56 protein-coding genes and 1 pseudogene (2 of these 57 only partly in view) are annotated in these 57,671 nt (G+C 44.7%); 51 read left to right on the top strand and 6 right to left on the bottom strand.

The features are described 5' to 3' along the window. Positions 1 to 331, bottom strand: partial view of an ABC-F family ATP-binding cassette domain-containing protein gene (locus tag NQ489_RS10425; RefSeq protein ID WP_021650411.1) — the 5' end (the start) only. 1,310 nt of this gene lie to the left of the window's left edge; 331 of the gene's 1,641 nt are visible here — the first part of the coding sequence; its start codon is at positions 329 to 331; its stop codon lies off the left edge, out of view. Between the two features lie 341 nt (positions 332 to 672). Here NQ489_RS10425 and NQ489_RS10420 point away from each other — a divergent pair, with 341 nt between their 5' ends. The 14 genes from NQ489_RS10420 (at position 673) to NQ489_RS10355 (ending at position 15,649) form a co-directional block, all read left to right on the top strand. Continuing rightward, on the top strand, positions 673 to 1,086 hold the full coding sequence (locus tag NQ489_RS10420; RefSeq protein WP_015524747.1) for an RrF2 family transcriptional regulator: 414 nt from the start codon (positions 673 to 675) through the stop codon (positions 1,084 to 1,086). A gap of 244 nt (positions 1,087 to 1,330) precedes the next feature. Further along, the gene (gene nifJ / locus NQ489_RS10415; RefSeq protein ID WP_021650414.1) at positions 1,331 to 4,876 is read left to right on the top strand and encodes a pyruvate:ferredoxin (flavodoxin) oxidoreductase; all 3,546 of its coding nucleotides are present in this window, start codon (positions 1,331 to 1,333) and stop codon (positions 4,874 to 4,876) included. A 113-nt stretch (positions 4,877 to 4,989) separates the two neighbouring features. Then, positions 4,990 to 7,764: a YfhO family protein gene (locus tag NQ489_RS10410; RefSeq protein ID WP_021650415.1), complete on the top strand. Its 2,775-nt coding sequence runs from the start codon at positions 4,990 to 4,992 to the stop codon at positions 7,762 to 7,764. Continuing rightward, positions 7,761 to 8,708 (top strand): glycosyltransferase family 2 protein, encoded by a 948-nt coding sequence (locus NQ489_RS10405; RefSeq protein WP_015524751.1) that lies wholly within the window; start codon positions 7,761 to 7,763, stop codon positions 8,706 to 8,708. The genes NQ489_RS10410 and NQ489_RS10405 overlap by 4 nt, the downstream gene beginning before the upstream one ends. Further along, positions 8,689 to 9,117: a GtrA family protein gene (locus NQ489_RS10400; RefSeq protein WP_015524752.1), complete on the top strand. Its 429-nt coding sequence runs from the start codon at positions 8,689 to 8,691 to the stop codon at positions 9,115 to 9,117. The genes NQ489_RS10405 and NQ489_RS10400 overlap by 20 nt, the downstream gene beginning before the upstream one ends. Beyond that, positions 9,117 to 10,169, top strand: coding sequence for a nicotinate-nucleotide--dimethylbenzimidazole phosphoribosyltransferase (gene cobT, locus NQ489_RS10395; RefSeq protein WP_015524753.1), 1,053 nt, complete (start codon positions 9,117 to 9,119; stop codon positions 10,167 to 10,169). The genes NQ489_RS10400 and cobT overlap by 1 nt, the downstream gene beginning before the upstream one ends. Position 10,170: 1 nt before the next feature. After that, positions 10,171 to 10,698, top strand: coding sequence for a bifunctional adenosylcobinamide kinase/adenosylcobinamide-phosphate guanylyltransferase (locus NQ489_RS10390; protein ID WP_021650417.1), 528 nt, complete (start codon positions 10,171 to 10,173; stop codon positions 10,696 to 10,698). Continuing rightward, the gene (locus NQ489_RS10385; protein WP_021650418.1) at positions 10,695 to 11,471 is read left to right on the top strand and encodes an adenosylcobinamide-GDP ribazoletransferase; all 777 of its coding nucleotides are present in this window, start codon (positions 10,695 to 10,697) and stop codon (positions 11,469 to 11,471) included. Before NQ489_RS10390 ends, NQ489_RS10385 begins: the two co-directional genes overlap by 4 nt. Positions 11,472 to 11,498: 27 nt before the next feature. Next, the gene (locus NQ489_RS10380) at positions 11,499 to 11,879 is read left to right on the top strand and encodes a bifunctional adenosylcobinamide kinase/adenosylcobinamide-phosphate guanylyltransferase (protein ID WP_021650419.1); all 381 of its coding nucleotides are present in this window, start codon (positions 11,499 to 11,501) and stop codon (positions 11,877 to 11,879) included. After that, positions 11,872 to 12,471, top strand: a complete 600-nt coding sequence (locus tag NQ489_RS10375; protein WP_015524757.1) for a histidine phosphatase family protein — start codon at positions 11,872 to 11,874, stop codon at positions 12,469 to 12,471. Before NQ489_RS10380 ends, NQ489_RS10375 begins: the two co-directional genes overlap by 8 nt. A 3-nt stretch (positions 12,472 to 12,474) precedes the next feature. Then, positions 12,475 to 13,293: a DUF975 family protein gene (locus tag NQ489_RS10370; RefSeq protein WP_021650420.1), complete on the top strand. Its 819-nt coding sequence runs from the start codon at positions 12,475 to 12,477 to the stop codon at positions 13,291 to 13,293. Continuing rightward, the gene (gene yqeB / locus NQ489_RS10365; protein WP_021650421.1) at positions 13,262 to 14,125 is read left to right on the top strand and encodes a selenium-dependent molybdenum cofactor biosynthesis protein YqeB; all 864 of its coding nucleotides are present in this window, start codon (positions 13,262 to 13,264) and stop codon (positions 14,123 to 14,125) included. Before NQ489_RS10370 ends, yqeB begins: the two co-directional genes overlap by 32 nt. Before the next feature lie 54 nt (positions 14,126 to 14,179). Then, complete coding sequence (yqeC, locus tag NQ489_RS10360; RefSeq protein ID WP_198013381.1) at positions 14,180 to 14,872, top strand: selenium cofactor biosynthesis protein YqeC; 693 nt, start codon at positions 14,180 to 14,182, stop codon at positions 14,870 to 14,872. 78 nt (positions 14,873 to 14,950) lie between these two features. Further along, positions 14,951 to 15,649, top strand: a complete 699-nt coding sequence (locus NQ489_RS10355) for a nucleotidyltransferase family protein (protein WP_192926476.1) — start codon at positions 14,951 to 14,953, stop codon at positions 15,647 to 15,649. Positions 15,650 to 16,108: 459 nt separating this feature from the next. On the opposite strand, the gene NQ489_RS10350 is transcribed toward NQ489_RS10355, so the two are convergent. Both NQ489_RS10350 and NQ489_RS10345 read right to left on the bottom strand, forming a co-directional pair. Continuing rightward, a complete protein-coding gene (locus NQ489_RS10350; RefSeq protein ID WP_021651696.1) occupies positions 16,109 to 16,399 on the bottom strand; it encodes a BMC domain-containing protein in 291 nt (96 codons plus the stop codon). A 16-nt stretch (positions 16,400 to 16,415) separates the two neighbouring features. After that, the gene (locus NQ489_RS10345) at positions 16,416 to 16,715 is read right to left on the bottom strand and encodes a BMC domain-containing protein (RefSeq protein ID WP_015524766.1); all 300 of its coding nucleotides are present in this window, start codon (positions 16,713 to 16,715) and stop codon (positions 16,416 to 16,418) included. 385 nt (positions 16,716 to 17,100) lie between these two features. Between NQ489_RS10345 and NQ489_RS10340 the strand changes: the two genes are divergently transcribed. The 5 genes from NQ489_RS10340 (at position 17,101) to yedF (ending at position 21,558) form a co-directional block, all read left to right on the top strand. Next, complete coding sequence (locus tag NQ489_RS10340; protein ID WP_021651697.1) at positions 17,101 to 18,462, top strand: MATE family efflux transporter; 1,362 nt, start codon at positions 17,101 to 17,103, stop codon at positions 18,460 to 18,462. 189 nt (positions 18,463 to 18,651) lie between these two features. Continuing rightward, positions 18,652 to 19,899: a DUF1015 domain-containing protein gene (locus tag NQ489_RS10335; protein ID WP_021651698.1), complete on the top strand. Its 1,248-nt coding sequence runs from the start codon at positions 18,652 to 18,654 to the stop codon at positions 19,897 to 19,899. Between the two features lie 124 nt (positions 19,900 to 20,023). Next, positions 20,024 to 20,668: a GTP pyrophosphokinase gene (locus NQ489_RS10330; protein ID WP_015524770.1), complete on the top strand. Its 645-nt coding sequence runs from the start codon at positions 20,024 to 20,026 to the stop codon at positions 20,666 to 20,668. 2 nt (positions 20,669 to 20,670) lie between these two features. Continuing rightward, a complete protein-coding gene (locus NQ489_RS10325) occupies positions 20,671 to 20,862 on the top strand; it encodes a hypothetical protein (protein ID WP_015524771.1) in 192 nt (63 codons plus the stop codon). An 84-nt stretch (positions 20,863 to 20,946) separates the two neighbouring features. Continuing rightward, a complete protein-coding gene (gene yedF, locus NQ489_RS10320; protein WP_021651699.1) occupies positions 20,947 to 21,558 on the top strand; it encodes a sulfurtransferase-like selenium metabolism protein YedF in 612 nt (203 codons plus the stop codon). Positions 21,559 to 21,770: 212 nt separating this feature from the next. Here yedF and NQ489_RS10315 read toward each other — a convergent pair whose 3' ends face one another. After that, the gene (locus NQ489_RS10315) at positions 21,771 to 22,991 is read right to left on the bottom strand and encodes a dicarboxylate/amino acid:cation symporter (protein ID WP_021651700.1); all 1,221 of its coding nucleotides are present in this window, start codon (positions 22,989 to 22,991) and stop codon (positions 21,771 to 21,773) included. 80 nt (positions 22,992 to 23,071) lie between these two features. Here NQ489_RS10315 and NQ489_RS10310 point away from each other — a divergent pair, with 80 nt between their 5' ends. From NQ489_RS10310 to NQ489_RS10300, 3 genes are all read left to right on the top strand, one after another. Next, positions 23,072 to 24,217, top strand: a complete 1,146-nt coding sequence (locus tag NQ489_RS10310; RefSeq protein WP_021651701.1) for an aminotransferase class V-fold PLP-dependent enzyme — start codon at positions 23,072 to 23,074, stop codon at positions 24,215 to 24,217. Positions 24,218 to 24,249: 32 nt separating this feature from the next. Continuing rightward, entirely contained in the window at positions 24,250 to 25,254 is a 1,005-nt protein-coding gene (locus NQ489_RS10305) for an XdhC family protein (RefSeq protein WP_021651702.1), read from the top strand. A 91-nt stretch (positions 25,255 to 25,345) separates the two neighbouring features. Next, complete coding sequence (locus NQ489_RS10300) at positions 25,346 to 25,888, top strand: SH3 domain-containing protein (protein ID WP_044961601.1); 543 nt, start codon at positions 25,346 to 25,348, stop codon at positions 25,886 to 25,888. Positions 25,889 to 26,079: 191 nt separating this feature from the next. On the opposite strand, the gene NQ489_RS10295 is transcribed toward NQ489_RS10300, so the two are convergent. Beyond that, a complete protein-coding gene (locus NQ489_RS10295) occupies positions 26,080 to 26,559 on the bottom strand; it encodes an S-ribosylhomocysteine lyase (protein WP_015524777.1) in 480 nt (159 codons plus the stop codon). A 239-nt stretch (positions 26,560 to 26,798) separates the two neighbouring features. Between NQ489_RS10295 and NQ489_RS10290 the strand changes: the two genes are divergently transcribed. The 4 genes from NQ489_RS10290 to NQ489_RS10275 all read left to right on the top strand — a co-directional run bounded on the left by NQ489_RS10290 (position 26,799) and on the right by NQ489_RS10275 (position 30,483). Further along, positions 26,799 to 27,686 carry a peptidylprolyl isomerase gene (locus NQ489_RS10290; protein ID WP_021651706.1) on the top strand — a complete coding sequence of 296 codons (888 nt, stop codon included), beginning with the start codon at positions 26,799 to 26,801 and terminating at the stop codon, positions 27,684 to 27,686. 14 nt (positions 27,687 to 27,700) lie between these two features. Then, entirely contained in the window at positions 27,701 to 28,906 is a 1,206-nt protein-coding gene (gene coaBC, locus NQ489_RS10285) for a bifunctional phosphopantothenoylcysteine decarboxylase/phosphopantothenate--cysteine ligase CoaBC (protein WP_021651707.1), read from the top strand. A gap of 154 nt (positions 28,907 to 29,060) precedes the next feature. Then, the gene (locus NQ489_RS10280) at positions 29,061 to 29,699 is read left to right on the top strand and encodes an ECF transporter S component (protein ID WP_021651709.1); all 639 of its coding nucleotides are present in this window, start codon (positions 29,061 to 29,063) and stop codon (positions 29,697 to 29,699) included. A 19-nt stretch (positions 29,700 to 29,718) separates the two neighbouring features. Beyond that, positions 29,719 to 30,483, top strand: coding sequence for a type III pantothenate kinase (locus NQ489_RS10275; RefSeq protein ID WP_021651710.1), 765 nt, complete (start codon positions 29,719 to 29,721; stop codon positions 30,481 to 30,483). A 57-nt stretch (positions 30,484 to 30,540) separates the two neighbouring features. Here the strand turns inward: NQ489_RS10275 and NQ489_RS10270 are convergent, their stop codons facing one another. Beyond that, positions 30,541 to 31,437 carry an RluA family pseudouridine synthase gene (locus NQ489_RS10270; RefSeq protein ID WP_044961603.1) on the bottom strand — a complete coding sequence of 299 codons (897 nt, stop codon included), beginning with the start codon at positions 31,435 to 31,437 and terminating at the stop codon, positions 30,541 to 30,543. 562 nt (positions 31,438 to 31,999) lie between these two features. On the opposite strand from NQ489_RS10270, the gene NQ489_RS10265 reads away from it, so the two are divergent. The 25 genes and pseudogenes from NQ489_RS10265 to NQ489_RS10145 form a co-directional block, all read left to right on the top strand. Further along, on the top strand, positions 32,000 to 33,181 hold the full coding sequence (locus tag NQ489_RS10265; RefSeq protein WP_021651713.1) for a zinc ribbon domain-containing protein: 1,182 nt from the start codon (positions 32,000 to 32,002) through the stop codon (positions 33,179 to 33,181). Positions 33,182 to 33,415: 234 nt separating this feature from the next. Next, positions 33,416 to 34,657, top strand: coding sequence for a beta 1-4 rhamnosyltransferase Cps2T (gene cps2T / locus NQ489_RS10260; RefSeq protein ID WP_021651714.1), 1,242 nt, complete (start codon positions 33,416 to 33,418; stop codon positions 34,655 to 34,657). A gap of 2 nt (positions 34,658 to 34,659) precedes the next feature. Continuing rightward, positions 34,660 to 35,850, top strand: a complete 1,191-nt coding sequence (locus tag NQ489_RS10255) for a glycosyltransferase family 4 protein (protein WP_021651715.1) — start codon at positions 34,660 to 34,662, stop codon at positions 35,848 to 35,850. A 241-nt stretch (positions 35,851 to 36,091) separates the two neighbouring features. Continuing rightward, positions 36,092 to 36,991, top strand: coding sequence for a beta-1,6-N-acetylglucosaminyltransferase (locus NQ489_RS10250; RefSeq protein ID WP_044961610.1), 900 nt, complete (start codon positions 36,092 to 36,094; stop codon positions 36,989 to 36,991). Further along, complete coding sequence (locus NQ489_RS10245) at positions 36,988 to 37,989, top strand: GHMP family kinase ATP-binding protein (RefSeq protein WP_021651717.1); 1,002 nt, start codon at positions 36,988 to 36,990, stop codon at positions 37,987 to 37,989. Before NQ489_RS10250 ends, NQ489_RS10245 begins: the two co-directional genes overlap by 4 nt. A 4-nt stretch (positions 37,990 to 37,993) precedes the next feature. Then, a complete protein-coding gene (gmhB, locus tag NQ489_RS10240) occupies positions 37,994 to 39,325 on the top strand; it encodes a D-glycero-beta-D-manno-heptose 1,7-bisphosphate 7-phosphatase (protein WP_044961612.1) in 1,332 nt (443 codons plus the stop codon). Between the two features lie 24 nt (positions 39,326 to 39,349). After that, the gene (locus NQ489_RS10235; RefSeq protein ID WP_021651719.1) at positions 39,350 to 40,012 is read left to right on the top strand and encodes a D-sedoheptulose-7-phosphate isomerase; all 663 of its coding nucleotides are present in this window, start codon (positions 39,350 to 39,352) and stop codon (positions 40,010 to 40,012) included. Between the two features lies 1 nt (position 40,013). Next, positions 40,014 to 41,165, top strand: a complete 1,152-nt coding sequence (locus NQ489_RS10230; protein WP_044961605.1) for a glycosyltransferase — start codon at positions 40,014 to 40,016, stop codon at positions 41,163 to 41,165. 175 nt (positions 41,166 to 41,340) lie between these two features. Next, entirely contained in the window at positions 41,341 to 42,219 is an 879-nt protein-coding gene (locus NQ489_RS10225) for a glycosyltransferase (protein ID WP_021651721.1), read from the top strand. 13 nt (positions 42,220 to 42,232) lie between these two features. Further along, positions 42,233 to 43,546: an O-antigen ligase family protein gene (locus NQ489_RS10220; protein ID WP_021651722.1), complete on the top strand. Its 1,314-nt coding sequence runs from the start codon at positions 42,233 to 42,235 to the stop codon at positions 43,544 to 43,546. A gap of 124 nt (positions 43,547 to 43,670) precedes the next feature. Then, a complete protein-coding gene (locus NQ489_RS10215; RefSeq protein WP_021651723.1) occupies positions 43,671 to 44,861 on the top strand; it encodes a polysaccharide pyruvyl transferase family protein in 1,191 nt (396 codons plus the stop codon). 19 nt (positions 44,862 to 44,880) lie between these two features. Beyond that, positions 44,881 to 46,050, top strand: coding sequence for a Coenzyme F420 hydrogenase/dehydrogenase, beta subunit C-terminal domain (locus tag NQ489_RS10210; protein ID WP_021651724.1), 1,170 nt, complete (start codon positions 44,881 to 44,883; stop codon positions 46,048 to 46,050). Position 46,051: 1 nt separating this feature from the next. Further along, positions 46,052 to 47,455, top strand: a complete 1,404-nt coding sequence (locus tag NQ489_RS10205) for an oligosaccharide flippase family protein (RefSeq protein ID WP_021651725.1) — start codon at positions 46,052 to 46,054, stop codon at positions 47,453 to 47,455. Between the two features lie 12 nt (positions 47,456 to 47,467). Next, positions 47,468 to 48,106, top strand: a complete 639-nt coding sequence (locus NQ489_RS17625) for a CatB-related O-acetyltransferase (RefSeq protein WP_021651726.1) — start codon at positions 47,468 to 47,470, stop codon at positions 48,104 to 48,106. 236 nt (positions 48,107 to 48,342) lie between these two features. Then, positions 48,343 to 48,726, top strand: a complete 384-nt coding sequence (gene gloA2, locus NQ489_RS10195) for an SMU1112c/YaeR family gloxylase I-like metalloprotein (RefSeq protein WP_021651727.1) — start codon at positions 48,343 to 48,345, stop codon at positions 48,724 to 48,726. Between the two features lie 14 nt (positions 48,727 to 48,740). After that, positions 48,741 to 48,956 (top strand): hypothetical protein, encoded by a 216-nt coding sequence (locus NQ489_RS10190; protein ID WP_044961607.1) that lies wholly within the window; start codon positions 48,741 to 48,743, stop codon positions 48,954 to 48,956. Between the two features lie 3 nt (positions 48,957 to 48,959). After that, complete coding sequence (locus NQ489_RS10185; RefSeq protein WP_021651729.1) at positions 48,960 to 49,457, top strand: hypothetical protein; 498 nt, start codon at positions 48,960 to 48,962, stop codon at positions 49,455 to 49,457. A 177-nt stretch (positions 49,458 to 49,634) separates the two neighbouring features. Further along, a pseudogene (locus NQ489_RS17850) lies at positions 49,635 to 49,931 on the top strand (AAA family ATPase); the annotation flags it as partial. Between the two features lie 208 nt (positions 49,932 to 50,139). Next, positions 50,140 to 51,480, top strand: a complete 1,341-nt coding sequence (locus tag NQ489_RS10175) for an MATE family efflux transporter (protein WP_021651731.1) — start codon at positions 50,140 to 50,142, stop codon at positions 51,478 to 51,480. 19 nt (positions 51,481 to 51,499) lie between these two features. Further along, entirely contained in the window at positions 51,500 to 52,717 is a 1,218-nt protein-coding gene (gene cbiD, locus NQ489_RS10170; RefSeq protein WP_118608819.1) for a cobalt-precorrin-5B (C(1))-methyltransferase CbiD, read from the top strand. Positions 52,718 to 52,823: 106 nt separating this feature from the next. Then, positions 52,824 to 53,525: a precorrin-2 C(20)-methyltransferase gene (gene cobI, locus NQ489_RS10165; protein ID WP_021650569.1), complete on the top strand. Its 702-nt coding sequence runs from the start codon at positions 52,824 to 52,826 to the stop codon at positions 53,523 to 53,525. A 3-nt stretch (positions 53,526 to 53,528) separates the two neighbouring features. Beyond that, complete coding sequence (gene cobM / locus NQ489_RS10160) at positions 53,529 to 54,287, top strand: precorrin-4 C(11)-methyltransferase (protein WP_015524810.1); 759 nt, start codon at positions 53,529 to 53,531, stop codon at positions 54,285 to 54,287. 3 nt (positions 54,288 to 54,290) lie between these two features. After that, a complete protein-coding gene (locus tag NQ489_RS10155; RefSeq protein ID WP_044960833.1) occupies positions 54,291 to 55,379 on the top strand; it encodes a cobalt-precorrin 5A hydrolase in 1,089 nt (362 codons plus the stop codon). Further along, on the top strand, positions 55,372 to 56,103 hold the full coding sequence (gene cobJ / locus NQ489_RS10150) for a precorrin-3B C(17)-methyltransferase (protein WP_021650567.1): 732 nt from the start codon (positions 55,372 to 55,374) through the stop codon (positions 56,101 to 56,103). The genes NQ489_RS10155 and cobJ overlap by 8 nt, the downstream gene beginning before the upstream one ends. Then, on the top strand, positions 56,096 to 57,671 hold the 5' portion of the coding sequence (locus NQ489_RS10145; RefSeq protein ID WP_021650566.1) for a bifunctional cobalt-precorrin-7 (C(5))-methyltransferase/cobalt-precorrin-6B (C(15))-methyltransferase. Its footprint extends 398 nt past the window's final position; the window shows 1,576 of its 1,974 coding nt (coding positions 1-1,576); it begins with the start codon at positions 56,096 to 56,098; the stop codon falls past the right edge of the window. Before cobJ ends, NQ489_RS10145 begins: the two co-directional genes overlap by 8 nt.

Genomic DNA, 57,671 nt, shown 5'->3' with positions numbered 1-57,671 from the left:
CGTCTGTGAAATCTTCCTTTGCGTAAATGGCTTCTTTCTCTTTCATGATCTGATAGAGTCTTTCATTACCCATGATGACAGTATCCAGAACCGGATAAGCATCATATTTGAAGTGATCCTGCTGCAGGAAAGAAAGTCTCTGACCGGGGGTGATCACAATGTCGCCCTTGGTAGGCTCAAGCTGACCGGAAAGGATTTTGAGGAATGTAGATTTTCCTGCGCCGTTGGCGCCGATCAATCCATAACAGTTACCCTCTGTAAATTTGATGTTAACGTCTTCAAACAGCGCTTTTTTTCCAACGCGCAGTGTGATGTTATTTGCTGAAATCATATCATACCTCTTTTTTCATTAAATAAATATCGTTTCAATTACATACGAAAGCATTACAATCGTTTCCTATTGTACCGTAAACTGAAAAATTTGCAAGCTGTATTTTCCTTTTTTCGGCTAAATAAAGGAAAAACAGGGGATTACTATGAATCACAGGAAAATAATAACCTTTTATTATATAAAAAAATGGGTTATACTGTCGTATGTGGTAATGAAGTATTCCGGGGATATGGATATCCGGCTCTCTGGCACATCAGAAACACCCAGGAACGTGGCAGATCGGATGGAATGCGGAAACTATCATAAATCAGCAGCTTAGTTGAACAGAAGAGAGGTTAAAAATGTTTATCACCAGAGAAAGCGATTATGCGATGCGGGTTATCCGCGCATTGATGTGGGAGCCGCGTTTGAGCGTCAGCGAGATCTGTGAGAGGGAATCGATCACAGCACCCTTTGCATACAAGATACTGAAGAAGCTTCAGAATGCAGGGCTCGTGGAAGGATACCGCGGAGTTCATGGCGGTTACGCGCTGAAGAGAGATCCGGAAGAACTGTCATTATATGAGATATACAGTGCGATCGATCCGGATATGTCCATCATTGAGTGCCTGAACGGCACATATCAGTGTCCAAGGAACGGACAGGACGGAGTTCCCTGCCATGCACATGATGAGCTTCAGGAGATCCAGGATCAGCTGTGGACAATGCTCCGTCGGAAATCCATGAAGGATCTTTTCGGAAAAGAGGAGAAGTGATTCCCGGATGTGAGTTGGGATAAGCGTATGAGATGATAAGGAGAGCAGTTTGGAGAGGAAAAATTCCGAACAGCTCTTTTTTATTTGTGAAAAAGATAACGGCGTTTGTACAGGATAATATACAAAAAACAATGAAAGAAAATGGACATAACTGGGAATCTATGATATAATAACCAATGGAATTTTAGGCCTTCATAAGCCTAAATAATATATTTTTTAACAAACCTTTAAGGAGGAAAAAACAATGGCAAGAAAGATGAAAACCATGGATGGTAACCATGCAGCCGCTCATGCATCATACGCTTTTTCTGATGTAGCTGCTATTTACCCGATTACCCCTTCATCTGTAATGGCTGAGGCTACAGACGAGTGGGCAACTCAGGGAAGAAAGAACATCTTTGGACAGGAAGTACAGGTTACAGAGATGCAGTCTGAGGCAGGTGCAGCAGGTGCCGTTCACGGTTCTCTGGCAGCAGGTGCCCTGACTACAACCTACACAGCTTCCCAGGGTCTTCTGCTTATGATCCCGAACCTTTACAAGATCGCTGGTGAGCAGCTTCCGGGAGTTATCAACGTATCTGCCCGTGCACTTGCTTCCCACGCACTTTGTATTTTCGGTGACCATTCCGACGTTATGGCCTGTCGTCAGACTGGATGTGCAATGCTTTGTGAGTCTTCTGTACAGGAGGTTATGGACCTTACACCGGTTGCTCATCTTGCAGCAATCAAAGGAAAAGTTCCATTCATCAACTTCTTCGACGGATTCCGTACATCTCATGAGATCCAGAAGATCGAGACATGGGACTATGAAGATCTGAAAGATATGGCAGATATGGACGCAATCGCAGAGTTCCGTAACCGTGCTCTGAACCCGAACCATCCATGTCAGAGAGGTTCCGCTCAGAACCCGGATATCTTCTTCCAGGCAAGAGAGGCATGTAATCCATATTATGACGCTCTTCCGGCAGTTGTTCAGGAGTACATGGACAAAGTTAACGAGAAGATCGGAACAGACTACAAACTGTTCAACTACTACGGAGCTGCTGACGCTGAGCACATCATCGTAGCTATGGGTTCCGTAAACGATACCATCGAGGAGACCATCGATTACCTTATGGCAACTGGCAAGAAAGTCGGTGTTGTTAAAGTTCGTCTTTACAGACCATTCTGTGCACAGGCTCTTATCGATGCAATCCCGGATACAGTTAAGCAGATCTCTGTTCTTGACAGAACAAAAGAGCCAGGAGCTCTTGGCGAGCCTCTGTATCTTGATGTTGTTGCAGCTCTTCGCGACAGCAAGTTCAGCGATGTTAAGATCTTTACAGGACGTTACGGACTTGGTTCCAAAGATACAACACCTGCACAGATCGTAGCAGTATATGAGAACACTGAGAAAGAGAAATTCACAATCGGTATCGTTGATGATGTTACAAACCTTTCTCTTGAGACAGGCGCACCACTTGTTACAACACCAGAGGGAACAACAAACTGCAAGTTCTGGGGACTTGGAGCTGATGGTACTGTAGGTGCTAACAAGAACTCCATCAAGATCATCGGTGATAACACAGACATGTACGCTCAGGCTTACTTCGATTATGACTCCAAGAAGTCCGGCGGTGTTACAATGTCTCACCTTCGTTTCGGTAAGAAACCGATCAAATCCACATACCTGATCCACAAAGCAAACTTCGTTGCATGTCATAATCCGTCCTATGTTAACAAATATAACATGGTACAGGAGCTTGTTGACGGAGGTACATTCCTTCTGAACTGTGCTTGGGATATGGAAGGACTTGAGAAACATCTTCCAGGACAGGTTAAAGCTTTCATCGCTAACCACAATATCAAATTCTACACCATCGATGGTGTTAAGATCGGTATTGAGACTGGCATGGGACCAACACGTATCAACACAATCCTTCAGTCCGCATTCTTCAAACTTACAGGAATCATTCCTGAGGAGCAGGCTATCGAGCTTATGAAAGCTGCTGCTAAAGCTACTTACGGACGTAAAGGTGATGACGTTGTTAAGAAGAACTGGGCAGCTATCGATGCCGGTGCTAAACAGATCGTAGAGGTTCAGGTTCCGGAGAGCTGGAAGAACGCTGAGGACGAGGGACTCTTCATGTCTCACGCATCCCACGGTGCTCAGGAAGCTCAGGACTTCGTAAACAACATCCAGTGCAAGATCAATGCTCAGGAAGGTAACAGCCTCCCAGTATCTGCATTCAAGGATTATGTAGATGGTACAACACCATCCGGAACAGCTGCATATGAGAAACGTGGTATCGCAGTTAACGTTCCTGTATGGGTTCCGGACAACTGTATCCAGTGTAACCGCTGTGCATACGTCTGCCCGCATGCTGCAATCCGTCCGGTTGCTATGACAGCAGAAGAGACAGCTAACGCTCCAGAGGGAATCAAGACACTTCCACTTACAGGAATGAAAGACTATACATTCACAATGACTGTATCCGCTCTTGACTGTACAGGATGTGGTTCCTGCGCAAATGTCTGCCCAGGAAAGAAAGGCAACAAAGCTCTTGAGATGGCTCCGCTTGAAGCTAACACAGAAGAGCAGAAATTCTTCGATTACGGTGTAACACTTCCTCAGAAGGAAGACGTTATCGCTAAATATAAAGAGACAACTGTAAAAGGCAGCCAGTTCAAACAGCCGCTCCTTGAGTTCTCCGGCGCTTGTGCAGGTTGTGGTGAGACACCATACGCTAAGCTGATCACACAGCTCTTTGGTGACAGAATGTACATTGCAAATGCTACAGGATGTTCCTCTATCTGGGGTAACTCTTCACCATCTACACCATACACAACAAACGCTAAGGGACAGGGACCTGCATGGTCAAACTCTCTGTTCGAGGATAACGCAGAGTTCGGTTATGGTATGCTTCTTGCACAGCGTGCGATCCGTGGCGGTCTGAAAGAGAAGATCGAAGACCTTGTAGCTAACGGAACAAACGAGGATGTTAAGGCAGCTGGTCAGGAATGGCTGGATACTTATGCTGTAGGCGCAACAAATGGTGCAGCTACAGAGAAACTCGTTGCAGCTCTTGAGGCTTGCGGATGTGACAAGGCTAACGAGATCCTTGCACAGAAAGACTTCCTCTCCAAGAAATCCCAGTGGATCTTCGGTGGTGACGGATGGGCTTACGATATCGGATTCGGTGGTGTTGACCACGTTCTTGCAAGCGGACGTGACATCAACGTTATGGTATTCGATACAGAGGTTTACTCCAACACAGGCGGACAGTCTTCCAAATCTACACCGACAGGTGCGATCGCTCAGTTCGCAGCAGGCGGAAAAGAGACTAAGAAGAAAGATATGGCATCTATCGCAATGAGCTATGGCTATGTATATGTAGCACAGATTTCCATGGGTGCTGACTTCAACCAGACTGTAAAAGCAATCGCAGAGGCAGAGGCATATCCGGGACCATCCCTGATCATCGCTTACGCTCCATGTATCAACCATGGTATCAAGAAAGGTATGAGCAAAGCTCAGACAGAGGAAGAGCTGGCAGTTAAGTGCGGATACTGGCACAACTTCAGATTCAACCCGGCTGCTGAGAACAAGTTCAGCCTTGATTCCAAGACACCGGATATGGAGAACTATATGGACTTCCTGAACGGTGAGGTTCGTTACAATTCTCTGCAGCGTCAGAATCCTGAGAAAGCTGCAAGACTGTTTGCTAAGAACGAGTCTGAGGCTCAGGCTAGATATGAGTATCTGCAGAAACTTATCACTCTTTACGGAGCAGATAAGAAAGAAGACTAATTATTGATCAATAGTTACTGTTTATACAGTGTGCTTGCTGATTAAGCATTAGGTGACAGGCCTGCGGTGTTTAGCGCACCGCAGGCCTTTTTTCATATACAGGAGAGACATATATGAAGAGAATTTTTTCGAAGGAGAAATCCCGGAAAGAGAAAAAAGCAGATTTTTATATTCTGTATACGATTGTTTTTGCGGCGATCTCGCTGTTTATTTACAGTTGTTTTTATTTCAATGGAAAATCCCTGATCTGGAGTCATGACGGTGTTCCGCAGCACATCAATGCATTGGCCTATTATGGAAAATATCTGCGGAATGTTCTGCAGACGCTGGTGACGGAGCATAAGCTTTCCCTTCCTATGTGGGATATGCATATCGGATACGGTTCCGATATCCTTACAACACTTCATTATTATGCGATCGGTGATCCGCTGACCTTACTGTCCGTTTTTGTACCGGAAAAAGACACAGAGATCTTATATGAGCTTCTGATCTTTCTCCGCATTTATCTGGCGGGTATCACATTCAGCATTTACTGCTTTTACCGCAAGAATCCCAAACAGGCTACATTTCTTGGAAGCCTTGTTTATATTTTTGCAGGATGGACCATTTATGCGTCCATGAAGCATCCATATTTTTCCAATCCCATGATCTATCTGCCGCTGGTCCTTATGGGAATTGAAAAGATTTACAAAAAAGAAAAGCCATACCTTTTTATCTGTGCGACGGCTGTAGCGGCAATGTCTAATTTTTATTTCTTTTATATGATCAGTATCTTTATGGTGCTGTATGCAGCTTTCCGGTATTTTGGAATATTCCGTAAGCGTTCAGTAAAAGATGTATTTCAGTGGTTCCTGAAATTTGCTGGCTTTTATCTGGTCGCACTTATGATCGCTGCACTGATCTTTTTACCTGTGGTCATGACTCTGTTTGGAACAGAGCGCTTTCAGGCGCAGAATTATGTGCCGCTGTTATATGACCGCATTTACTACGAAAAATATCTCGGCTGCCTGATCGGCGAAAATATGATCCAGTGGGGAGTTGCTGGATATTCCGCAGTTGCAATGGCAGGCGTGTTTGTGATCTTTTCCAAAAAGAAAAAATATACGGGACTGAAGCTGGGCTTTGTGCTTCTGAATCTGTTTTTGCTGATCCCCTTTGCAGGTCATGTACTGAATGGATTTTCATACGTGTCCAACCGATGGATCTGGGCGTATGGAATGCTGATCGCATATATCTTGGTACAGGCATATCCGGAACTGTTTACGCTGGGCATCAGGGAAAAACGACGGATATTTGTGATGCTGCTGATATATGGCGTGCTGGCACTGTTTTCAGAATCCGCTCGTACGGAACGCAATATCATGGCACTGATGATGCTGGTCCTGGCTGTGTTTACAGTGGTTTCCTACGGAAACGTATTTACACAGGGAAAATATCTCTGTGGAATGATCGTGGCCGTGCTTGTGACAAGCATCCTTCTGAATGTTTCATACCAGTATTCTTACGAAAAAGATTATCTGTCAGAATTTGAGGAAAAGGATCAGGCGCTGGAGAAGCTTCAGTCCGGACCGGACAAAGCGATCCGGTCAATGGACGATTCAGCGGTTACCAGATATGACCAGTACAAAACGGGCTCTTATGTAAACACTGCCATGTATATGGGAACCAACAGTACTTCCTATTATTTCAGTGTGGCCAATGGAAATATCAGCCGTTTCTTTGATGAGATGTATCTGAATACCCCCTGGGATTATCATTACAGCAGCCTAGACGGACGGAGTATCCTAGATCGTCTTGCCTCGGTGAAATATTTTGCCATCAAAAAAAGCGGATATGGGTATCTGCCATACGGCTATGACAGTGAAGCAGCAGTCACAAAAAAATACAGGATCTACGAAGACGAGGATTCCCTTCCTCTTGGTTATACCTATGATTCCTGGATCCCCAGAGAAAAGTATGAAAAGCTTTCCGTGACCGAAAAGCAGCAGGCACTCCTGCAGGGGGCAGTTCTGGAGGACAGCAGTCTTTCTGAGACAGACCTCATCTTTGACGATAAGAAAGCAGATTTTACACTGGAAGCAGGAAAAGGCTGTAAGATCAAAGACGGAAAGATCATTGTGGCCAAAGAAGGAGCAACCGTACAGATCGGATATCAGGGAGAGCCGGAGGCAGAGGTTTATCTTGTGGCAAAAAATCTGGATTTTAATGCCTATTCTCCACGTGCAGTGGTCAGTGATAAAAAATGGGATTCCATGACAGAATATGAGAAGAATACCGTGCGTTATGAAGACAATAACTGGCGCTACTGGAAAGAAAGCAAGGAATCAGCAGTGGATGTTTCGCTGGGCTCCGTGGACAAGACTATCCGGATCTTTACAGATAAATACAACGGCTACAGCGGAAGACATAATTTTCTTCTGAATATGGGATATAAAAACTATTCTGCAGGAACTATGACACTGACATTCTCCATGCCGGGAGAATATACCTTTGATGATCTGTATGTGGCATGTCAGCCCATGGCTTCTGTTGAAGAACAGACAGAGGAGCTTGGAAAAGAAAGTCTTCAGAATATCAAAACGGAGACAAATTGCATTCGTGGAGATATCACAACCACTTCCGATAAGATCCTGGTATTTTCCATTCCATACAGCGCAGGCTTTACCGCCTATGTAGATGGAGAAAAAACAGAACTTGTGCAGGCAAACAGTATGTATATGGGACTGGAATTAAAAAAAGGCAGGCATACGATCGCACTCAGATATTGTACACCGTATATTGTGCCCGGAATGATACTGACGGTGCTTGGCCTGATCCTGTTTGCCGGGATCGTAATATCTTACCGGCGCCAGGGAAAACAAAAAGAAAGGGGAAAACAGGAGAAATGAGCCGATTATCGGTAGTTTTGCCTGCCTGTAACGAGGAACCGATGGTGGAGAAAACCTGCCGGACTCTCAGAGAGCTCCTGGGGCAGGCCGGGATCCGTTATGAACTGGTCCTGGTAGATGACGGTTCCTCTGACGGGACCTGGGCAGCCATAGAAAAAGTATCCAGGGAAGATAAAAATGTGACAGGTGTGCATTTTTCCAGAAATTTCGGAAAAGAAGCAGCAATCGTGGCCGGCCTTGCACAGGCATGCGGAGATGCGGTGGCAGTGATGGACTGTGACCTGCAGCATCCGCCGGAAATCCTCTTGGAAATGTACCGGCTCTGGAAGCAGGGCTACGAGGTTGTGGAGGGCATCAAGAAAAACCGGGGAAAAGAAACTCTTTTTCACAGAAAAAGTGCCGGATTTTTCTATCGGATCATGTCCCGTGCCACCGGCTTTGATATGGAAAACGCTTCCGACTTCAAGCTGCTGGACAGGAAAGCGGTGGAGAGTGTTCTCGCCATGCCTGAGCGCAGCATGTTTTTCCGGGCGGCATCATCCTGGATAGGCTTCAAAAGCATCTCCGTACCTTTTGAGGTGCAGGAGCGTGAGGCCGGAGAATCCAAATGGTCTGCAGGAACGCTGATCAGCTATGCGTTTCGGAATATCGTGGCATTTACAACACTTCCGCTGCAGTTTGTAACAGCCGGTGCTGTGGGTTGCTTTGGGTGCTCCCTGCTCCTTCTGGTCTATTCTCTGGTCCGGTATTTTTCCGGGCATGCGGTGGAAGGCTATACCACACTTCTGATCGTGATGCTCTTTATCGGAAGTGCTGTGATGATGAGCCTTGGGATCATCGGATATTATATCGCCAGGATCTATGAGGAAGTAAAACGTCGTCCAAGATATATCGTATCAAAGATCATACGAGGAGGAGATACCAATGAAAAAGTGGATCCTTAAATTCTATGAAAATGATGTGATCCGTTATATTTTCTGGGGTGGTTGTACGACTCTCGTAAATCTGTTAAGCTTTTATATCATGAGGGCAATGGGAATCCCGCTGATGAGTGCCAACATCATATCGATCATCCTGGCGATCCTGTTTGCCTATGTTGTGAATTCCAGATTTGTATTTCATGACCGCTGTGAAACATGGAGGGATCATATACGGCCCTTTCTGAAATTTATAAGTGCCCGTCTGGTGACCATGGTCATTGAGGTAGGTGGCGTATGGCTTCTGGCGGAGATCCTGGGATTCCGGGATATGTTTGCAAAATTCTGCACACAATTTATCGTGCTGGCGTTGAATTATATCTTTAGTAAATTTATTATTTTTACCACAGGTAAAAGGATTGGAGGTAGCAAATGATGACTTTGGATGAGGCAGTGAAGAAAGTCCGCCCTCTGGATGAAAAGGCTATGGAGGGGGCGAGAAAGAGATGGGACAGTATTGCAAAGCCCCTGCATTCTCTGGGAGAGCTGGAGAATATGCTGACACAGATCGCCGGTATCACAGGTACACCGGAGGTACGTGTGGAGAAAAAAGCAGTGGTTGCCATGTGCGCGGATAACGGAGTTGTAGAAGAGGGTGTGACCCAGACCGGACAGGAAGTGACGGCTGTTGTGGCTGAGAATTTTCTGGAAGGGACTACTACCTGCTGTGTGATGTGCCGTCAGTGTGGAGCAGAGCTTTTTCCTGTAGATGTGGGAATGGTCACAGATACAAAGGTCCGTACAGATCTTAAGGTTGCTTATGGGACCAGAAATATGACCAGAGAGCCGGCAATGACAAGAGATCAGGCGATCCGTGGCATCGAAGCCGGAATTGCCATGGCAGAGGAGCTGAAGGAAAAAGGCTATCAGGTTCTTGCAACCGGCGAGATGGGCATTGGAAATACCACCACCAGCAGTGCGGTAGCAGCTGTGCTTCTCGGAAAACCGGTGGAAGATATGACCGGACGTGGTGCCGGATTGACCAGTGAAGGGCTTGTACGGAAGATCAATGCGATCAAAAAGGCGATCGCCCTGAATAATCCGGATCGTTCAGATGCCATTGACGTCCTGGCAAAGGTAGGTGGACTGGATATTGCAGGAATGGCAGGAGTATTCATTGGAGGAGCAGCACTTGGAATGCCGGTTGTCATGGACGGATTTATTTCCTGCGTATCTGCACTGATCGCAATAAAGATCTGCCCGCAGGTAAGTGATCATATCCTTGCGTCTCATGTATCCAAAGAGCCTGCAGCACAGCTGATCCTGAAGGAGCTTGGCAAGGAAGCGATCATCCACGCAGGCATGTGCCTGGGCGAGGGAACCGGAGCTGTGGCACTGTTTCCGATGATGGATCTGTCCTGTGCAGTATATAATTCCATGAGTACCTTTGGTGATATCAATGTAGAACAGTACGAGGAGCTGAAATAATATGCTGGTTGTTGTAACAGGAGGCAGCGGAAGCGGAAAATCTGCTTTTGCGGAAGAAACCGTACTTTCCCTTGGCGAAGCCAGAAGGATCTATATCGCCACCATGCAGGCTTTTGACGAAGAAAGCCACAGGCGCATCCGCAGACACCGGCACATGCGTGCAGGAAAAGGCTTCGAGACAATAGAAAGATATACAGAGCTGGATGAGCTGCTCATCCCGAAGGACTGCGTGGTCCTTCTGGAGTGCATGTCCAATCTGGTTGCAAATGAGATGTTCCGGGAAGGCGGCTTCCACCCGGAGGTGGCAGAAAAGATCACAGAAGGAGTGAAAAATCTTCTTTCCCAGGCAAAGCATGTGGTGATCGTCACCAACGAGATCTTTTCAGACGGGATCCTCTACGAGGAAGAATCAGAACAGTACAAAAAAGAACTGGGACAGATCAACCAGAAGCTGGCAGAGATGGCAGAAGAGGTTGTGGAAGTCGTATACGGGATCCCTGTATGGCATAAAGGAGGAAAGGAAACATGAAAAGCTTATGGAACAGTTTTAAGGCAGCCTTTGCCATGTTTTCAAAGATCCCCATGCCCATGGTGGACTGGAAGAAGGAAAACATAAAATATATGATGTGCTTTTTCCCCTTTGTGGGTACTGCCATCGGCATCCTGACCTGGTTTGCAGGAGGGATCCTCGGAGTGCATGCAGCTCTGGAACCATTTTTTCTCGCTGTGATCCTTACTGTGATCCCGGTATTTGTTACCGGCGGCATTCATGTAGACGGGCTTCTGGACACATCGGATGCATTAAGCTCCTGGCAGGAACGCACAAGGAGGCTGGAGATCCTGAAGGATTCCCATGCAGGTGCATTTGCCATTATCACAGCCTGTGTATATTTTATCCTCTGGCTGGGAGCCTGGGATCAGCTCCTTGGAAATTATAACGGGATCTGTATCATGAGCCTGGGCTTTATGATGTCCAGATGTCTTTCCGGGATCGGTGTGATCACATTTCCCAAGGCAAGGACAGACGGGACTGTGGCAGAATTTTCCAGAAATGCGTCAGAGATCGCAGTGCGAAATGTTCTTATCACGATGTTTGTGATCCTTGCAGCGCTGATGATATGGGTAGATCCGGTCCTGGGTGTTCTGGCAGCTGTCAGCGCACTTCTGGTATTTTGGTGGTATCACTATATGGCTTTGAAATATTTTGGAGGGACCACAGGTGATCTTTCCGGATTTTTCCTTTGCATCTGCGAGGTTGTGATGGCACTGGTGCTTGCTCTTGGTGGCACGTTTAATCTGTAATGAAGATTTGGATGAGGTAAAAAAGATATGGAAATGATAATCGGAGGCGCATATCAGGGAAAAGCTGCCTATGCAAAAGCACAGTTCCCGGATGTGGACTGGAAATTCGGAGGAGAGATCACAGAAGAGGAGCTTTTGAAGGCAGCGGGTGTTCTGGGATTTCAGGAATACATAAGAAAAGCTCTGAAGGCAGGAGAAGATCTCACCGGCCTGGCAGAAAAGCTGGCACAGCAGGATCCGGATGTGATCCTTGTCAGTGAGGAGGTAGGCTATGGGATCGTTCCGGCGGATGCTTTTGAACGGCAGTACCGAGAAGCTGTTGGCCGGGTGTGCACTGCACTGGCTGCAAAAAGCAGCAGGGTCACAAGAGTGGTATGCGGGATCGGGACGGTGCTGAAGGATGATTAGATTATATCTGATACGACACGGACAGACACCCGGAAATAAGCTTCAGCGTTATATCGGAACAACGGATGAACCGCTGAGCACGGAGGGAAAGGAATTTCTGGAAAAGCTGACCTATCCCATGCCGGAGGCCCTTTATGTAAGTCCGCTCTGCCGCTGTGTGGAAACTGCGGGAATCCTTTTTCCGGGAAAAAGCTTTCATATCATCGAAGAGCTTTCCGAGTGTGATTTTGGAGAGTTTGAGAATAAAAATTATAAAGAGCTTTCCGGAAATCAGGATTATCAGAGGTGGATTGATAGCAATGGAACGCTTCCTTTTCCGGGAGGAGAAAGTCGAGAAGCGTTTAAGCACCGGAGCCTTACAGGATTTCAGAAGGCTGTCACACAGTGTATCCGCAACAACATAAAGACAGCGGCTCTTGTGATACATGGCGGTACGATCATGAACATTATGGAAGAATATGCGGACAGACCCAGGGCTTTTTATGAATGGCATGTAAAAAACGGCGGCGGTTATCTGGCAGAGCTGGAGCCTGCGCTGTGGCAGAAGGGACGGAGAGAGCTCTGTGTCCGTGAATCATATATGGAGGGTTAAGTTATGAATGAGCAGAAGATCAGCTGGAAACGCAGCGACTTGAAATGGCGTGGAAAACAGGCATTCAAAAAAAATTACTGGTCAGCAGTGCTGGTAAGTCTGGTGCTGGCTATTGTGATGGCAACCGGCGGAAGCGGTGCGGCCACTGGCAGTGCCGGAAATGTGGTAAGTCCGGACTACGGTGTTACAACGTATCGTTTGGGTACGGATATCAATGGTGTTACTTCTTATGTCAGCCATGTATTTCGCTCCCCACTGGCAGTGCTTTTTGCACTTCTGAGTGCCAGTGCCGTGGTAGCTGTGGCTCTGATCGGAATTCTTTTTCATTTCTTTGTGGGAAATGTTTTGGAGGTAGGCGGAAGAGATTTTTACATTGAGAACCTTTATTCTGTACCCGGGCCCGGAAAGCTCCTCAGTGTATTTCGTTCCGGAAATTACGGTAATATCGTAAAAACCATGTTTTTACGGGACCTGTATCTTGTATTGTGGACGCTGCTTTTTATTATTCCCGGAGTGGTAAAATCCTACGAATATAAGATGATCCCTTATCTTCTTGCGGAATATCCGGATATGAGCACAAAGGAAGTATTTGCAAAAAGCCGTGAGATGATGAACGGACAGAAGATGGATACCTTTATCCTGGATCTTTCCTTTATTCCCTGGTCTGTCCTTTCGGCAATTACGGCCGGGATCGCGGGACTCTTTTATGTATCCCCGTATAAGGATGCAACCTATGCGGAGCTTTATGATACTCTTGCGGCAGGAATGCCGGGAAACGGACGGCAGGTGTATGAAGATGAAAGCAGCGGCATATACGGATAAAATGATCCTTGTGAGAGGTGGTGGAGATCTGGCCACAGGAGTGATCCACAAGCTTCATCAGAGTGGCTATCAGGTCCTGATCCTGGAATGTGACCGTCCAAGTGCCATCCGCCGTCATGTGGCCTTCTGTGAAGCTGTTTATGACGGAACTGCAGAGGTAGAAGGCGTTGTGTGCAGGAGGATCACGGAGAACGATATCCGGACCCAGTGCAGGAAATGCTGGGTACAGGGAGAGATCCCCCTTCTGACAGATACCCATGGAAAATATATCCGCGAACTGGAGCCGGAGGCAGTGATCGATGCCATCCTTGCAAAAAAGAATCTTGGGACCAGCAGGGATATGGCACCACTGACTGTGGGACTTGGCCCGGGCTTTACCGCAGGGGAGGATGTGGATTACGTGATCGAGACCATGCGCGGCCATAACCTGGGAAGGATCATAAAAAAAGGCATTGCCCTGCCGAATACCGGAGTGCCGGGACTGATCGCAGGGATCGGAAAGGAACGTGTGATCCATTCACCGGCAGCCGGTAACATGAAAAACATCTGTCAGATTGCAGATCTTGTTGAAAAAGACCAGGTGATCGCCATGGTAGGTGATACGCCGGTGAAGGCTACCATTTCCGGCGTGATCCGGGGGCTGATCCGGGACGGCTACCCTGTTTTTGAGGGAATGAAGATCGCGGACATCGACCCAAGGGCAGAACAGAAGAAAAACTGTTTTACGATCTCAGACAAGGCGAGGTGTATCGCAGGGGGAGTACTGGAGGTGCTGCTTTCCTGCGGAGTGCTTCCGGGAACAGAGAAAGCTGTGGGGAATGAGAATCTGTGACCGATACAGAGCCTGGTGCCCCTGAAAGAAGTTAGAAGATAAATGGAGTGTGTCATGAAGAAAAATGAAAAAGCGCTTACTGTGGCATTCACAGGAGGCGGCGGAAAGACCAGTCTGATCCTTGGACTGGCAGAAATATTTTCCGGACAGGGAAAACGTGTGATCGTGACCACAACCACGCATATGGCATGGGAACCGGAACGTCCTTTTGCGGAGGCAGAGGACATTCCGGGAGCATGCCGGCTTATAGAACAATACGGATACGTCATCGCGGCTCATCACAAGGCCGGGCAGCCAAAGATTTCCGGCCCCGAAAAGGAGATCCTGGAAAAGCTGCCCGGCTTTTGTGATCTTCTTCTTGTGGAAGCTGACGGATCCAGGCGCCGACCCCTTAAAGTGCCGGCTGTTCATGAGCCGGTGATTCCTTCTTTTGCAGATGTGGTAGTAGGAGTGATCGGTCTTGACTGCATCGGCAGAAGGATTTGTGATACGGCACACCGTCCGGATGATGTTGCGGGATTTCTGGGAAAGCGTACAGATGAGCCTGTGACATGGATGGATGTGTGGAAGATCATCCGGTCTGAAGACGGATTGCAAAAAGGCGTGGACGGGCGAAGATTTCTTGCGTATCTGAACAAGGCAGATACTCTGGAGGATCCTTGTGTGGTGGAGAAGCTTATGGCACAAGGTCAGGAGTCTGGGATCATGGTGATCTGCGGAAGCCTGCAGAGAAGTGTAAACAGCTAGTACAGCGAAAATTAAGTTTCTGCTATATTGACGCAGGATGATTTCTTCATCTGCAAGGCGGAGGAATGAGGCGTAGCGGTGGCTACGACGATTGACGACAACGCAGCAGATGAAAAATCAGGCAAGTCAATATGGCGGTTACTTAATATTCGCTGTACTAGAATCGAAAGGAAGTGGAGCGGTGATATGAAGCTGGGACTGATCATGCTGGCAGCAGGAAACAGCCGGCGGTTTGGAAGCAATAAGTTGCTGTACGGGATAGACGGAATGCCGATGTACAGGCATATTCTCCTGGAACTGAAAAAAGTGAAAGCAGCACTGGAGGAACAGGGGCACAGGTGTGAGATCACAGTTGTCACACAGTATGAGGAGATCGCGCAGGAAGCAGAGAAGCTTGGCGCGTGGTTTCTTTATAATCTGCATCCGGATGAGGGGATATCTTCCTCACTGAAGATTGGGCTGCGGGTCAACCGGGAGATGGATGCTTGTTTGTTTACGGTGGCAGATCAGCCGTGGTTGCGGTGGGAGACGGTTTTTGGACTGGTGGATGTGTTTTTGAGAGAGGGGAAGGGGATCGCCTGTGTGGAGCATGATGGGAAGACGGGGAATCCCTGTGTTTTTTCGAAGAAGTATTATGGGGAGCTGATGAAGCTTTCCGGTGATGTTGGAGGGAAGAGGGTGGTTGTGGCACATCGAGGGGATGTGGCTGTGATGAAGGTGGAAGATGGACGGGAGATGGTGGATGTGGATGTGGTTTTTGCGGACGGACGCCGGTGAGGTACCGTCTGGTTTGGGCTGGGGCTTCGTCGGGGGCTGGCTTCTAAGGCGCTGGAAATCTGCTAAAACCGCTGAAAAAAATCCAGAACTCGCTCCTGCGTCGCTCAAACAGCTGGATTTTTTCCAGCAACGCAGATTCCCACCGCCTAAGAAGCGCACCTCTCCTGCAGAGCCAGCCCAAACCAGACGCTACCTCGCCGGCTGACGTGCGAAGGAGTGGAGGGCTAGAGTGAAGGTGTGAGGTTGAAGAAGATGACAAAAAGAACTGTTGACGTGTGGCATAGAGAATGAGCTAGGGTGAAAGCACCGTGTCTGAGGCAATTTTCACGCATACAAAAGCCAGCAGGGAACCGCCCTGGCGTGGCGGGATGCTCTGCAGAAGTCAGCGGACGACGAAGCCCTTCCCGCTACGCCAGGGCGGTTCCCTGCGTACGTTCGTTATTATAATATAGATATTTCCTACATAAAGTGATTCTTAGCCGCTTCTTCCTCAGCCAGACGAACCGTCTCACCGGAAGGATTGGAGATCACTGCCGAAGCTACGATCTCACAAGGCGGGTTTCCTTTTACACTGTCAACGGCAGCCGTAACAGCAGAAACATCACCGGTCAGAAAAACAGTGGCATGTCCACCACACTTTGTCTGCCAGGTAAGAAAAGAAACATCAGAAGTCTTCAGCATCTGGTCGATCACCAGGATTGCATTACTGCTGCCAACAACCTCAACTAAACCAAAAGCACCATAATTCATAAATCCGTCGCCCCCTTTATTTATTGATCGTCATCTTCAGTGCAATCTCAGTATCCTCAGAAGGAGAAGCAATCACAGTATGAGAAACAACCTTACCAAGAGGTTTGGCTGCCTCCAGCGCAACCTCCATAGCTGCATTAACGTCAGAAACAGAACCACGCATCTTGACACAGGCGCCACTCTTCAGACGGTTACGCTCAACACTTTGGATCCTGACATTGGCTGCTTTGGAAGCAGCATCAAGAGCAACAAAACAGGCAACCAGGTTATCAAGCTCAAAAACACCTACAGCCATGCCCTTATAATTATTATCCATAAAAATACCTCCATGCGGAACAGATTCCCAGTGATGTGGTTTTTTGACCGATTTTACGTGGAATCATTACCGTTTTTATGGCTTTATTATAACTTTTTTAGACAAAAATAGCAAGAAATAAATACACGGATAATCAGATAGTTACTGTCCATTCCGTTTTCAGCAACATGCTTCGCGATGTACAGAATTTATGCTGATCGCATAAGTTCGCGCGGTATGTCTCGGGTTTTCTGTGATCTTCGCTCACAAAAAACAGTTTGCGGGATATTACAGTGAACAAACAGTAACGTCTGATATTTCCGCAGCAGCCTTACAGGGAAATATTTACTTTGCATATCAGATATAGTATATTTACAATAGTAAAAAAGTAGGAAGGTGTAAAGAAATGCAGATACATCAGACAGACTTTTCAACAGGAAATGTCTATCGTAACATTATGGAAGTGGCTGTGCCGATGATCATTGCACAGATCCTAAACCTCCTTTACAACATTGTAGACCGGATCTATATCGGAAGGATTCCTGAGATCGGAGCCACTGCACTGACAGGAGTGGGACTGTGTTTTCCTATTATCACCCTGATCACCGCATTTACCTATCTTTTTGGAAATGGAGGAGCACCGCTTTGTTCCATGGAACGGGGAAGAGGAAACCGGGAAGAAGCAGAAATGCTCATGGGAAACACCTTTGTGATGCTGATCGGCACAGGAGTGATCCTGACAGCCATTGGCCTTATCTTTTACAGACCGATCCTCTATGCCTTTGGCGCCAGTGATGTAACCTTTTCCTATGCGGCAGACTACATAAGGATCTATCTTCTGGGAACCCTGTTTGTGATGATCACTTTGGGAATGAACCCGTTTATCAACAGCCAGGGCTTTGGAAACACAGGGATGCTCACGATACTGATCGGTGCGGTACTGAACATTCTTCTGGATCCCCTGTTTATCTTTGGGATGCACATGGGAGTCCGGGGAGCGGCTTTGGCGACTATCATTTCCCAGTTCTGTTCCGCCATCTGGGTCTTACGCTTCCTTACAGGAAAAAAGGCGATCCTGAACCTGAAAAAAAGCGCCATGAGGATCTCCTGGAAAAGAGTGGGCAGTATCGTAAGCCTGGGTATGTCCGGTTTTTTTATGGCATTTACAAACAGTCTTGTGCAGGTGGTATGCAATGCCACACTCCAGACCTGGGGTGGTGATATCTACGTTGGTGTCATGACAGTTTTAAATTCTGTCCGTGACATTTTCACCATGCCGGTCCATGGGCTTACTACAGGTGCTTCTCCGGTCATGAGCTTCAATTATGGAGAAAAAGCATACGACAGAGTCAAAAAAGCAATTAAATTTATTACAGCTGTCTGTGTGATCTATACCCTGGCAGGCTGGGGAATCCTGAAGCTGCTTCCGGAATTTTTCATCCGGATCTTTAACAGCGATCCCGGGCTTCTGGAAAAGGGAGTTCCTGCCCTTCATATTTACTTTTTCGGCTTCTGCTTTATGGCCTTGCAGTTTACCGGACAAAGTGTGTTCGTAGCACTTGGAAAGGCAAAAAAGGCTACCTTTTTTTCTCTGTTCCGAAAGGTAGTGATCGTGGTACCGCTGACGCTCCTGCTGCCTCACGTGAATGGCCTGGGAACAGACGGCGTGTTCTGGGCGGAACCGGTTTCCAACCTTGTAGGCGGCTGTGCATGCTTTTTCACCATGCTGGCAACAGTACTGCCGGAGCTGAACAAACGTAAGGCATAAGACGGGCCGCGCGAATTTATGCGATTAGCATAAATTCTGTGCATCGCGAAGTGTGTTACTGAGAACGGAGTGAACAGTGACTTTAAACGGGCCGGATAAGGGTTTGCGGGAAATTTTGATATGTGTTAGAATGGACGGGATGATTTGAAAGTCCGGCGTATAGCCGGACAGGAATGAGAGGAAAATATAATGGCTTTATTTCAGGCATTTCGGGCAGTAAGACCTGCTTCGGAAAAAGCAGAAAAGGTGGCTGCACTTCCCTATGACGTAGTCAGCAGAGAGGAAGCGAGAAAGATCGGGGAAAAAAATCCGGAATCTTTTCTCCATATAGACCGTGCAGAGATGGATCTGGATCCGGAAACCGATCTTTATGATCCGAAGGTTTATCAGAAGGCAAGGGAAAATCTGGATCGTTTCCAGAAAGAAGGGATCCTGATCCAGGATGAGAAACCGAACTATTATCTGTATGAACTGATCCGTAAGGGAAGATCCCAGACCGGGATCGTAGGTGTCAGTTCCATTGATGATTACATGAATGGTGTGATCAAAAAGCATGAGCTTACAAGAGAGGATAAGGAGCAGGACCGCATCCGTCATGTGGATGTCTGTGATGCCAACACAGGCCCTATTTTTCTGGCGTGCAGATATCCGGCAGAGCTTCTTACTCTTATGGAAGAATGGAAAAATGCACATGTTCCTGTGTATGATTTTACTTCCGATGACGAGATCACACATCGTGTATGGGTCGTAGATGAGGAAGAAAAGATCCGGACTATACATAGTCTTTTTGGCGGAATCTCCTCTATCTATATTGCTGATGGACACCACAGAGCAGCCTCCGCAGTAAAGGTTGGACAGAAGAGAAGAGCGGAGCATCCGGACTACACCGGAAAAGAAGAATTTAACTTTTTCCTGTCTGTGGTATTTCCGTATGACCAGCTGACCATCCTTCCGTATCACAGGATCGTAAAGGATATCAAGGGTATGGAACCCAAAGCCTTTATCGGAAGCATGAAGTTTAATTTTGAGCTGATGGCAATGCCGGGATTTCCATGTAAACCGGTGGAGAAACACTGCTTTGGGCTGTATGTAGACGGAGAATGGTTCCATCTGAAGGCATATCCGGATATCTATGCGGGTAAAGACAGCGTAGGTCAGCTGGATGTGTCTATTCTTCAGGATAAGGTCCTGGGTCCGGTTCTGGGGATCAGTGACCCGCGTACCGATGAGAGGATCCGCTTTATGGGAGGAAACCACCGGCTGAAGGATCTGGCAGCAGCTGCAGATGAGACAGGAGGAGCTGCCTTTGCCATGTATCCTACATCCATGGAGGAGCTGATGACGATCGCAGACGAGGGTAAGCTTATGCCGCCAAAGAGCACCTGGTTTGAACCGAAGCTCCGCAGTGGTCTTTTTATCCATAAGCTTTCAGACTGATGCCGGATGCTTTATAGATTTTTAATAAAATTGTCAGGAAAATCTTAGGAAATCACTACAGATTGCTCACATTTGTCCGGTAAGATACAAGTATATTCTGAGCAAACGCGAAAGAGGGTTTTTCATGACAAACGAACAGTATTACGATTGTATCCAGCCATATCAGAACGCATGTCAGATCATGCGCGCCAAGCTTGAGGTGCTCAACGGAAGCCTGTATCAGAAGTCTTCCGTATCTCCGATCCACAATATCCAGGAACGGATCAAATCCAAGAAGAGCATCGAAAAGAAGCTGGAGAAGCTGGGACATTCGGACAGTGTGCAGAACGCCAAGGATCATCTCCGGGATATCGCTGGGATCCGTGTGATCTGCTACTTTATTGATGATATATACAATCTTGTAAATGCGCTGAAGCGGCAGAGTGAACTGATCTTTATCAGGGAAAAGGATTACATACAGAATCCCAAGCCTAACGGATACCGCAGCTTTCACGTGATCATTGCAGTTCCGGTGTATTATCTGGATACCATGGAGTATTTTCCGGTGGAGATCCAGCTGAGGACGATGACCATGGATCTCTGGGCAAGCATGGAGCACCGTGTCTGTTACAAGAAGCTTCCGGAACACAGGGATGAGCTGGCGGAGGCCTTCTGTCAGTATGCAGATATCCTTGGAAAGATCGAGGAACAGTTTGAAGCCTACAATGAAACAGGAATGCTGGAGGAGATCACACCTGCCCAGATTACTGAGAATCCGACGGAGGGATAGGAATGGAGATCGAAGAGGAATTTATATCCGGTTTCTGCCGTACCATGAACGGGGGCGAAACCGTCTGCTGTGAGTATACACGGCAGGAGGACAGCAGCAGGAAGCTGACCTTTATGGACTGCGCGCATGAAAGATGTGTAAACACAGGCGCCTGTGAGATCTTCAAACAGGCCCATGAGCTGGAGCAGAAATAAAAGATCAAAGAAAAGAAAACAGCGAAAAAGCAATAATGATAAAACAGCAATTATAAAAAATCACAGAATACAGGAGGAGTGCGTATGAAGCACATAGTAGATGCAATGGGGAAACAGTGTCCGATCCCGGTTGTGATGACCAAGAAGATCCTTGACAAGGCAGAGCAGGGAGACGAGATCTTGATCCTGGTAGATAATGAAACAGCAGTAAACAATTTGAGCAGACTTGCCGGAAGTACCGGATGCAGCTTCGTATCCAGAAAAACAGAAGGTGGTTACGAGATCAATATGACAGTAAAATCTGATCCTGCTGCAAGAAGCCAGGCAGAGCCTGAGATCGTCTGCACACCGGCTGTTCCGCAGGGAGATTATACCGTTGCCATCACTTCCGATAAGATGGGAGATGGAGATCCGGAGCTTGGCGGGATTCTGATCAAGGGATTTGTGTATGCATTGACACAGCTGGAGACACCGCCGTCAGTTATGCTGTTTTATAATGGCGGAGCCAGACTTACCGCACAGGATTCACCATGTATCGAAGACCTTAAGACCTTACAGGAGCAGGGAACAGAGATCCTGACCTGCGGAACCTGCGTGAACTTCTACGGACTGAAGGAACCGGCAGTGGGAACCGTAACAAATATGTATACCATAGCGGAAAAGCTCACAAAAGCAGGAAAAGTGATCCGCCCGTAAACAGAAAAACATATAGAAACAACAAAAGCATATAGAAACAATAGAAACTTACAGAAACAGACAGAAACAAATAGAAATACACAGAAATGCCGCAGAGCCATTTTGAAGCCTGCGGCATTTCTGACATCCAGTTGGTATCTGGTTGATATCCGGTTATGAGCAAGCAACGAAGCGGATCGGATCGCAAATATCCGCCTGACTTAGCTCCGAACTTACAATTCCACATCAAGCTGCTGCTCCTCAATATGATGACGCTTTGCATAGCCGGTAAGCAGCAGTGTCAGTGCACCGTCGCCGGTCACGTTGCATGCAGTTCCGAAGCTGTCCTGCAGTGCAAAGATGGTAAGCATCAATGCAGTGCCGGAGCTGTCGAATTTCAGTATTCCGGTGATGATGCCAAGGGATGCCATGACGGTTCCGCCGGGAACACCGGGAGCTCCGATGGCAAAGATACCCAGAAGAAGGCAGAACAGAACCATGGTACCCGGCGTGGGAACGGAACCGTACAGGATCTTCGAAATCGCCATACAGAAGAAAACCTCTGTCAGAACGGAGCCACAGAGATGGATGTTTGCAAAAAGAGGAATCCCGAAGCTGACCAGATCCTTACGGAGTGGTTTTGCCTTGGAGGCGCACTGCAATGCAACGGCCAGTGTGGCTGCAGAGGACATGGTCCCTACGGCAGTCAGATAGGCAGGACCATAATGGCGGACAACCTCCAGAGGATTTTCTCCGGAATAGATACCTGCAAGGATGTAAAGAAGAGCCATCCAGATAAAATGCCCGGCAAGCACCAGTACGATGATCTTCAGAAAAACAGGCAGCTGTCTGGTGATGGTTCCCTCGTAGGCAAGGCCACAGAAGGTAGTGCCGATAAATAACGGAAGAATGGGGATGATGATTCGAGCCACCAGAGAAAGAACGATTTTCTGAAATTCATCCAGGAGCCCAGTGATCAGCTTCGCCTTTGTCCAGGTAGCGGCAAGTCCCAGCATCATTGCAAAAACAAGAGCACTCATAACGGACATGATCTGCGGGATCTCCAGCTCAAAGATCACCTCCGGCAGCCGCTTCAGTCCTGCAGCATAGGAATGGATGGACAGATGTGGAATGATGAGAAAGCCAGAGGCTGTGGAAAAAAGCGCTGCGCCAACAGAGGAGCCGTAAGCGAGGACAACCGCAACACCCAGCATCAGCGAAGCATTTTTGCCAAGCCTGGTAATGGACGGAGCGATAAATCCCAGCACGATCAGCGGCACGCAGAAGGTAATGAGCTGGCCCAGAATGTACTTGATAGTAACTGTGATATTAAGAACTGCCATGGAGATTCCGTTGGTGCTGTACCGGTTCAGGATAAGCCCGGCTATGATCCCCAGGATCACGGCGACCAACAGCTTAAATGGCAGGCTGTTGAAAAAAGATGTTTTTTTCATTGGAAAACCTCCTCGGATAGTATAAAATAAAGCCAGAGTTTATTATAAAGGTATTTGATAAAAATCACAAGGAGGATGAAATGATTTATCTGGATAACGCGGCTACAAGCTTTCATAAGCCGGACTGTGTGCCGCGTGCTGTGGTGGAAGCCATGCAGCATGCAGGAAACAGCGGAAGGGGCAGCAGCGGCGAAGCAATGGCAGCCTCAAGGCTTATTTTTAATACAAGATGCCAGATCGCAGAGATGTTTGACGTATGGGGACCGGAATGTGTGGCCTTTACATCCAATGACACGGAAGCGCTCAATATCGCCCTGCAGGGAACACTTCATCCAGAGGAGGGAACTATCCATGCGATCTGTACGGAGATGGATCACAACAGTGTGCTCCGTCCGCTGTACCGCCTGGAAAAAAAAGGCATGAAGCTTACGATCCTGCCGGCAGACCGCAAGGGACGGATCTCCCTTACGGAGCTTGAAGCAGCCATCCGTCCGGAGACGAAGGTGATCGTCTGTACCCACGCCTCCAATCTGACAGGAAATCTCAATGATATCCACGCCATCGGTGAGATCGCACAGAAGCACCAGAAGCTTTTTATTGTGGATGCTGCCCAGACAGCAGGAGTATTTCCGATTTCCATGAAAAAAGATCATATAGATATTCTTTGCTTTTCCGGACATAAGGGCCTTATGGGACCCCAGGGCACAGGAGCTATCTGTGTCCGGCCGGGGGTATCTGTGGAGCCTCTGAAGGTAGGCGGAAGCGGCGTCCTCACCTTTCAGAGAGAGCATCCGCAGGATATGCCGGAGACACTGGAGGCAGGCACCCTGAACAGCCACGGGATCGCAGGTCTTGGCGCAGCCATCAGCTGGATTACCGAAATTGGAACAGAACAGATCCGAAAAAGAGAGCAGCAGCTGATGTGGCGTTTTTATGACCAGGTAAAGGAAATTCCGGGAGTCACCTTGTACGGAGATTTTTCCAGGGAAGAACGCTCCCCTGTGGTGACTCTGAATATTGCAGAGATGGATTCGGCAGAGGTGGCTATGGTCCTTGATGAAGAGTACGGAATCAGTGTAAGAGCCGGCGGCCACTGTGCACCGCTGATGCACAAAGCACTGGGAACCGAAAAAACAGGAACTGTCCGCTTTAGCTTTTCTTATTTTAATACGGAAGAAGAGGTGGACACTGCTGCCGGGGCGGTAAAGGAGCTTGCCGCGGAATAAACAGCGAAAGACGGACAGAAAGGACACAAAACATGTATCAGACAATATATGATGTGGTAGAAAAAAGAGGACGCATAAAAACAGGGATCCTTCTGAACGGAAAGGATGCCGGACTGAAATATCTTGCGGAAGAAAACAACTTTTTTTATCCGGAGGGAGCAGAAAGAAATAAAGAAGCAGAAGAATTCCTGAAGGCTTCCGTGGAAGCAGCCGTAGAAACCGGCGTTGTGAAAAACGGAGACCGGGAGATATTTGTGGAAACCTACGAGAAGAATCCCAGGCTGATCATACTGGGTGGCGGCCATGTTTCTCTTCCGGTAGCAGAGATCGGCAGGATGCTGGGCTTTCATGTAACAGTTATGGATGACCGGGAGGAATTTGTGACGGAGGAAAGATTTCCCATGGCAGATGAGAGGATCTTTGGAGATTTTGATACCCTGTCCGACAGGATCCCTCCCTATGAAAATGCCTACTATGTAGTGGTGACACGAGGCCATCTGGGAGATTCCGCCTGTGCAAGAGCGATCCTTAAGAGACCCTTTGCATATTTCGGAATGATCGGAAGCAGGACAAAGGTGCGGATCACCAGGGAAAAGCTCCTGAAAGAGGGATTTACGGAGGAACAGCTGGATCAGATCCATGCCCCCATCGGACTTCCCATCGGAGGACAGATGCCGGCTGAGATCGCCGTGAGCATCATGGCAGAGATCGTGCAGGAAAAGAACCGGCATTTCCGCACCTACTGTGATGAGGAGGTGGAGGCAGCAGTACGCCGCAGGACACCGGGAACCATGGTCACGATCATCGAGAAGAAGGGCTCCTCACCAAGAGGAACCGGGAGCAAGATGTTCGTATTCCGGGACGGAAGCACGGCAGGAAGCATCGGCGGCGGAAAAGTGGAGTTTGAAGCCGGAAAACACGCAGTAAATATCCGAAATACGGAAACAAAGATTTACGAGCTGGGACAGGGGGCAGGAGATCTGGGAATGATCTGCGGCGGAACTGTCCGGGTGCTTTTTGAGCCGGTAAATATGTGAAAGAACCGGCCAGGACTTGCATAATATTGCAGAATCGTGTATATTGGACGCAGAGAATTTTTTACCGGCGTATAAGGAGGAATCAGATAAAATGAAGAAAAAATGTATTATGGCTTTGATAATAGGCGCGGCTTTCCTTGCACAGGGCTGTGGATATGAGGAAGGAACCGATGCAGTGGTAACAGTAGTAGATTCCACACCGACGCCGGAGCCCACAGAGAAGCCGAAGGCAACTGCAACACCTACACCGAAGGCAGCAGCAGATTCCACAGCAGACGGAGCAGCAGCGGCGGCAGACTCCACCACAGCCGGGGCAGCAGATCCCGCAGCACAGACAGCAGCTACGGAGCAGACCCCAAGCGGCATCAACGTACAGGCTCAGGATGCCACCTACTATGCAGTGGAGGGTGTGAATTTACGTTCTGACGCCAACGCAGAGGCAGAATTTGTGGCAGGTGTCCTTTCCGGAGAATCCCTGAAGTGTACCGGTGTCTGTGACAATGGATGGATCCGTGTGGATTATAATGGCCAGACCTGCTACGCATCCGGCGATTACGTCAGCACAACCCCGCCGGTAGGAGCAGTGGCAGCAGATACTACCGCAGAAGATGCTACCGCAGAAGCAGCACAGTAGAGCACAGACTACAGGCTTTGACCAGATCAGAGAAATCCTGATCCTGCTTCAATTGCAGATATCTCCTTGATATAATAAAAAACAGGCAGCTGTATCCGATGAAATACATCGATACAGGCAGCCTGTTTTTTTGTTTCGGCATATAGTCCGTTCAGAACACAAGGATCATGCCAGCGGATCGTACCTGCAGATCATTCCGGATAAACAAGACGGTCCGGCTTGATATCGTAGAGAACCTCGTTTAGGAATTTCTTTGCCAGATATTTTGCCATGCCAAGGTTCATATCCAGATAATTTCCGCAGTCCTTGGGAGAAGCTCCCGGGATCTCACCCTCAAAATCGCGGATAAATTCAAACATCTCGATCATCAGCGGAACGATATCTCTGGATTCATAATCCCCGTTAAGAAGAAGATAATTTCCGGTACGGCAGCCCATAGGACCCCAGTAAATGACCTTCGGGCCAAACTCCTTATGGTTCCGCAGGAAGGTAGCTGCCAGATGCTCCATGGCGTGAAGCTCGGCTGTGTTCATAACAGGCTCCTCATTGGGAGAAGTCATACGGATATCGAAGGTAGTGATCACCTGATCTCCAACCGGATCCTTACGTGAAACGTATACGCCAGGCTGAAGCTTGATATGGTCAATGGTAAAACTTGTGATCTTTTCCATGTTGATTCCTCACTTTCTTATATGTACGGAGCCCATAATAAGCTCCATACATGATTTTAGCAGAGAACCGGAAGAGATACAAGGCAAAACAAAGGGAATCCTGCACCTGGTTCCGTGCAAAGTTGACTTTATGAAAAGATGATGTTAAACTGAGAAAAGCTTACAGGGGGAGAGTGAAAAGCTCACCTGAAAATGCCGGAACAGGCGTTTTCGGGATCTGATAAGGAGGACTTATAAATATGAAACGTAAGGTTTTAGCCGTATTATTTGCGACAGCTCTTACCGCAGGAATGCTTTCCGGATGCGGAAGCACAGACAGTACTTCTGACAAAGCAGACCAGAAGGAAGAATCTCTGGAGAAAGAAACCTCAGAAGGACAGACAGGCGTAGATGAAGAGACAGCAGCCAATGCAGTATCCGAGGAGGAGGCTGAGGCGGCAGGCTTTTCAGACCATGAAGAAAGCGCCGATGATCAGGAGGCTTCCGGTGATGCAGAGGACACTTCACATGAAACCGAAGCTTCTGCAGACAGTACAGAGGATACAGACAGCGCAGACGGAGAATTTTCCGATGGTTCCGAGGATGCACAAATGGCAGGAACAACTGTGATCGATACCAGCCAGCAGCTGACAGGAACCCATCATGCTGCCATCACCGTAAAGGATTATGGCGAGATCGATGTAGAGCTGGATGCAGACACCGCACCCATTACAGTCACAAATTTTGTAAAGCTGGTACAGGACAATTTTTATGACGGTCTGACCTTCCACCGGATCATTGACGGATTTATGATCCAGGGCGGAGATCCAAACGGAGACGGGACCGGCGGAGCAGAGGATACCATCAAGGGCGAATTTTCCAGCAATGGAGTGAAGAACGATATTTCTCATGTGAGAGGAACCATTTCCATGGCCCGCAGCACAGATCCGGACAGCGCAAGCTCTCAGTTCTTTATCGTACAGTCCGATTCCACACATTTGGATGGCGACTATGCTGCATTCGGACACGTGACCTCAGGGATGGACATTGTAGATCAGATCTGCAAGGATGCCAAGCCGACAGACGGCAACGGAACCATTGCAAAGGATCAGCAACCGGTGATCGAGAGTATCCGTATGGTTGACTGACAGGAGGGAGAAGGATGCTGAAAGGGAAAACAGTGCTTCTTGGCATCACAGGAAGTATTGCTGCATACAAGATCGCATATCTGGCAAGTGCATTACATAAGCTTCATGCAGATGTCCATGTACTGATGACAGAGAATGCAACGAACTTTATCAATCCGATCACATTTGAAACACTGACCGGGAATAAATGCCTGGTGGATACCTTTGACCGGAACTTTCAGTTCCAGGTAGAGCACGTATCCATTGCCAAGAAGGCAGATGTTGTGATGATCGCACCGGCCAGTGCAAACGTGATCGGAAAGCTGGCCAACGGCCTTGCGGACGATATGCTCACTACTACGGTAATGGCCTGCAGGTGTCAGAAGATCCTTGCACCGGCCATGAATACCGCCATGTATGAGAATCCTGTGGTACAGGACAATATCCGGAAGCTGCAAACCTACGGATATGAGGTGATCACACCGGCCAGTGGCTACCTGGCATGCGGGGACACCGGAGCCGGAAAAATGCCGGAGCCGGAAACCCTTCTGGAATATATCCTGAAGGAAGCCGCCTTCCAGAAAGACCTTGCCGGCAAAAAGCTCCTGGTAACGGCAGGACCTACCCAGGAGGCCATCGACCCGGTCCGCTGTCTTACCAACCATTCATCCGGAAAGATGGGATACGCCATTGCAAAAATGGCCATGCTCAGAGGAGCGGAGGTTACGCTGGTAAGCGGACCTACTGCCATTGAGCCGCCCCTTTTTGTGAAGGTTGTACCTGTGACATCCGCCAGAGATATGTTCGAGGCAGTCACCGGCTTAAGTGATGAACAGGACATCATCATCAAGGCTGCCGCAGTGGCAGACTACCGTCCGAAGCAGGTCAGCGAAGACAAGGTTAAGAAAAAAGACGATCAGGCTTCCATAGAGCTTGAGAGGACAGACGACATTCTGAAATATCTGGGCCAGCACAAAAAGCAGGGCCAGTTCCTCTGCGGATTTTCCATGGAGACCAGAGACATGCTCCGTAATTCCAGAGCCAAGCTTGAGAAGAAAAACCTGGATATGGTGGCAGCCAACAACCTGAAGGTAGAAGGCGCTGGATTCCAGGGAGATACCAATGTCCTGACTCTGATCACACAGGACGAAGAAGTGTCACTCCCGCTTATGAGCAAGGAGGATGCAGCGTTAAAGATCCTGGATAAGATCCTTCTGCTTACCACAAAGGCAGAAGCATAGCCACAGAACCGGTCAGAGAGCCGGTTTTAACAACGAAAAGCGGAACAAAAAGATCACCGCTTTCCATCACCGTATTGTATCCGCAGAAAACGCCGGGAAATGCTGTATTTCCGGAAATATTCACAAAGCGGAACGGTAACAAGGAGGAGAAGAAATGAAAAACAACAGATTTACAACAGCACAGCTTACATTACTGGGCCTGATGGCAGCGATCCTTCTGCTGATGGCCTACACACCACTGGGATATCTGAACATCGGGCCACTGGCCATTTCCTTTAACGTGATCCCGGTAGCCATCAGTGCAGTCGTCCTTGGACCTGTAGGAGGAGCCGTGGCAGGTGCGATCTTCGGCCTGACCAGCTTTCTCCAGTGCATAGGAGTAGGCGGCTCCAGCGCAATGGGAGTTGTGCTTTTCGGTATCAATCCGGTATTTGCCTTTATCCAGCGCTTCATCCCACGTCTTCTGGACGGTATCTGTCTCGGATATATTTTTAAAGGCATGCGAAAGGTCAGCAATACCTATGTGGCATGTGCAGTAACCGGATTCTTTTCCGCATTCCTGAATACACTGTTCTTCATGGCAGCACTTGTAGGACTGTTCGGAAATACCGATTATGTAAAAAATCTGATGGGCGGTCATAACATCATCATCGGCTGCTGTCTTATGGTAGGGATCAACGCAGTATGCGAAATGATTTCCTCCACAGTGATCACAGGAGCAGTGGGAGCTGCACTTTCCAAGGCACATCTGATCCCATCTGCACAGATCAGTCGTAAGAAGACAAAAGCATAAAGACGGGGAAAATAAAATTATGATATTAGCAATTGATATTGGAAATACCAACATAGTCGTGGGCTGCATCGATGATCAAAAAACATACTTCATCGAGAGACTTGCTACCGTAAGAACAAAAACAGAACTGGAATATGCCGTAGACCTGAAAACCTTACTGGAAATCTACCACATCAAAAAGGCAGACATAGAAGGCTGTATCATTTCATCTGTAGTCCCGCAGATCACCAACATTGCCAAGCTGGCAGCAGAAAAGATCCTCAAAAAAGAAGTCATGGTCCTGGGACCCGGAGTAAAAACAGGTCTGAACATCATGATGGACAACCCCGGACAGCTGGGCGCGGATCTTGTGGCAGACGCTGTGGCAGGATTAAATGAATATCCGGTTCCGTTTATTGTGATCGATATGGGAACCGCCACTACAGTGTCGGTTGTCAACAGCAAAAAGCAATACATTGGCGGAATGATCCTTCCTGGCATCGGAATATCCCTGGATGCACTGACAGCCAGAGCATCCCAGCTCAGCGGGATCAGCATCGATGCCCCGAAGCATGTGATCGGGCGCAATACCATCGAATGCATGAAAAGCGGCGTGCTCTACAGCAATGCAGCAGCCATCGACGGGATCATAGACCGGGTGGAAGAAGAGCTTGGTGAGAAAACAACCGTGATCGCAACAGGCGGTCTTGCAAAAAAGATCATTTCTCACTGTAAGAAAGAAATCATTCTGGATGAGGACCTTCTGCTCAAAGGACTCCTTGTGATCTATAAAAAGAATAAATAAAAACAACAAAAAAATCAGCTGCCGGTGCAGGAAACACCTACCGGACAGCTGATTTTTTTACTGTAGAAATGCTCTGCGGAAATCCTCAGGCACAGGTGCAAGGAAACACATAGGCTCCCCGGTGATGGGGTGAGCAAATTCCAGCTGGAAGGAATGCAGGGCCTGGCGTCCGATCCGGTCAAAAACCGGATGATACAGAAAATCCCCCGGCAGCGGACAGCCGATATACTTCATATGCACCCGGATCTGATGAGTCCGCCCCGTATCCAGATGCAGCTCCACAAGAGCATATCCGTTGCTGACTGCAAGACGCTCATAATGAGTCACGGCAGCCTCCCCACGCTCAAAATCAACCTCCCTGGTGATCACAGAAGCATCCATTCTCGCAACAGGAGCGGAGATCGTCCCCCTTTCCGGCGGGATCCCGTCAGTAAGTGCAAGATAGGTACGTCGGATCTGGCGCTGCTTCATCTGGGCAGAGAGAAGAGCCCCGCTCAGAGGGTTCTTGGCAAGCACCAGCACCCCGGTGGTATCCCTGTCCAGCCGGTTGATGCAGCGGTAGACAAAAGCCTTCCCCTGCTGCTTATAATACCAGGCAACACCGTTGGCAAGCGTATTCTCGTAGTTCCCGGCAGAAGGATGCACAGGCATATCAGCAGGCTTGTTTAGCACAAGGATATCCTCATCCTCATACAGGATATCCAGAGGCAGCGGCACCGGAATAATGGAAGACTCCGATCCGTCCCCGGCCTCCTCCGGAACAAGGATCCGAAGAACATCCCCCTCCCTCAGGACTGTTCTGCCAAAAGCCGGCTGCCCGTTTAGCAGGATCGCCTGCTCCGCCCGCTTCATAGTAGTCAATATATGTTTGGAAAAACCCTTCTTCCGAAGAAATCCAAGAACATTTTCCCCGGAATCCCCGGTTGAGATCGTATAGGTAATAATTCTCTCCATAGAAAAAAATCCTTTTCTGAAATTTAGCAGGCCAAAAGCCAGATCGCGCGGCCTGCGAGTATAGTATAGCATTTGGGCATGGAAATGTCGATTAGACATAAAAAAAGAGCTGGTACAAGAGGAAATATCCTTGGACAGCTCGTGGATTATGGGATTTGTGTCGCTTATTATCTTCATTAGTCACAGACCAAAAAAGATATATTTTACAGCCATATGTAAGGATACCATTGATATTTTCCTTTGTCAAGGCGTGCCAAAGACATGAAGCATGCTAATAATGTCGTTTTTTAAGCATCATATGCAGTCGTTTTCTATCAAAAAGTGAATAAACAGTCTGATAATCATCGAAATCTAACATTAGTGGTCACAAAAAGTGGTCACTTTTTTCTTGCGTAAATCCGCGTAAAATCAATACTTTTCAAGCTTTTTTCCTTTTTCTTTCCAATTATTAGTGGTCAAAATCGTGGTCAACTGTGCCGAAAAAAGCAGCATTTAACAGTGTTTCAAGCTCTTTTTCGCTAATGAAGATATTAAGCGATACCTGACAGCAGAAAGAGATGCCATGAAAACAGGATACAGTATCAAAACATGGAAAATGCGGCTCTTTTGTCCGGAAAAGCAGATGATCGAAACAACCGAAGCCCTGTATCAGGAAGCCGTAGCCTTTTACTATGAGCTCCTGAAAGAAAGCGAAGAGCTCTGGACCGAAAATCTGCTAACCATCCAGGGATATCTGGAAAAACTCACTGTTCCCGGAAGAGACGGAAGAGAACCAAAGTACATCCCGCCAGGCGGAAAGCTCCCCGTTTACTTTCGGAGATCTGCCATGAACAAAGCTGCAATGGCAGTAAAGACCGCAGCAAGTGCAGAAAGCTTCCCCGAAAAGATCGATGCCAACATCACCTTTTTCAAGGGAATGTACAGAGACCTGACAGACACCTCCGTAGTGCTGAAGCTCTGGAACGGAAAGAAATGGATCTGGGTACTCTGTGGACTTACAGGACGCCCCTTTCCCAAGGAAGCAGCGATCCTTTCCCCTACACTGGTCCATGAGGAAAAATGGCTCATGTTCCATGTACCTGTCAAGCAGGAAAACTCCGATGCCCGGACAGCAAAGGAACGAATGCAGGAAGGCGCCAGAGTATGCAGCGTCCGCTTTACCAATACGGACAGCTTTGCAGTATGCACAGTTCTGGATGAAGGATTCAGGCAGCTGGCTGTAAAAAACTGCAGAGGCGGAAATGCATACCGACATCATTGCAAAGCTTTGATGAAAAAAGTAGAAGCATCCAGGGCATTTACCGATAAAGACAACGTCAGTCAGCCAAACAGGAAATATTACATGCATCTCAAGCACCTGAATGAACATTATGCACATCAGGTCAGCAAGGAGATCATAGAATTCTGCAAAGAAAAACACACCGGGATACTGGTACTGCCAGAGTATGATGAAGATTTTTCCAGGATATCCATGTACAGAAGCGGCAATTATTCGCCCCTTCACTTAAGTATCCGCATTCGGAATTATCTGAAATACAAAGCCTGGGCAGAAGGAATCCTGGTACTTGAGCTGCGCGCCGACGGAACAGAAAAGCAATGTTCCATCTGCGGAGCCACCGGAAAAAAACAGGGCAGCATATTCATCTGCCAGAACGGCCATCAGGTCAACCGCTTCCTGAACGGCGCCCGAAACCTGGGCCGTAAATGCCAGGAAAGCTTCCGGAAAAACAACAAACCAAGTTAATAAGCGGCAGGAATGCCTCTTATATATAAATGCTGAGCAATCAGCAAGAGAGGAAGCGCCAGTGACGCCTCCTTTCCGGTTGAATACCGCCAGGCGGCCCAACGCAGGCGTCGCCGAAGAACTGTGCCTTGTGGTACGGGGTGTATTCGAAGTTATAAGAATGTGAAATTGCTGAAACTTGGCCTGGGCTGAGTTCAGTATATAGATGTTAAAAAATGAGGATGGAACAGAGATATGGATTCTAGAAAAGAAGTACAGCATGTATATTTGGTTGGTGCAAAGAGTTTAGGTGCATACGGGGGATATGAGACCTTTGTATACAAGCTTACAGAGTATCATCAGAATAAGGAAAACATCAAATATCATGTTGCCTGCAAGGCCAATGGTGATGGCTGCATGGACGAGAACAAATTTGAGGGTGTGACAAAGATTAACGACCATGAGTTTGAACTCCACAATGCCCATTGCTTTAAGATCAATATTCCACAGATCGGGCCTGCGCAGGCAATTTATTATGATGTTGCAGCGTTGAAAGCATGTTGTGAACATATCAGGAAAAATCATATTCCTCATCCGATTGTTTATATAATGGCTTGTCGTATAGGACCTTTTGCAGGCCATTTTTATAAAGAAATACATAAATTAGGCGGCAAAGTATATTTAAATCCAGATGGTCATGAGTGGATGCGGGCAAAATGGTCTGCACCGATCCGGAAATATTGGAAGATTTCCGAACAGATGATGGTTAAATATTGTGACCTGGCTATCTGCGACTCTGTGAACATCGAAAAATATATCCATAAGTGCTATGACGGTAAGGGTATTAAAGGTAGAAATCCGAAAACCACGTTTATTGCTTACGGTGCAGATTTGACACTTAGCAAGCTGGCTGACGATGATGAAAAGCTTGTGAGCTGGTATAAAGAAAAAGGATTGAAAAAAAAGAATTATTACCTTGTCGTCGGTCGTTTTGTACCAGAGAACTCTTTTGAAGTTATGATCCGTGAGTTCATGAAGAGTAATAGTCAGAAAGATTTTGCACTGATCACAAATGTTAACGATAAGTTTCTGAATGAACTGGAGGAAAAACTGCATTTCAAGAGTGACGATAGAATTAAATTTGTTGGCACTGTATACGATCAGGAATTACTGAAAAAAATTCGTGAGAATGCATATGCATATTTCCATGGCCATACAGTTGGTGGTACCAACCCTTCACTGATTGAGGCTCTTGGAAGTACGGACTTGAATCTGCTGGTTGATGTTGGATTTAATAAAGAGGTTGCAGAAGATTGCGCGTTATATTGGAGTCGAAAACAGGGAAGTCTTGCAAAATTAATAGATAAAGCAGATCAGATGAGTGCTGATGAAATAGCAGAAATGGGTCGGAGAGCCAAGATGCGTGTGGCAGAAGAGTATACGTGGGATAAAATCTGTGGACAGTATGAAGAAGCTTTTGTGAATGGGGAGAACTGACTATGAAAATATTGGCAATACACAATTTCCATAGAAAAGGTTCAGCAAGTGGTGATGATCAGGTATTCAAGAGCGAAACTGCGTTGCTGGAAAGTCACGGAAATCAAGTGATTAAATATACGGTTTCAAATGATGAGTTCGACAATGCAGGATTGATTGGAAAGCTATCGGCAACATTTGGAATGCTGTGGAGTTCAAAAAATTACAGAGCAGTACGACAAATGATTGAGAAAGAAAACCCGGATATTGTACATATTCATACTTTTTTTCCATTACTTTCACCATCAATTCTGTATGCAGCTAAACGAAGCGGAGTGAAAGTTGTAGCCACATTACATGACACCCGTTTTGTTTGTCCATGTTCAACATCTCTGAGAGGAACAGAACTGTGTAATGAATGCGGCGATGGAAAGTATTTTCGTATGTGCAAATACGGGTGTTTTAAAAACTCCAGATTGCAGAGTTTTATTGTGGCAGGAATTTTTACCTATCATCGTATAAGAAAAAGCTTTTACAAGCAGATTGATCGTTATATTTGTTTAAATGAAAATCAGATTCGACTTCTGACAAATATAGGATTTGATAAGAATAAAATTAGTAAGAAATACAATTTTGTACCTGATGCAGAAGCAAATCTCAAGGCGGTAAAAGTTGAGGGTTTGCCAGAGCGGTACGCTGTTTTTTATGGTCGTATTGGTGAGGAAAAAGGTATTAGAATCCTAATGAAGATTTGGGATAAGTTACCTGATATTCCTTTGGTCGTAATGGGTGGAGGTCCACTTGAAGAAGAGTTTAGACATTGGGCAGACGGACACGACAATGTTTACTTCCTTGGATATACGCAGCACGATAAATGCCTATCAATTGTGAAGGGTGGAGAATTTGTAGTTTTTCCATCCATTTGGTATGAAGGTTGTTCTATGGTTGAAATCGAAACAGAAAGTCTTGGAAAAGGTTTGATTGCTACTGATCTTGGTTTTTCAACAGAAGCAATCGAAGATGGAAAGAATGGCTACAAGATAAAATTAGGTGATATTGAAGGCTTTCAGAAATGTATCGTTGAATTATGGAGTAAGCCAGAACTGATTTCTGAAATTGGAAAAAATGCACGGTTGGATTACGAGCGAAAATATAGACCGGAAGATAATTATGAACAATTGATGGAAATTTATAAAAAAACAATGGGGCAGTAAATATGAATACTTCTAGAACATCGAGTGTTTTTTGATACGATGAGAAGAATTAAGAGTCAGGGTTTTCAATAAAAAAGTATCACTAATGAAGATTATTGCTAGTTTGGAAACATTATGACGATACTGAACATTGTCACAATTGTAAAAGATAGCATTATTGATACAGGAATATTGGTGACAAAGGATGTTCCTGCAAGTAGTGTTGTTGAAAAACGGAAATAATTATGAGGAAAAGGCGCTAATGAAATTTGCTTATTTAATTATTGTACATACACGATTTGATCAAGTAGCAAAGCTTTTAGAACTGCTTGATGATGAAAAAAATGATCTTTATGTTCATATTGATGAAAAAGTCGCGAATTCATTTGATATATTTCAGAGAACATTAAAACCCTCTGTACAAAAGTCGAAAATTTATTTGGTTAATCCGCATAATGTAACGTGGGGAGGAAAGAGCCAAATTGAGGCAGAATTGGAACTTTTAAAAGCTGCTATAAAAGGAAACTATGATTATTATCATTTAATCTCCGGAATGGACCTTCCAATAAAGACACAGAAAGAAATACATGAGTTTTTTGAGAATAATAAAGGAAAAGAGTTTATTCATTTTAGTACTAACGAAGATGCAAGAAAACGATGCCAATATTATTGGCTTTATCAAGAAAAATTGGGAAATGTGGCGAAGGCAGGAATTCTCAAAAAAACATGTAATAAATTGCGATTGCTAAGTATTTTTGTTCAGAAGTTGATGGGGATAGATAGAGTAAAAAAATACGGTATATATGAAAATGTAGCAATTGGAAGTAACTGGTTCAGTATTACAGATTCATTAGCACGGTATGTGGTATCTAAGGAGCAAGATATTTTAAAATGTTATAAAGATACCTATTGTTGTGATGAAGTCTTTTTGCAAACTCTTGTTTATAACAGTTCATATAAGAATAATCTTTATTCTTATATTATAGATGACTATCATGCGAATATGCGTGATATAGATTGGAAAAGAGGAAGACCGTACACTTGGAGAAATACAGATTTTGATGAACTTATGGCATCTGATTATTTATTTGCAAGAAAGTTTGATGAGCAAATAGATGATCAAATTGTTTATAAAATTTATATGAGGTTAAAAAGCAAATGATTATTACACAAACACCATTCCGCATGTCTTTTTTTGGTGGCGGAACCGATATGGAGAGTTTCTTTATGGAACACGGCGGAGCTGTTCTGTCGACCACATTTGATAAATACTGTTATGTGAATGTACGTCATTTACCTCGGTTCTTTGATTATTCTACAGAATTATCATATGCAAAGACAGAGCGTGTGACGAATATTGAAGATATTCAGCATCCAGCAATTCGAAATGCAATGAAGATGTTAGACATGCATGAGATTCGTCTTACCTATGAAGCAGATCTTCCGGCACGTTCTGGTTTGGGAACTTCTAGTTCTTTTGCTGTAGGAATGCTGAATGCTTTTTATGCGTTAAAGGGCAAATATGCCGATAAGAAGAAATTGGCAGATGAAGCTATTTTTTTGGAGCGTAATTTGTGCCAGGAAGCAGGTGGCTGGCAAGATCAGATTGCCGCATCGTTTGGCGGTTTTAATCGTATCAATTTTAATGCCAATGGTTATGAAGTTCTACCGGTAATCATCTCGCCTGAGAGAAAAAAACAACTCAACCAGAATTTAATGATGTTCTTTACTGGTTTTACTCGATTTTCTTCTGATGTTCAGAAAGCAAATGCATCAGGTAAGGTTGATAAAACAGCTCAACTAAAAGAAATGTTGTCATTGGTTGGTGAAGCAGAGAAGGTACTAACTGATAAAGCGAAGGATATTGATGATTTTGGTAGACTATTGGCTTATACTTGGGAGTTAAAACGACAGACAGGAACGGCGATTTCTACAAACTGTATCGATCAATTATATGCGAAGGGTATTGCTGCAGGTGCTTTGGGTGGAAAACTTCTGGGGGCTGGTGGCGGAGGATTTCTAGTATTTTATGTGCAACCTGAACGGCAGGAAGCTGTTCGGTTGGCAATGCGTGACCTATTATATATTCCGTTTAAATTTGAAGATGGTGGAACACGTGTGATTCATTACACACCAGAAGATTATGCACCGAGGGATTAAAGAAATGAAAACAGTTATTATGGCAGGTGGACAGGGAACCCGTATTTCTTCTGTGGCGAAAGATATTCCTAAACCAATGATAAAAATTGAAGGAGTTCCTGTACTTGAAAGAGAAATCGAATGTTTAAAGAATCAGGGATTTAATGACATTATCATTACTGTGAGTCATCTGGGAAATATTATCATGGATTATTTTGGAGATGGTACCGGGATTTCTCCAGTGACAGGCAAACCTTTTGGCGTACATATTGAGTATTACTTTGAAAAAGAGCCGCTTGGTAATGCAGGTGCACTGTTCAAAATTAAAGATAAGTTAACATCAGATTTCCTCCTTTTAAATGCAGATGCGATTTTTGATGTGGATTTTAACCGTTTTGTAAATTTTCATCAGAGACATGGTGGATTGGTTACACTTTTTACACATCCGAATAGCCATCCCTATGATAGCGGATTGATTATTGCAGATAAAAGCGGTGCAGTTGAAAAATGGATAGCGAAAGAAGATGAACGACCACAGTATTACAGAAATTGTGTAAACGCAGGACTGCATGTCATCGCCCCTAAAGTTTTGGAATTAGCTAATATTGATGCTGATTCAATAGGTAAGATGGGAGAGAATGGTAAACCTATAAAGGTTGATCTGGATAGGCAATTGCTGAAACCATTAGCAGGAACTGGAATGATGTTCTGCTATGCTAGTCCAGAATACGTTAAGGATATGGGTACTCCGGAGCGGTATTATTCAGTATGTGCAGATTATAAAGAGGGAAGAGTGTCAGGTAAAAATCTAAAAAACAAACAGAAAGCAATATTCCTTGATCGTGATGGAACTATCAACAGGTATGTTGGATTTCTTCGGAATATAGATGACTTTGAATTGATTGATGGCGTTGCTGCAGCAATTCGTAAAATCAATGAGGTTGGATATCTGGCTATTGTAGTGACAAATCAACCGGTTATTGCTCGAGGTGAAGTATCTTTTGAGGAACTGGAAGAAATTCACAATAAGATGGAGACGATTCTTGGAAAAGAAGGAGCATATCTTGATGCAGTTTATTATTGTCCGCATCATCCGCATAAAGGATATGAAGGAGAACGTTCGGAACTAAAGATTAATTGTGATTGTCGTAAACCGAATCCAGGAATGTTATTAAAAGCAGCAGAGGATTTTAATTTAGATTTGGCACAATCGTGGATGATAGGCGATAGTGAGAGTGATGTCAAAGCGGGCATTAATGCTGGATGCAAGACAGTATTGCTCAATAATAAGGATGAAGACTATGGGCAGAGCATTACTGTAGATTCTTTGAGCAAGTTTGTAGCTAATTATATATAATGGGGCAAATGTGTGAGGGAGCAAATGAAAGAGTTGAAGAGAAATATAGAAAAATATATTACTGTTCTTTGCGAGAGATATCCCGTGCTGAAGAGTGTAGAAAATGAAATTTTTGAAGCATATCTTCTACTAGAAGAATTGTATAAAAATGGTGGAAAACTGTTAATAGCTGGAAACGGTGGTTCAGCGGCTGATGCAGAGCATATTGTAGGTGAGCTAATGAAAGGATTCAAGCTTTCTAGAAAACTGCAAGCGGACTTTGCAGATAAACTAATCAAAGAAAATTTTGAGTTTGGAACAGTACTAGCGGAAAATTTACAGGGAGCACTTCCGGCTATTGCTTTGGATGGTCATCCAGCACTTTCTACTGCATATATGAATGATTGTGAACCAATTCTTTGCTTTGCTCAGCAAGTTTACGGCTATGGTAAGGCAGGAGATGTATTTTTAGGTATTTCTACGAGTGGCAATAGCAAGAATATACTGTATGCGGCAACTACTGCGCGTGCAAAAGGTATGAAAGTAATTGGTTTGACAGGGGCTAAAAATAGCAAATTGGATCAGATGTGCGATGTATGTATTAAGGTTCCGCAAACAGAAACTTACAAGATTCAAGAATTGCATCTTCCGGTTTACCATTGCTTGTGTTTAATGCTTGAGAACGAGTTTTTTGAGAAAGGAAATTAAAATGAGAGTAGTATTTATATCACAGGCAGTTTTAAATAAGAATAATGGAGGCGGGCAATTTGTAAGGAGCTTGAGTGGTTTATTACGAAAGGCTGTTGGTGTTGACAATGTAACTGTCATTTCATTGCCCGACCAGAATGATACTGCGCTGTATAATAGAGTAGAAAAGAACCTTATTATTTACGAGGATTCTCCTAGCAAAATACAAATGGCGAAAAATGTCTTATCTGGATGCCCTAAATGGGTGAGCACAGATATATTTGAAAAGATAGTGGATTATATTAAGAAAGAGAAATTTGATTTCGTTTTTCTTGGTTTTTCTACATATGAGTACTTGATAAAAAAGATAAAAAAAGAAACAGGACTGCCAGTGTTTGTTATGTATCAGGGAATAACACCAAATACTAAAAAGTCTAGATTGGTTGGAGCATCCTTAATTCAAAAAATTAAAGCCTATCCATCATATCAGATGGTTTTAAAGAGAGAACGTATAAATGCAATGTTAGCGGATTGTAATATTGTTCACAATAAGAGAGAACGGGATGCTTTTTATCATTACTATAAAAAAGAACCGGAAATGTATTTGCCTGTATTTATAGCAGACAAGTTTAGCGATTATAAGGGGGAAAATCCCGGTTATAGCGATTTTTCACTTCTTTTCATTGGCAGCAATTTTGGACCTAATTTATCAGGACTCAAATGGTTTACTGAAAACGTGATGATCAAATTGCCTGAGGGAATTAGCTTATACATTGTTGGTCAAGGAATGGAAGTACTTAAAGAAGAATCAACGTATCAAAAGAAGAATATTCACATTATTGGAGAAGTTGAAGACCTTGCACCGTGGTATTATTATGCAGATCTGGTTGTAGAACCGATTTTTGAAGGTGATGGAATGAAGACAAAGACCGTTGAGGCAATGATGTTTGGAAAAACAATTCTCGGTTCTGATGAAGCTTTTTGTGGATATGAGGGATTAAATAATTATTTGTGCAATACAGCAGAGGAATTTATTAAGCGAATAACCGATTATAAACAGAATGGAGTAGAAAAGTTTAATAAAGAAATCCGGGCAATTTATTTAGATAAGTACTCTGAGACTGCTGTTTTGGATACGATGAAAGAAGCAATAAGTAAATATGTCGGTGATTAATAGTAAGCTATTACATACCGGTGCGAGAAAAAATCCAGTGATGTGAAAGGTTGAAAAAAATCTAAAGTGATACGCAGGAGATGAGTAGATCTGTAACTGGAGATAGTTTCCAAAATCAATTGTAACTGAAGAATGAATTAATGATATTTATAAGTAGTGTATTTATAAGGAAAGTATGAAAATAGTATTTATTATTTTAAATTACAATACATTTCAAGAAACAAAAGACTGCGTGTTGTCTATTGAATCTAAAGTTGACACACAAAATTACAAGATAGTAATTGTAGACAATCTATCGACGGATGATTCTGCTGATAAGATAGAAAAATTCATTGAACAAAAAAACAACATGATTTTGATTCGAAATACAGAAAATCTGGGATTTGCAAAAGGAAATAATGTTGGCATTGAATATGCGAAGAGAAATTATAAACCTCAGTTTATTGTGGTTTTAAATAGTGACACTGAATTGATACAGAACGATTTGGTAGAAAAGCTGGACAATGAGTATAGAAATAGTGAATTTGCATTACTGGGCCCATTAATTCTTACGGCAGATGGTCGATGTGATAATAGTCCACATTATCCTCCCACCGTTGAACATATTCAAAAAGAACTTAGAACATTTATAAGAGAAGAAAAAATTATAAAGAGAGGTTTATATAGACCTTATTGTGGGATTAGATTTTTGAGAAATTTGGTTCGGTATAAAATACTTAAAAAAGATACGCCGTTACATCGAAATATGGAATTCTATCAATATCAAAGGCAGGTGGTTCTACAAGGATGCTTTCTTGTTTTTTCTGAAAAAGCATTTGAATATATAAAAGGATTTGACGAAAGAACATTTCTATATTATGAAGAACCGATTCTATATTTGAGTTTGATGAAACATGAACTAATTACAGTTTTTGATCCTGAAATTGTAATTTATCATAAGGAAGGGCGTTCGACCAGTTCAGTCGCAAAAAAGAATAAAGATAAATTATTATTTATAAACAAGTGTTTTCAGGAATCAGCAAAAGTAGTATTAGATGTTTTAAAAGCAATTTAACGGAGGCGAAAAAGTGAAGCCATTTAAAATTAAATATATAGACATTGCCTGCTTTTTTGCAATATTATTTCCTATCATGCCGTCATATTTTGAAATAGGTGGCATTTCAATTATAAATATACTGTGCGTATTTGTAATTCTATTAGGGCTGCTAGGTGGTGTGACCAGGAATATTGGATGTGTTAGTACTGATAAAATAATAATATGTGTATGGGTATTATGGGAAACAATAATTTGTTTTTTTCATGGAAGTATTATTGGTGCGGTTGTAAATTTGTTATACATTATTGCGGTTATATTTGTGGCAAAAAGTATAAATACTTTTGAGAAAATTGATAAAATAATTGATTGTATAATATACGTTGCTGGGATTATTTCGATATTTGGCTTAATTGAGTCATTGACCGGATTTAATGTTTTTTCACTATTGAATACTTCAGGTTTAAGTTTAAATTATAATCCACCGCGTTTTGGATTGACGCGTATTATATCGTCTTCTGGACATGCAATTGAGTATTGTTTGTACTGCATGATGTGTATGACGTTAACTTTTTATAGAATTATAAATATGAAAAAATCAAAGAAAAAAAGAATGTTCGTTTTGATTTATTGTTTAGCTTTTGTTAATGCAGTACTTACATTGTCAAGATTCTCTCTTATTTGTTTGCTTATTTGCCAAATTGCGATATTATATGCAAGTGGATTTAACTATTTTCTAAAAACAATGTTTAAGGTTCTAATAGGAGTAGTTTTTACGATAGCTTTAATAAGTGTTTTTGTGCCAGAAGTAAGAAATGCAATTCAAATGATACTATATATGTTTTTAGCAATATTCAGTGAAAATTATAAAACATTAATTGCAAGCTCTTTTGGAACTGATAATTTATCTGCTTTCGGTAATAGATTTGATTTATATGGTTGGGTTTGGAATGATATGAAGGGACATTATTTTCTAGGAATGGGACCTAATGTTGAATTTAATCATGCCTTTACAGAGTATAGTGGAATATATAGTTGGACAACTATGAAACATAGTATAGAGGTTAATTACCTGAGTATTTTATGGAATTATGGAATAGTTACGTTAATATTCGAGTTAATTTGCATTATAAAAATAGTCATGTATGAATTGCGAAGCAAGAGGACGAAATTTGAAGGAAGGTTATCTTTTGGAAAAACTTGTGGAATACTATCAATTTGCTACATTATAAGCTGGTTTTCAATAGCACAAGGAACGGAGTATAAACTGTTTATTTTGATTACCGCTTTGTTCTTTTCGTATAGACGTTTAAGCAAGAATAGACGTGATGAAATAAAAATAGATTAAGAAAATTAGTTTATTATCGTTGAAACCATTAAATGTCTTCGAGCATCTAAATTTAAAAAATGAAACCTTTTAAATTTTGAATTTGATTAATAAAGAATTTGTAGATAAAAAAGGAGGTTAAGTTGTGAAGAATAGATTGATAATTGGACTTGAAGGTGCCGTGATTAATAATGGCAATATGGGATGTGTGGCATTAACATGTTCGATTCTTAATATGCTCGAGAAAATTTCTAAAGAATTATCAACTCCGATTACTTATTTTGTTTTTGAAGGCGAAGAAAACTCTGTAAAAAATAAAAATATTTGTAAATTATTACAAATACAAGAAGAACAGATTTATTCTGTGCCAACAAGACATTTATATAGAATTCGTTCCATGATTCGACATCCTATTAAAACAGAAAAGACAATACACAAAATGAGAAAATGTGATGTCTTTATTGATTTAACAGAGGGAGATTCGTTTTCAGATATTTATGGTCAATACAGATTTAATGGGGGTACTAATGTTAAGCTTTTAATCGAAAAAATGGGTATTCCATTAATACTAGGTCCCCAAACGTACGGTCCATTCAACAAAGAGTGTAATAAGAAAAAAGCGAAAAAAGTTATTGAATCTGCTACATGCGTTATGGCGAGAGATCAAATGTCAGCAGAGTATGTGGCAAATTTTTCAGAAAAAAAGATTTATGTGACAACAGACTTGGCATTTAGTCTCCCCTTTCATAAAGCTGCAATAGGTTCTGACGGAAAAATAAAAGTAGGATTAAACGCCTCCTCTCTTTTAGTTAAAAATAAAACTGAAAGCACAGAAACAAAATTTAAACTAAAAACAAATTATGATCAATACTTACGAGAGTTACTTCAGCTACTTACTGCAAATAAAAAATATGAAATATATATTATTCCACATGTAGAAAGAGATGCAGGAGATGAATTGAAAAAGGAATTTCCAAATTTGCATTACCTTGAACCATTTGACAATCCGATTTCTGCGAAAAGCTTTATTTCTCAAATGGACATATTTATCGGAGCAAGAATGCATGCAACAATTGGGGCATTTTCCGCTGGGGTTGCCACAATTCCAACTGCATATAGTAGAAAATTTAAGGGTTTGTACGAAAGTTTAGGATATAAATATGTTGTTGATTTGGCAGAATTAAATACACATGAAGCGGTGGAATTAACTGTGGAATATGTGAAAAGATACAAGGAGTTGAAATTAGATGTTGAAAGATGCAGTATTAATGCTGAACAGAGAACAGCATTAACTTATCGTATTCTATATGAACAGCTTAAAGAAATTCTTGCATAAAGTTGAAGGATGAAATGGTATGATGGATAAACAAGTTAGTGAATATTGTACAGGATGTGGGTTGTGTGCATGTCAACACAAAGCAGTTTTAAGAAAAGATGAAAAAGGTTTTTTGTATCCTGAATCTGGAGACAAAGAATGGTTGAAAAAAGTATGCCCTACAATGTCATTCTTGGAATCAGATAGAGATATAAATAAAATATGGGGAAGAGAAGAGGGAGTGTACCTAGGTTGGTCGACGGATTCTTCGTTGAGAGAAAAGGCTTCTAGTGGAGGGATTTTGACTGAACTAGCCAGTTTTTTGTTAGATGAAAAGAAAGTAGATTGTGTAATTCATATTTGCAAATCGACAGATAATCCAACTAAGACTGAAATCTGTTATAGTTATAATAGAGAAGAATTAGAAAAAAGGTGTGGTTCACGGTATGCTATATCCCACCCTTTAGCTGAATTGGACAAAATTGATTTTGAAAAGACTTACGCTTTCATTGGTAAGCCTTGTGATATTGTTGCATTAAAAAACTTTATGAAATTGAATCCTAGACTAGAAAAAAACATACTATATACAATGTCTTTTTTCTGTATGGGGTTACCTAGTGAAAAAGCACAGGAAAATCTTTTACTTCAACTAGGGTGTGAAACAAATAGTTGTAAGGATCTCCAATATAGAGGAAATGGTTGGCCGGGTTTTACTACGGCAGTTGATGAAAATGGTAAGAATTACAAGATGGATTATGATACATCATGGGGAAAAATTTTAGGCAGAGATTTGATGCCGGCGTGTCGATTCTGTTTGGATGGAATTGGTGAGATGGCCGACGTTGCTTGCGGAGATGCGTGGTATTTGACAGAGAGTGGTCAAGCGGATTTTTCTGAGCATGCTGGTCGCAATGTTATTTTTGCGAGAACAAAGAAAGGACTTGAGTTGATACGTAAGGCACAAGAAAAGCAGCGTATTGAAACGAAAGAGTACAATAATTATGAAAATAGTTTAATAAAGATTCAGAAGTCTCAATATGAAAGAAGAATAGCTATGCGTGCAAGAGTTCTAGCTTTGAAGATAATGAGAAAACCTTACCCGGTATATTCACATAAGATTTTAAAAAAGTATGCTTCTAAGTTGACAAAAGGAAAGCAATTAAGAATTTGTTTAGGAACATGCAAGAGAATAATAAAAGGAAAGATATAGTATGAATAATGGTATGACAAGCAAAAGAAAAGAAAGTTCGTTAATTAAAAATATAGTGAGAGTTTTGTCTGCCAATTTTTGGGTAGCTGTGATTGGATTTATTGGGAGCTTTATATTCCCTCGTATATTAACAATTGATGCATATGCATTATACCACACATTTACTCTTTATTTAGGATATATTACAATTACACATTTGGGTTTTCCATCCGGAATGGTTATTAATTACGCAGGAATGGATTATGATTCAATCGATAGGAAGCAGTATCGATCAGAGATGCTATTACTCATTGGAATCTTATCTTTTTTCACACTAACTTTTTTGGCGATTGCTGTTATAATGAGCAATAAGATGATTGCATATATTGCTCTTGCAATTATTCCAACAGGAATAACAGGTAGCTATAAGGCTTTGCTCCAAGCCTGGAACAGATTTAAACTTTTTAGTCATATAAGTACTATTCTTGCAACAGCTGTACCAATGGCGGCTTTAGTATATTATTTAGTAACCAAAACGTTGCCGGGTGATGTATATATACTCATATATCTAGTGGTATATTGGATTGTAACATTTATTATATCAGTGGAAGTCTATAATAAAATTACTGGAGTAAAGGCGAACAAACTGTTGTCCAAAGAGAATTTTGAAACTGAAAAAATAGGCTTGGCTATGGTATTAGGTAATTATATTAATACATTATTTGTTTCGGCTGATAAACAGTTTGTAAAATGGTTTTTTGGAAATCAAGAGTTTGCGTATTATTCATTTGGAATGTCAATGCAGTCTTTGATGACTGTGTTTATTATTTCGATTGCACAGCCATTATTTCCAGCAATGGCACAAGGGAAATTTAAAGATGAGGAATATAATAGTATAAAAGAACTTTTGATTGTATTCGGATCATTGTCTGGATGTGCATATTTTGCTGTGTCAATTATAGTAAAGTTGTTTATTCAAAAATATACAAGTTCCTTGGATATAGTTGGAATATATTTTGTAGTCTTTCCAGCTATGGCAGTAATTAATTGTCTTTATATTAATTTGTATAAAATTAAAGGAATTATGAAGACATATATCAAAACACTTTTTGGAATTTTGCTTTTATCAATTATTCTAAATACTATTTTTGTATTTGCAGTTGGCGAGTTTACTGGTGTTGCTATTGCGACTACAATAACATATTATATTTGGTTTTTGATAGGATTTAAACAGTTTGAATTTTTACGAATCACCGTGAAGGATGTTACGTATTTAATTGCTTATACAATTGGTTTCTTTGTAATAACAAAGGCATTTAATGATTATCTTGGATTTTTTGTATATTTTGCCTTTATTGCAGTGCTTGTGATGGGATGTTATAAAAAAGAAATAATGGCTTATGTTAAAAAAATTCTCAAAAAATAGTGAGGTATTGACATGAAACTAGAGATTTTATTTAAGTTTCCTATGGTGGGAGCGAAAATAAGAAATTATGTCATTAGAAAAGAAGGCGGAGAGAAAACTTCAAAGACTTTGAGACGCTATATGCAAGAAAAATATAATGTGTCTGTCGATTTGTATACTTATGGCAGTTGTTTTTCTCCAACTTTTAATACTGGTGGAAAAGTTAAAGTTGCCCGTTACTGCTCATTTGGATCAGATGTGCATTATTTTGGTTCAAATCATCCTGTGGATCATGCAGTGATGTCTGCGTATTTTTATAATAAAAATTTTAGCGGACTCAATGTTAATGATGTTGAAAGAAAACAGCTTTCTGTTGGAAATGATGTATGGATTGGACATGGTGTAACAATAGTTTCATCGTGTAAAAAAATAGGAAATGGTGCTGTAATTGGCGCTGGTTCTGTCGTAACTAGGGATATACCTCCATATTCGATAGTTGCTGGAGTTCCTGCTAAAGTGATTAAGTATCGTTTTGACGAAGAAACAATTGATGCACTAGAAAATAGCTGTTGGTGGAAATTGCAACCAGAAGAGTTAATGGAATTCTATCCGTTAATCGATACCCCACTAAAATGGGCTAATGCGATAATTAACAGAAAAAACAATATTTAATGCATATAATAAAAGCCTTCTAATAAAAATGTAAGCCACCAAAAAAGTAGTGATTGTATTTATTAATCATGATATAATGTAAGCAATTTATTATTAGTTAGTAAAAAAACTAAATAAAAAACAGTACCGTGTGTAATACATGTGCTCCTTCAGAGCTAAAGCACACACGGTATATTTTAAATGGTATTATATAGTTTATAACGATAATAAAACAAAAAAAGGAGTGTAAGAAAAAAATGAACTTATCTAAAATACACCACATCGCCATCATCGTATCCAACTACGAATCCGCAAAGGATTTCTACGTAAACAAGCTTGGCTTTTCCATCATCAGAGAAAACTATCGTGCGGAGCGTAAGGACTGGAAGCTGGATCTGCGTGTGGATGAGCACACGGAGCTGGAGATCTTTGCAGAACCAAATCCACCGAAGCGGGTGAGCCGTCCGGAGGCTTGTGGTCTGCGTCATCTTGCTTTCTGTGTGGAGAGCGTGGAGCAGACGGTGAAAGAGCTGGCGGAGGTCGGGATCGAATGTGAGCTGATCCGTGTAGATGATTTTACCGGCAAGAAGATGACATTTTTTCATGATCCGGATGGACTGCCGCTGGAGCTGCATGAGTAAGAGGGATGGAGCAAATGATATTTCGTAAGGCAGTAAAAGATGATTTTGACAACATAAAATCTCTGTACAGGGAGCTGATCGATCAGGAGCAGGGGGATCCATCGTTTCCACATTGGAAGAAGGGTATCCATCCGTCTGATGAAATGCTGCATAACAGTATTGATGAGAAGGAACTATATGTTCTAGATAACGGCGAGATGACCTTCAAAATGTATGAGCTGGTTTTGTGATCTATGGGTGAGAAAAGAGCGTATAAACCAAGAAAGCCCGGAGGTGGCCGCAGGAAATCTAAGCCGGAGTATGATGCCGGGAAGATCCTTAAGGAGCTGATGGATCCGGCTGTTGTGCTTTATGAAGGGGGGATGTCTTTGCAGGCTATTGCAGATGAGCTGGGGCTGAACCCGATCAAGGTTCGGAAGCTGCTTATCACGGCTGGTGTGTATGCATCGGATGTGGCGGAGAAGGTGCAGGAGACCTTTGATGATTTCAGAAAAACACAGGATCATAAAGCTGCTGTCCTTTCAACTGCAAATGCTCTTGGCCTGTCCAGGTCCTCTGTTACTTCATATCTTCCGTACAAAAAGGGTGTGTATTTTCCAGGTACAGCACCGGCAGATAAGATCAGTGTTGGAGCTGAACGGCAGCGGAGGTACAGAGCGATGAAGCGGTGGAGGAATGCCACAACAGAAGAAGGATCAGCAGATGTTCGTATAACAGCGAGATCAAAATGAAATAATGGTTGACAGAACCGGGAAAGAACGTACTGTTCGAGTGGGATTTGCATATGTTGCATGAAGTAAAACAGCCATCAACTTGTTATTTGCTCTGTGAAATGATAAAATCAAAATAAAACAGGTGAGTTGTAACCTCGTGCTTGAGGAACAGCTTCAGAAAGGAGTCTGAATAGCATGGGAAGATTTGTGAACCCGGACAACAGTGCATTTCAGGTTGCTCTTAACTCCAGAATATATGTGGATAAGACTGGCCTGATCGAGTACACAAACAGTGTTCTTGATACAACAAATGCTTATATCTGCAATAGTCGGCCGCGCCGGTTCGGAAAATCTTATGCAGCTAATATGTTGGCTGCGTATTATAGCAAAGGTGCAGATTCTGAGCAGATGTTTTCTGGATTGCAGATAAGCAGGGAGACCGACTTTAAAAAGCATCTTAACAAGTATGATGTGATCCGAGTGACTTTGGAACATAATTGTATAATAAAAAAACACAAAATACAACGACTGCCGCAGGTTTCACGCCTGCGGCATTTTGCAGTTTGTACAAAAAACACAGAAAATATATTGGAAAAAGAGCGGGAAAAGGGTATAATGTCAGAGAAAGTGTGATTGATAAAATACAGACGTTTTTTTCTGCTTTGTCAGGTCATAAATAAGTGAGGCGGAGGATGTAACGATGGAACAGCAGCATATGTTTACCAACCGGATGATCCGTAATCTTCTGGTGCCGGTAGTGCTGGAACAGATTTTGAATTCGATAATGGGAACCGCAGATACCATGATGGTCAGCAATGTGGGATCTGCGGCTCTTTCTGCGGTATCGTTGGTGGATTCCATCAATGTGCTTCTGATCCAGGCTTTTTCGGCGCTGGCAGCGGGAGGCGCCATTGTCTGCGCCCAGTATATCGGACAGAGGAATTATGAGAAGGCGAATATGTCTGCCAGGCAGGTGCTTTTTATCATCACAGCGATCTCTGTAGTGGTGTCTGCAGTCTGTCTGATCTTCCAGAAGCCGCTTTTGAGGCTGATCTTCGGTGCGGTGGATGCGGATGTTATGCGTGCATCGGAAACCTATTTCTTTTTCACGGCACTGTCATTCCCCTTTATTGCGGCTTATGATTCTGCGGCTTCGATCTTTCGTGCCCAGGAGAATACCAAGGGGCCTATGGCCATCTCCATGATCTCCAATATCATGAACATTGGCGGAAACGCGGTTCTGATCTGGGTTTTCCACCTTGGTGTTGCAGGAGCGGCGATCTCCACACTGGTTTCCCGTATTTTCTGTGCAGTGGTTGTTCTCTGGCAGCTGCGTAAGGATCGTCAGCCTGTCGTTGTGAAAGATTACCTGAAGATCCGTCCGGACTGGAGCATGATCGGACGTATCCTGGGACTTGGGATTCCTTCGGGAATTGAGAACAGTATGTTTCAGCTTGGAAAGCTTGCCATCCAGTCTACAGTTTCCACACTGGGAACAGCAGCCATCGCAGCGCAGGCAATGACCAATATCCTTGAGAACCTGAATGGTATCGCGGCCATCGGAGTAGGTGTGGGCCTGATGACCATCGTAGGCCAGTGTCTTGGTGCCGGCCGCAAGGATGAGGCGGTCTATTACATAAAAAAACTCTGTGTCATTGCAGAGGCAGTTATTATCGTAAGCTGTCTGATCGTGTATATTTTGGTCAGACCGGTGACGATCCTTGGCGGAATGGAGAGTACCAGTGCGGAAATGTGCATCCACATGATCACATGGATCACCATCGTAAAGCCTGTGGTATGGACAATGGCGTTCGTGCCGGGGTATGGTCTTCGTGCAGCCGGTGATGTGAAGTTCTCCATGATCACCTCCTGCTGTACCATGTGGGCGTGCAGGTTCTGTCTCTGTGTTTTCCTGATCCGTGTCCTGGGCTTCGGGCCTATGGGTGTCTGGATCGGAATGTTTGCAGACTGGACTGTTCGTGGGATCATTTTTACCTGGCGTTTCCACAGCCGCAAATGGCTGGAGCACAAGGTAATCTGAAAAGGAGGGCATCGTATATATGAAGAATGGACTGGAAGACCAGTATGTCATAAAAAACAACAAGCGCCTCCGTTATGGCTACACAACAGGCTCCTGTGCAGCCGGGGCAGCCAGGGGTGCAGTCCGGATGCTGCTTTCGGGAGAGACTCTTTCTGAGGTAGAGCTTGATACCCCAAAGGGGATCACCCTTACATTACAGCTTCACGATATTACCCGGGGCGAAACCTATGTCTCCTGTGCGGTACAGAAGGATGCAGGGGATGATCCGGATACCACCAACGGGATCCTGGTCTATGTAAAAGCGGAGAAGTTTTCTATCTCAGCGGCAGAACAGGCCGGGCAGCAGCAGAAAACAGAGAAATCCCGGCCTCAGATCATCCTGGACGGTGGGATCGGGGTGGGGCGTGTCACCAAGCCGGGACTTTCCCAGAACGTGGGCGAGGCGGCCATCAATCCGGTTCCCAGAGCCATGATCCTGCGGGAAGCCGAAGAGGCGGCCCAGGAATATGACTACGAGGGCGGTCTGAAGCTTACCGTATCCGTCCCCCAGGGGGAGGAGATCGCGAAGAAAACCTTTAATCCCCGTCTTGGCATTCTTGGCGGGATCTCCATACTTGGAACCAGCGGGATCGTAGAGCCTATGAGTGAGAAGGCTCTGATCGAAAGCATCCATGTGGAGATGAAGCAGCATTTCTGCCAGGGAGAAAACTATATCCTGGTGACACCGGGGAATTACGGTGCGGATTATCTCAGGGAGCATATGTCCATTCCCTTTGAGAACAATATCAAGTGCAGCAATTATGTAGGGGAGACCATTGACATGGCCATTGATATGGGCGTAAAGGGCATTCTTTTTGTGGCTCATATCGGTAAGTTTGTAAAGGTTGCCGCCGGGATCATGAATACCCATTCCCACTGTGCTGACGGAAGGATGGAGGTTCTCTGTGCAAGTGCCATCCGTGCAGGGGGCTCTCTGGAATGTGCCAGAGAGATCCTGGAGGCGGGGACTACGGATGAGGCGCTGGCTGTTCTTGACAGCTATGGTATCCTGAAAGAGACTATGGCTGTGGTCATGGAGAAGATCCAGTTTTATCTGGACCACAGATCCTATGAGCAGATCCTTCTGGGTGCTGTGGTGTTTTCCAATGTATACGGACTGCTGGGGCAGACTCGGGATGCTGAAGAGCTGATCCATAAGATACAGGAGCAGGCAGTCCGGGTGGATGATCTTTCATGACAGGCCCCCCGGTCCGGATGGAAGCTTTAAAGAGCAGGACAAAATTTGATATAAATAACAGACAGGTTTTATCCTGTCTGGAAAATATAGTTAGGAGGAAAGAAATATGGCAGGTAAATTATATGGTGTAGGTGTAGGACCGGGAGATCCGGAGCTTCTTACCTTAAAAGCACTTCGTCTTGTAAAGGAGGCAGAGGTGATCGCACTTCCGGGACAGGTTCCGGAGGATACGGTAGCGTTTAAGATCGTGGAGGGAGCTTATCCGGAGCTTGGAAAGAAGGAGCTTCTTGCAGTTCCTTTTCCAATGTCCAAGGATCCTGAGGTGCTGAAGAGCTATCACGATGCAGGAGCAGAAAAAGTCAAGACTGTCCTGGACCAGGGGAAAGATGTGGTATTTCTCACACTGGGAGATCCTACCGTGTATTCCACATATCTCTATATCCATCACAGACTTGTGGCTCAGGGCTATGAGACGGAGATCGTCTGTGGCATCACATCCTTCTGTGCAGTTTCCGCCCGTCTGAACACCGGACTTGTGGAGAAGGCAGAGCCTCTTCACGTGATCCCGGCTTCCTATCAGATCGAGGATGCGCTGAAGCTTTCTGGTACCAAGGTCCTTATGAAGGCCGGAAAGAAAATGAAGGATGTGAAGGCGGAGCTTCTTTCTCAGGGGGCAGAGGCCATGATGATCGAAAACTGCGGAATGCCGGATGAAAAGATCTACCGGACCGTGGAGGAGATCCCTGAGGATGCAGGATATTATTCCCTGATCATTATCAAAGAAAACAAAGACAGAAGAGAGGAATAAATTATGGTACATTTTGTAGGAGCAGGTCCGGGAGCACCGGATCTTATCACAGTAAGAGGTAAACAGTATCTGGAAGAGGCAGATGTGATCATCTATGCGGGATCTCTTGTAAATCCCCAGCTTCTGGAGTATTCCAAGGATGTGTGCACCATCCATAACAGTGCAAAGATGACCCTTGAGGAAGTGATCTCTGTTATGGAGAGAGCAGAGGCTGAAGGTAAGATGACCGTTCGTCTCCACACCGGCGATCCATGTATCTATGGTGCGATCCGTGAGCAGATGGATATCCTGGATGAAAAGGGAATCCCCTATGATTCCTGCCCGGGTGTCAGTGCCTTCTGCGGAGCTGCATCTGCACTGAACCTGGAGTATACACTTCCGGATATTTCCCAGAGTGTGATCATCACAAGAATGGAAGGAAGGACACCGGTGCCGGCAAAAGAGAGCATTCAGTCCTTTGCCGCTCATAATGCGACTATGGTTATTTTCCTCAGTACAGGTATGCTGGAAGAGCTGAGCCGCAGACTGGTGGAGGGCGGATACCGTGAGGATACACCGGCTGCCATCGTCTACAAGGCAACCTGGCCCGATGAGAAGAAGTTTATCTGTACAGTGGGTACTCTGGCCCAGACAGCAAAAGAGAACAAGATCACAAAAACAGCTCTTATGCTGGTAGGTGATGCGGTCAATGCTGCAAGCTATGACAGATCCAAGCTGTATGATCCGGGCTTTACTACAGAGTTCCGTGAGGCTACGAAATAAAATATGAACATTTCCATCATTTGCTTCAGTATGACAGGGCTGGAGACAGGGGAAAGGCTTCAGAGGGCTCTGGAAAAAGAAGGTGAGAGTGTCACCCTTGCAAAAAAGAGCCGGTACCTTCCGGATCCGATCTCTGTTTCCACCTCCCAGTGGGCAGGGGAACAGTTCCAGGCAGGAAAAGAGGGCGTGATCTTTATTGGCGCCTGCGGGATCGCAGTGCGCAGTATCGCACCTTACATTGCCGGAAAAAAGACGGATCCGGCTGTGCTGGTGATCGATGAATGCGGAAAATTTGTCATTGCGCTTCTTTCCGGACATCTGGGCGGAGCCAATGAGCTGGCTCTTCGCTGTGCCGGATATCTTAAGGCGGTGCCGGTTGTGACAACAGCCACAGATCTTCACAGCCGTTTTGCAGTGGATGTTTTTGCAAAAAAGAATGGCTGTGCTATTTTTCATATGAAGGCTGCAAAGGAGGCTTCTGCGGCCCTTCTTGCAGGAAAGAGCGTTGGCTTTTACAGTGAGTTTCCATGGGACGGGGAGCTGCCGGAGGGTCTGGTGCTTTGCGGGAAGGACGGAAGGCCCTCAGCTGCAGCGGATCCGGAGAAGGGTGAGATAGCCGGTGAGGCACCGGAAACAGGTATTGCGGTGACGATCCACAGAGGCTGCCTGCCCTTTAAAAATACAGTCCATGTGGTGCCGCCCGCTGCAGTTCTGGGAATGGGCTGCCGCAGGGGAAAGGATGCAGCCTCCATCCGGAAGGCGGCAGAGGAATGTCTGAGAGAATCGGATGTTTACAGAGAAGCGCTGAGTGCTATTGCCAGTATCGATCTGAAGAAGGAAGAGGTGGGACTTCTTTCTCTGGCAGAAGCCTGGCAGCTTCCGTTTCTGACCTTTACAGAGGAAGAGCTGAAGGCAGTGCAGGGTGAATTTACCCCGTCACAATTTGTAAAAAAGATAACAGGTGTAGAGAATGTCTGTGAGAGAAGCGCGGTTCTGGGTTGCGGACAGGGTACACTGATCAGAAAAAAAACAGGCCGGGACGGTGTGACTACCGCCCTTGCAGCCGGAAATCGGAGGATACGTTTTGAGTAAGATTTATGTTGTAGGAATTGGCCCGGGTGCGTATGACCAGATGACTGGAAGAGCGATCCGTGCATTAAATGAAAGTGATGTGATCATCGGTTACACGGTGTATGTGGATCTTGTAAAGGAGTATTTTGCAGGCAAAGAGTTCATGACCACACCGATGAAAAAAGAGGTAGACCGCTGTGTACTTGCTTTTGACGAGGCAAAAAAAGGAAAAACCGTTTCCATGATCTGTAGTGGTGACGCCGGTGTCTATGGCATGGCAGGTCTGATGTATGAGGTGGGAGAAAACTATCCTGATGTGGAGCTGACCATTATCCCGGGTGTGACAGCAGCCACAGGCGGCGCCGCAGTGCTGGGTGCACCGCTGATCCATGATTTCTGCCTGATCAGCTTAAGTGATCTTCTGACTCCGTGGGAGAAGATCGAGGCAAGGCTTCTGGCAGCAGCACAGGCGGATTTTGTGGTATGCCTTTACAATCCGTCCAGCAGAAAACGTAAGGATTATCTTCAGAAGGCCTGTGATCTGATGATGAAATACAAGTCTCCGGATACTGTCTGCGGCACGGTTGCCCAGATCGCACGTGACGGCGAGACTGCACAGGTCATGACACTGAAGGAGCTCCGTGATACAGAAGTGGATATGTTTACTACCGTATTTGTGGGAAATTCACAGACTAAGAATGTAAACGGCAAGATGGTAACACCAAGGGGATATAAGAATGTATAAAGCCATTGTTTTTGCAGGAACCACCGAGGGCTATGCACTCTGTGAGTTCCTTGCGGAAAATCATGTTCCGGTCTATGCCTGTGCAGCTACGGAATATGGCGGCTCCCTTCTGAAGGAAAATGAATTTCTCCATGTCAGCGCCGGAAGGCTGAAAATCGAAGATATGGAGGAGCTTTTCCAAAGGGAAGCGCCGGAGATCGTTCTGGACGCCACTCATCCCTATGCAGCAGAGGTGACAAAAAATATCCGGACTGCCTGTGAGAACGGAAGCATCCGATATCAGCGTGTCCTTCGCCCGGAGGGGGAGAAGAACAGGGAAGCCATCTATGTGGAAAGCACGGAGAAGGCGGCAGAGCTTCTTTCCGGTACAGAGGGGAACATTTTTCTTACCACAGGAAGCAAGGAGCTGTCTAAATTTACAGTGATCCCGGATTACCAGGAGAGGCTTTTTGCCCGGGTGCTGTCCATCCCTTCCGTGATCAGCTCCTGCGCGGAGCTGGGGATCGAAGGAAAGCATCTCATCGGTATGCAGGGGCCATTTTCCACAGAGATCAACGAAGCCATGCTTCGACAGTTTCAGTGCAGCTATCTGGTCACCAAGGATACCGGTCTGGCAGGTGGATTCCCGGAAAAGATGGAGGCTTGTCAGCGCTGCGGCGTCACACCTGTGATCATCGGAAGACCATTGCAGGAGGAGGGGCTGTCCCTGCCGGAAGCAAGGGTATTTCTGGCAAAGCTGTTCGGCCTTACCCTGTCACAGAGGGTTTCTCTTGTAGGCATCGGCATGGGTGCGGAAAAAACCCTGACTTTGGAAGGAAAGAAGGCCTTTGATGAGGCGGAGCTTCTGATCGGTGCAAAGCGTATGACAGATGCTGTACAGAGGCCGGGGCAGATGGTTCTCCATGAGTACCGCAGTGATAAGATCGTGGAGTATATCAAGACACATCCACAGTACCGTACCGTAGCCATTGCCCTTTCCGGCGATGTGGGCTTCTACAGCGGTGCAAGGAAGCTGATCGATCTTCTGGATGGCGATGTCCAGGTGATCTGCGGGATTTCTTCCGTTGTTTATTTTATGGCGAAGATCGGTCTTTCCTGGGATGATGCCAGGATCGTCAGCGCTCATGGAAGAGACTGCAATCTGATTGCCCTGATCCGGCATAACCCCAAGGTTTTTTCCATTCTGGGAACAGAGGATGGGGTAGCTCGTCTGGCTTCTCGTCTGGTTGCGTATGGAATGGGTGATGTGACCCTTTATGTGGGCGAAAATCTTTCCTACGAAAATGAAAAGATCTTTCATGCCAGTGCGGCAGAGCTTACAGAATACCGGGGTGATGCGTTAAGCGTGGTAACTGCGTGCAATGAAAACGCAGTACCTTTGCCCGCAGTTCACGGGATCTGTGATGAGGAATTTCTTCGTGGGAAGGCGCCTATGACAAAGGAAGAGGTGCGTACGGTTTCTCTGTCCAAGCTTCGTCTTCAGGAGGATTCTGTCTGCTATGATGTGGGAGCGGGCACAGGCTCGGTTTCTGTTGAGATGGCGCTTCGTGCCTGGAAGGGTCAGGTCT

The sequence above is a fragment of the Blautia sp. KLE_1732_HM_1032 genome (assembly GCF_025147905.1).
GTDB classification, from domain to species: domain Bacteria; phylum Bacillota; class Clostridia; order Lachnospirales; family Lachnospiraceae; genus Blautia_A; species Blautia_A fusiformis.
This window is presented reverse-complemented; position numbering and strand designations above follow the sequence as displayed.

Excerpts from the sequence above, each read along its gene's own strand:
- NQ489_RS10420 (WP_015524747.1), top strand. The coding sequence starts at position 673 with ATGTTTATCACCAGAGAAAGCGATTATGCGATGCGGGTTATCCGCGCA.
- nifJ (WP_021650414.1), top strand. The coding sequence starts at position 1,331 with ATGGCAAGAAAGATGAAAACCATGGATGGTAACCATGCAGCCGCTCAT.
- NQ489_RS10410 (WP_021650415.1), top strand. The coding sequence starts at position 4,990 with ATGAAGAGAATTTTTTCGAAGGAGAAATCCCGGAAAGAGAAAAAAGCA.
- NQ489_RS10405 (WP_015524751.1), top strand. The coding sequence starts at position 7,761 with ATGAGCCGATTATCGGTAGTTTTGCCTGCCTGTAACGAGGAACCGATG.
- NQ489_RS10400 (WP_015524752.1), top strand. The coding sequence starts at position 8,689 with ATGAAAAAGTGGATCCTTAAATTCTATGAAAATGATGTGATCCGTTAT.
- cobT (WP_015524753.1), top strand. The coding sequence starts at position 9,117 with ATGACTTTGGATGAGGCAGTGAAGAAAGTCCGCCCTCTGGATGAAAAG.
- NQ489_RS10390 (WP_021650417.1), top strand. The coding sequence starts at position 10,171 with ATGCTGGTTGTTGTAACAGGAGGCAGCGGAAGCGGAAAATCTGCTTTT.
- NQ489_RS10385 (WP_021650418.1), top strand. The coding sequence starts at position 10,695 with ATGAAAAGCTTATGGAACAGTTTTAAGGCAGCCTTTGCCATGTTTTCA.
- NQ489_RS10380 (WP_021650419.1), top strand. The coding sequence starts at position 11,499 with ATGGAAATGATAATCGGAGGCGCATATCAGGGAAAAGCTGCCTATGCA.
- NQ489_RS10375 (WP_015524757.1), top strand. The coding sequence starts at position 11,872 with ATGATTAGATTATATCTGATACGACACGGACAGACACCCGGAAATAAG.
- NQ489_RS10370 (WP_021650420.1), top strand. The coding sequence starts at position 12,475 with ATGAATGAGCAGAAGATCAGCTGGAAACGCAGCGACTTGAAATGGCGT.
- yqeB (WP_021650421.1), top strand. The coding sequence starts at position 13,262 with ATGAAGATGAAAGCAGCGGCATATACGGATAAAATGATCCTTGTGAGA.
- yqeC (WP_198013381.1), top strand. The coding sequence starts at position 14,180 with ATGAAGAAAAATGAAAAAGCGCTTACTGTGGCATTCACAGGAGGCGGC.
- NQ489_RS10350 (WP_021651696.1), bottom strand. The coding sequence starts at position 16,399 with ATGAATTATGGTGCTTTTGGTTTAGTTGAGGTTGTTGGCAGCAGTAAT.
- NQ489_RS10345 (WP_015524766.1), bottom strand. The coding sequence starts at position 16,715 with ATGGATAATAATTATAAGGGCATGGCTGTAGGTGTTTTTGAGCTTGAT.
- NQ489_RS10340 (WP_021651697.1), top strand. The coding sequence starts at position 17,101 with ATGCAGATACATCAGACAGACTTTTCAACAGGAAATGTCTATCGTAAC.
- NQ489_RS10335 (WP_021651698.1), top strand. The coding sequence starts at position 18,652 with ATGGCTTTATTTCAGGCATTTCGGGCAGTAAGACCTGCTTCGGAAAAA.
- NQ489_RS10330 (WP_015524770.1), top strand. The coding sequence starts at position 20,024 with ATGACAAACGAACAGTATTACGATTGTATCCAGCCATATCAGAACGCA.
- NQ489_RS10325 (WP_015524771.1), top strand. The coding sequence starts at position 20,671 with ATGGAGATCGAAGAGGAATTTATATCCGGTTTCTGCCGTACCATGAAC.
- yedF (WP_021651699.1), top strand. The coding sequence starts at position 20,947 with ATGAAGCACATAGTAGATGCAATGGGGAAACAGTGTCCGATCCCGGTT.
- NQ489_RS10315 (WP_021651700.1), bottom strand. The coding sequence starts at position 22,991 with ATGAAAAAAACATCTTTTTTCAACAGCCTGCCATTTAAGCTGTTGGTC.
- NQ489_RS10310 (WP_021651701.1), top strand. The coding sequence starts at position 23,072 with ATGATTTATCTGGATAACGCGGCTACAAGCTTTCATAAGCCGGACTGT.
- NQ489_RS10305 (WP_021651702.1), top strand. The coding sequence starts at position 24,250 with ATGTATCAGACAATATATGATGTGGTAGAAAAAAGAGGACGCATAAAA.
- NQ489_RS10300 (WP_044961601.1), top strand. The coding sequence starts at position 25,346 with ATGAAGAAAAAATGTATTATGGCTTTGATAATAGGCGCGGCTTTCCTT.
- NQ489_RS10295 (WP_015524777.1), bottom strand. The coding sequence starts at position 26,559 with ATGGAAAAGATCACAAGTTTTACCATTGACCATATCAAGCTTCAGCCT.
- NQ489_RS10290 (WP_021651706.1), top strand. The coding sequence starts at position 26,799 with ATGAAACGTAAGGTTTTAGCCGTATTATTTGCGACAGCTCTTACCGCA.
- coaBC (WP_021651707.1), top strand. The coding sequence starts at position 27,701 with ATGCTGAAAGGGAAAACAGTGCTTCTTGGCATCACAGGAAGTATTGCT.
- NQ489_RS10280 (WP_021651709.1), top strand. The coding sequence starts at position 29,061 with ATGAAAAACAACAGATTTACAACAGCACAGCTTACATTACTGGGCCTG.
- NQ489_RS10275 (WP_021651710.1), top strand. The coding sequence starts at position 29,719 with ATGATATTAGCAATTGATATTGGAAATACCAACATAGTCGTGGGCTGC.
- NQ489_RS10270 (WP_044961603.1), bottom strand. The coding sequence starts at position 31,437 with ATGGAGAGAATTATTACCTATACGATCTCAACCGGGGATTCCGGGGAA.
- NQ489_RS10265 (WP_021651713.1), top strand. The coding sequence starts at position 32,000 with ATGAAAACAGGATACAGTATCAAAACATGGAAAATGCGGCTCTTTTGT.
- cps2T (WP_021651714.1), top strand. The coding sequence starts at position 33,416 with ATGGATTCTAGAAAAGAAGTACAGCATGTATATTTGGTTGGTGCAAAG.
- NQ489_RS10255 (WP_021651715.1), top strand. The coding sequence starts at position 34,660 with ATGAAAATATTGGCAATACACAATTTCCATAGAAAAGGTTCAGCAAGT.
- NQ489_RS10250 (WP_044961610.1), top strand. The coding sequence starts at position 36,092 with ATGAAATTTGCTTATTTAATTATTGTACATACACGATTTGATCAAGTA.
- NQ489_RS10245 (WP_021651717.1), top strand. The coding sequence starts at position 36,988 with ATGATTATTACACAAACACCATTCCGCATGTCTTTTTTTGGTGGCGGA.
- gmhB (WP_044961612.1), top strand. The coding sequence starts at position 37,994 with ATGAAAACAGTTATTATGGCAGGTGGACAGGGAACCCGTATTTCTTCT.
- NQ489_RS10235 (WP_021651719.1), top strand. The coding sequence starts at position 39,350 with ATGAAAGAGTTGAAGAGAAATATAGAAAAATATATTACTGTTCTTTGC.
- NQ489_RS10230 (WP_044961605.1), top strand. The coding sequence starts at position 40,014 with ATGAGAGTAGTATTTATATCACAGGCAGTTTTAAATAAGAATAATGGA.
- NQ489_RS10225 (WP_021651721.1), top strand. The coding sequence starts at position 41,341 with ATGAAAATAGTATTTATTATTTTAAATTACAATACATTTCAAGAAACA.
- NQ489_RS10210 (WP_021651724.1), top strand. The coding sequence starts at position 44,881 with ATGATGGATAAACAAGTTAGTGAATATTGTACAGGATGTGGGTTGTGT.
- NQ489_RS10205 (WP_021651725.1), top strand. The coding sequence starts at position 46,052 with ATGAATAATGGTATGACAAGCAAAAGAAAAGAAAGTTCGTTAATTAAA.
- NQ489_RS17625 (WP_021651726.1), top strand. The coding sequence starts at position 47,468 with ATGAAACTAGAGATTTTATTTAAGTTTCCTATGGTGGGAGCGAAAATA.
- gloA2 (WP_021651727.1), top strand. The coding sequence starts at position 48,343 with ATGAACTTATCTAAAATACACCACATCGCCATCATCGTATCCAACTAC.
- NQ489_RS10190 (WP_044961607.1), top strand. The coding sequence starts at position 48,741 with ATGATATTTCGTAAGGCAGTAAAAGATGATTTTGACAACATAAAATCT.
- NQ489_RS10185 (WP_021651729.1), top strand. The coding sequence starts at position 48,960 with ATGGGTGAGAAAAGAGCGTATAAACCAAGAAAGCCCGGAGGTGGCCGC.
- NQ489_RS10175 (WP_021651731.1), top strand. The coding sequence starts at position 50,140 with ATGGAACAGCAGCATATGTTTACCAACCGGATGATCCGTAATCTTCTG.
- cbiD (WP_118608819.1), top strand. The coding sequence starts at position 51,500 with ATGAAGAATGGACTGGAAGACCAGTATGTCATAAAAAACAACAAGCGC.
- cobI (WP_021650569.1), top strand. The coding sequence starts at position 52,824 with ATGGCAGGTAAATTATATGGTGTAGGTGTAGGACCGGGAGATCCGGAG.
- cobM (WP_015524810.1), top strand. The coding sequence starts at position 53,529 with ATGGTACATTTTGTAGGAGCAGGTCCGGGAGCACCGGATCTTATCACA.
- NQ489_RS10155 (WP_044960833.1), top strand. The coding sequence starts at position 54,291 with ATGAACATTTCCATCATTTGCTTCAGTATGACAGGGCTGGAGACAGGG.